Here is a 40,381-nt window from a genome sequence, read left to right as displayed (position 1 = left end):
TGCCACCCCACCCCACCCCCCCCCCCCCCCCCCCCCCCCCCCCCCCCCCCCCCCCCCCCCCCCCCCCCCCCCCCCCCCCCCCCCCCCCCCCCCCCCCCCCCCCGCCGTTCACTGCTCGGTCGCGCCGTCGTCGTCCGCCGGCCGGGTGGCCGTGCCCTGGCCGCTGCCCTCGGTGCCACCGCCGCCGCCCTCGGTGCCGCCGCCGGCGCCGTCGGTGGTGGCCGGCTGGGCGGACGCCTCCTCGGTACCGCCCGCGGTGTCGACCGCCGAGGGGTCGCCGAGGCCGGCGGGGGTGCCCGGCGCGGGGGCGCTGGGCGCGTGCGCGTGACCGGCGGCCTCGACGGGCGCGGCGGGTTCAGGGGCGGGCTCGTTGCTGAGCAGCGCCCGCAGCGCGGCGCCGGTGACCCGGCGGAAGGCGCGCTTGGGGCGTCGCCGGTCGAGCACCGCGACCTCCAACTGCTCGGCCGGCAGCTGGTCATGGCCGCCGCCGTTGGCGCTGGTGGCCGGGCTGACCGCGGACAGTGCCTGGACGCCCACCCGCAGCGCCTCGGCCAGCCCCATGCCCGCGGTGAAGTGCTGGCGCAGGTTGCCGGTGACCGCCTCGGCCTGGCCGCCCATCACCACGAAGTCCGGCTCGTCGACGACCGAGCCGTCGAAAGTGAGCCGATACAGCTGGTCGCTGTCGGCGGTGTCGCCCACCTCGGCGACGCACAGCTCGACCTCGTAGGGCTTCATCTGCTCGGTGAAGATCGCCCCGAGGGTCTGCGCGTAGGCGTTGGCGACGATCCGGCCGGTGACGTCGCGCCGGTTGTAGGAGTAGCCGCGCACGTCGGCCAGCCGGACGCCGGCGACCCGGAGGCTCTCGAACTCCGAGTACCGGCCGACCGCGGCGAACCCGATCCGGTCGTAGATCTCGCCGACCTTGTGCAGCGTGGAGCTGGGGTTCTCGGCGATGAACAGCACACCGTCGTCGTAGGTGAGCACCGCGACGCTGCGGCCACGGGAGATGCCCTTGCGGGCGTACTCCGAGCGGTCGCGCATGACCTGCTCGGCGGAGGCGTAGTACGGCATCGTCATGGCGTCAGCCCTGCCCGTCCGTGACCGAGCGCTCCGCGACGATGGCCGCGGCGACGCTGGAGACCTCGTCGTCGGTGAGCCGCACCGCGCCCTCGGCGTCGACCCGGTAGACGATCGGGAACAGCTTGCGGACCATGTCCGGGCCGCCGGTGGCGGAGTCGTCGTCGGCTGCGTCGTAGAGCGCCTCGACGACGGTGCGGGTGGCGGCGTCGGCCGACAGTCCCGGGCGCCACGTCTTCTTCAGCGAGCTCCGGGCGAAGAGCGAGCCGGAGCCCACCGCCGTGTAGCCGCTTTCCTCGTAGTTGCCGCCGGTGACGTCGTAGCTGAAGATCCGGCCCGGGCTGGCGCCCTCGGCGGCGTCCAGGTCGTAGCCGGCGAACAGCGGGACGACCGCGAGGCCCTGCAGCGCCGCGCCGAGGTTGCCGCGGATCATCGCGGCCAGCCGGTTGGCCTTGCCGTCGAGGGACATCGTGACGCCCTCGATCTTCTCGTAGTGCTCGAGCTCGACCTGGTAGAGCCGGACCATCTCGATGGCGATGCCAGCGGCGCCGGCGATACCGATGACCGACCAGGAGTCGGCCGGGTAGACCTTCTCGATGTCGCGGCTGGAGATGAGGTTGCCCATGGTGGCCCGGCGGTCGCCGCCCATCAGCACGCCGCCGTCGTAGGTGGCCGCGACGATGGTGGTGCCGTGCGGAGCGAGGTCACCCATCGGCGTGCTGGGAAGCGTCCGGCGGCCGGGCAGCAGGTCGGGTGCGGTGGTGCCGAGGAAGTCGGTGAAGGAGGACCCGACCCGGTCCAGGTACGCGGGTGGGAACCCGCTCCGACCGGTTGCGAACTCGCTCACCCATCCGCCTCTCCTGCCGCCGTCCGGCGGCTGTCCGTGCTGCTCGCTGACCTGCACCGGCGTGGTCCACGCGGCGCGCGGCGCGCCGCCGACCCTACCGGCGAGCCGATCACCCTGCCGATGACCAACCGGTGCAGTGTGGTCGACCCGCCGGGAGGGCTCAGGCCGATGTGCGCATCGCCAGCCAGCGCACGTGTCCCGGGCTCCTGCCGTCGCCGCGAGACACCCCGCTGATCTGCCCTGGAGCCGCGCCGGCCGGCTGCTCGCGATGCCCTTCCACGTAGTCGGCGGCCGCCCTTAGGACCGTCGGGTCGTCGTGCAGCAGCCCCAGACCCTGGTTGCACCGTTGACAGAGCAGGGCCCTGACCCGGCCGGTCTGGTGGTCGTGGTCGAGGTGTTCTGGTGCGGACGCACTACAGATGGCACAGGCGTCTCCCTGGCCGGCTCGGAGCGCGGCCACCTCAGCTCGCGTCATCCCGTACTGCCGCTTCCAGTAGGCGTCGTTGCTCGACTTGCGGTGACACCTGAGACAGAGGCTCCCGAAGCCCGACCGCTGCCGGGAGTTCCGGGAGAACTCGCCGTGTGCCACAGCCTGTCGGCAACCGGGACACCAGCGGAAACCCTTGGGGATCCAGGAGTGGTCGCGCACGGTCTTACCGACGGCCACCCGCGACTGCCTGTACCACGCACCGTTGCGCCGGCGGTTGCAAGCCAGGCAGTAGCACGAGAGCCCGTCGGGGCGTGTGCGGTTCCGGCCGAACTCCCTGGTCGGCTTGTTCTCGCCGCAGTCGGGGCAGGTCTTCATGACAGGAATGACCAGGGTAGCGGACTGACTACTCTCCGCCCTTCTGCACGTAGGATTTCACGAACTCCTCGGCGTTCTCCTCGAGCACCCCGTCGATCTCGTCGAGGAGCGAGTCGACGTCGTCGGTCACTTCCTTGGTGCGCTCGCTCGCCTCGGTGTCGACCGAGGCCTCGACCTCGTCGGTCTCCTCGCGCGAACGCGTGGACCGCTGCTGCCCGCCGGTGTCCCTGGTGGCCATGTCACCCTCCTGAGCTGGTGTGGTGCGCTGCCGCAGAAGTTACCCGCGGGGTGTGACGGTTCGCCGCCGGTGCAACGCCGCACCGAGCGCGTGGTGGGTCGGAGTTCGTCCGTGAACGTGGTCGGTCAACGGTGGGGACCCACCTGAGGATCTAGTCGACCAGCTGGGGATAACGGTCGTACGGGCGTGACGGAGGAGCTGCCCGGCGGGGCCGAGCGGGCGGGCGGTGTCAGCCGCCGGTGATCGTGTCCACGAGCTCCGCGGCGGTCGAGGTCGACTCGAACAGCGCACCCACGTGCTCGCGGGTGCCGCGCAGGGGCTCCATCGTGGGGATCCGCACCAGGTTGTCCCGGCCCACGTCGAAGACCACCGAGTCCCACGAGGCCGCCGCCACCTGGGCCGGGTAGCGGCGCAGGCACTCGCCGCGGAAGTAGGCGCGGGTGTCCTCCGGCGGCGTCGTCATCGCCCGGGTGACCTCCTCGTCGGTGACCAGCCGCTGCATCGAACCGCGCGCCACCAGGCGGTGGTACAGGCCCTTGTCCGGCCGCACGTCGGAGTACTGCAGGTCGACCAGCTTCAGGCGCGCGTCCCCCCAGGCGAGGCCGTCACGCTGGCGGTAGCCCTCCAGCAGCCGCAGCTTGGCCGGCCAGTCGAGCTGGTCGGCCAGCAGCATCGGGTCGGTCTCCAGGTCGTCGAGCACCGACGCCCAGCGGCTGAGCACGTCGGCGGTCTGGGCGTCGTCGTCGCCCTGCGCGGCGACGAAGCGCTGTGCCATCGCGAGGTACTCCCGCTGCACCTCGACGGCGGTCAGCCGCCGGCCGTCACGCAGCCGCACCCGGTGGGTCAGCGACGGGTCGTGGCTGATCGCCTGCAACGCCTCGACCGGCTCCTCGATGGTCAGGTCGCGGTCCAGCGCCCGCGCCTCGATCATCGCCAGCACCAGCGCCGCCGTCCCGACCTTGAGGTAGGTGGACAGTTCGGCCAGGTTGGCGTCGCCGATGATCACGTGCAGCCGTCGGTACTCGTCGGGGTTCGCGTGCGGCTCGTCGCGGGTGTTGATGATCGGCCGCTTGAGCGTCGTCTCCAGACCGACCTCGACCTCGAAGAAGTCGGCGCGCTGGGACAGCTGGAACCCGTTGGTGCGCCCTTCGGTGCCGATCCCGACCCGGCCGGCCCCGGCGAACACCTGGCGGGTGACGAAGAACGGGATGAGCCCCTTGATGATGTCGATGAACGGCGTCCGCCGGTCCATCAGGTAGTTCTCGTGCGCCCCGTACGAGGCGCCCTTGCCGTCGGTGTTGTTCTTGTACAGCTGGATGGGCTGGGTGCCGGGCACCCGCGCCGCCCGGTGGGCCGCCTCGGCCATGATCCGCTCCCCCGCCTTGTCCCAGAGGACGACGTCTCGCGGGCTGGTCACCTCCGGCGTCGAGTACTCCGGGTGCGCGTGGTCGACGTACAGCCGGGCGCCGTTGGTCAGGATGACGTTGGCCATCCCGGAGTCCTCGTCGGGGTCGTTGTGGTCCAGCGCGGTCGCCGGGGAGAGGTCGAACCCGCGGGCGTCGCGCAGCGGCGACTCCTCCTCGAAGTCCCAGCGCGGGCGGCGGGGCACCGGCGCCTCGGCCACCGCCCAGGCGTTCACGACCTGGCTGGACAGCGTGGTCGGGTTCGCCCCCGGCTGCCCGGGCACCGAGATGCCGTACTCCAGCTCGGTCCCCATGACCCGTCGCACGCTCATGGGCTCAGGTTAGGCGGCCCGCTACAGGGCGACGACGGCCTTGCCGCGTACCAGCCCGCGCTCCAGGTCGCGCATGGCCCGGGGTACGTCACCCAGGGCGATGGTCCGGTCGAGGGCCGGGGTCACCTGACCGTTGCCGACGTACTCCCGGACGGCCTCCAGGTCGGCCCGTCGCGCGGTGGAGACGAAGAACCTCATCCGCTGGCGGAGGACCAGGGACCACAGCACAGCACGGAGCTGGCGGTCCAGCCCGCCCGTCCAGCGCCCACCACCCTCGCCGCCGACGATGACCAGCGTCCCCCGGGGGGTCAGGAGCCGCCGCAGCCGGCGCAGCGTGCGGTTCCCTGCGATGTCGAGGACGAGGTCGTACCGTCCGGTGAGCTCTTCCTGGGTGTAGTCGATGACCTCGTCCGCGCCGAGTGACCGGACCAGCTCCACCTTCGGGGTGCTGCAGACGCCGGTGACCTGGGCGCCGAACGCCGCGGCCAGCTGCACGGCGTACGTACCGACGCCGCCGCCGGCACCGATCACCAGCACCCGCTGCCCCGGCTGCACCCGGCCCTGGTCGCGCAGCGCCTGGAGCGCCGTGACCGAGGAGGACGGCAGCGCCGCCGCCTGCGCGAAGCCCAGCTCCGCCGGCTTCCTGGTGCAGCGGTCGCCGGGCACGGCCGCGTACTCGGCGAACGAGCCGCTGCAGCTGCCGAACACCTCGTCGCCCGGCTGCGCACCGGTCACCTCGTCGCCCACCGCCACGACCGTCCCGGCGACGTCCACGCCCAGGAGCCGTGTCCGCGGGCGGCGCAACCCGGTTCCCAGGCGCAGCAGGTACGGCGTACCGGTCATCAGGTGCCACACCCCGCGGTCGATGCCGGCCGCCCGGACCCGCACGAGCACCTCGTGCGCGCGGATCGGCGGCTCGTCGACGTCCGCCACGGCCAGGACGTCCGCCGCGCCGTACCTCTCCCGCACGATCGCCTTCACGGGTCGGTCCTCTCCTGGTCGGGTGCGGGGAGAGCCCTTCCGGACACGGAGGAAGGTAGAGACTGATCACCACGGTGCCAAGGGCACTCGGCCGCACCTGACGGGTGGACGACGGACGGCCCGGCTCCCGTGCGGGGGCCGGGCCGTCGCTGGGCTGGTCGGGTGGTTACAGGTACTGGCCGGTGTTGGTCGCGGTGTCGATGGCGCGGCCGCTGTCGGCGCCCTTGCCGGAGATCAGCGTGCGGATGTAGACGATCCGCTCGCCCTTCTTGCCCGAGATCCGCGCCCAGTCGTCGGGGTTGGTGGTGTTGGGCAGGTCCTCGTTCTCCTTGAACTCGTCGACGCAGGCGGCCATCAGATGCCCCACGCGCAGGCCTCCGGTGCCGGTCTCCAGACGGTCCTTGATCGCCATCTTCTTCGCCCGGTCGACGATGTTCTGCAGCATCGCCCCGGAGTTGAAGTCCTTGAAGTACAGGACCTCCTTGTCACCGTTGGCGTAGGTGACCTCCAGGAACCGGTTGTCCTCGGTCTCGGAGTACATCCGCTCGACGGTGGACTGGATCATCCCGGCGATGGTCGCCTCGCGGCTGCCACCGTGCTCGGCCAGGTCGTCGGCGTGGATCGGCAGCGTCGTCGTCAGGTACTTGCTGAAGATGTCCCGCGCCGCCTCGGCGTCCGGCCGCTCGATCTTGATCTTCACGTCGAGCCGGCCGGGCCGGAGGATCGCCGGGTCGATCATGTCCTCCCGGTTGGAGGCGCCGATGACGATGACGTTCTCCAGACCCTCGACGCCGTCGATCTCGCTGAGCAGCTGCGGCACGATCGTCGACTCGACGTCGGAGGAGACCCCCGACCCGCGGGTGCGGAAGATCGAGTCCATCTCGTCGAAGAACACGATGACCGGCGTGCCCTCGCTGGCCTTCTCCCGGGCCCGCTGGAACACCAGCCGGATGTGCCGCTCGGTCTCGCCCACGTACTTGTTGAGCAGCTCCGGGCCCTTGATGTTGAGGAAGTAGGACCGGCCCTGGCTGGTGTCGGCGTCGCCGCGCACCTCGGCGACCTTCTTGGCCAGCGAGTTGGCCACCGCCTTGGCGATCAGCGTCTTCCCGCAGCCGGGCGGTCCGTACAGCAGAATGCCCTTGGGCGGGCGGAGCTCGTACTCGCGGAACAGGTCGGCGTGCAGGAACGGCAGCTCGACGGCGTCGCGGATCTGCTCGATCTGCCGGCCCAGGCCACCGATGTCCTCGTAGTCGATGTCGGGGACCTCTTCGAGGATGAGCTCCTCGACCTCGCTCTTGGGGATCCGCTCGTACACGTAGCCGGAGCGGTTCTCCAGCAGCAGCGAGTCGCCGCTGCGCAGCGGCTGCCCCTCCAGCGAGTCGGCCAGGCGCACCACCCGCTCGTCGTCGGTGTGGCCGATGACCAGCGCCCGGCGCGGCTCACCGGCCACCGGCTCGAGCAGCTCCTTGAGGGTGACGACGTCACCGGCGCGCTCGAACCCGCGCGCGGCGACGACGTTCATCGCCTCGTTGAGCATGACCTCCTGGCCGTGCATCAGCTCGCCGAGGACGACGTCCGGGGACACCGACACGCGCAGCTTGCGGCCACCGGTGAACACGTCGACCGTGCCGTCGTCGAAGCGCTCCAGGAAGACGCCGTAGCCCGACGGCGGCTGGCCGAGGCGCTCGATCTCCTCCTTCAGCGTGACCAGCTGCTCGCGCGCCTCGCGCAGCGTGCCGGCCAGCTTGTCGTTGCGCTCGGAGAGGAAGGCCGCACGGCCCTCCGCCTCGGCGAGCCGTTCCTCCAGCGCACGCACGTGGCGCGGGCTGTCGGTCACCTTGCGCCGCAGGAGGGCGATCTCCTCCTCGAGGTAGGAGATCTGGTTCACCAGGGAGGCGACGTCACGCTCACGCCGCGCTCGGAACTCGTCAGGACCAGTGCCAGGACCGAGGCCCATCACGCACCTCCGCACACTCGGGGGGAGCCAGGGAGCCAATCTATACACGCGGGAGGTGACGGCGCCGCACGCTCGGAACGGCCGCGCACGATGGGTCCGGACGTCATCCCCCCGACACGTGCCGGCCCTGTCGGCCCCGGGTCAGGCGAGCTTCTTGCGCCGCTGCCTCATCGGCGCGACGGCGCCCTCGGCCAGCCGGCGGGCGGTGACCAGGAAGGCGGTGTGCGCGACCATCCGGTGCTCGGGTCGTACCGCCAGGCCCTCGGCGTGCCAGGGGCGCAGCATCGTCTCCCAGGCGTACGGCTCGGTCCAGACACCCTGGGCCCGCAGCGCCTCCACGTAGGCCGACAGCTGGGTGGTGGTGGCGACGTAACCGATCAGCACGCCCCCGGGGCGCAGCGCGGCGGCGACGGTGGGCAGCACCGCCCACGGCTCCAGCATGTCGAGCACCACCCGGTCGACGACCTCCGCGGCCGGGTGGTCGGCGAGGTCGCCCAGCCGCAGCGACCAGTTGGCCGGCACCTCGCCGAAGAAGGCGCCGACGTTCCCGCGCGCGACGTCGGCGAAGTCCTCGCGCCGCTCGTAGCTGGTGAGGCTGCCGGTCGAGCCGACGGCGCGCAGCAGCGAGCACGACAGCGCGCCGGAACCGGCGCCGGCCTCCAGCACGCGCATGCCCGGGCCGACGTCGCCGAACCCGACGATCTGCGCGGCGTCCTTGGGGTAGATCACCTGCGCGCCGCGGGGCATCGAGAGCACGAAGTCGGCCAGCAGCGGGCGCAGCGCAAGGTAGCCGGTGTTCGCCGTCGAGTGCACCACCGAGCCCTCCGGCGCGCCGATCAGGTCGTCGTGGCTGATCGCGCCACGGTGGGTGTGGAACTCCTTGCCGGGCTCCAGGACGACGGTGTGGTGCCGGCCCTTGGGGTCGGTGAGCTGGACCCGGTCCCCCACCTGGAAGGCCCCCTCCACCGGCTCCGCCGGCGGGACCTCGCCGGCGACGACCGGCTCCAGCGGCGCCTCCGCGAGCGCCTCGCCGACGGCGGAGCCCGCGGCCGGCGCCTCCGCCGGGCCGTCCGGGGCCAGATCCAGCGGGTGCTCGTCCTGCGGGTGTTCCTGCTCTGCGCTCACGGGAGGCGAGGGTACGGACGCCGATCCGGGCGACCTGCGGCGCGGACACTCGGAACTGTCAGAGCAGCGACCTAGCCTCGCTGACATGACCGTGACGGTGGAGACGGACCAGTCCGCGACCGGGCCGGGGCCCGGGTCCCCGACGGAACGGACGACGGCGGCCGACACCGCGCCCCGGCGTCCGTCGCTGTCCCCCTCCCGGGCGGCCGACTTCAAGTCCTGCCCGCTGCTCTACCGGTTCCGCACCATCGACCGGCTGCCGGAGAAGAAGTCGAAGGCGGCGGTCCGCGGCACGCTCGTGCACGCCGTCCTGGAGCGGCTGTACGACCTGCCCGCGGCCGAGCGCACGGCCGAGGCTGCCCGCGCGCTGGTGGAGCCGGCCTGGGCGGAGCTGCGCGACGAGCCGGGCGTCGTCGAGCTGTTCGAGGTGCCGGCGGGGCAGGAGGCGCCCGCGGCGGAGAGCCTCGAGGCGTGGCTGGACTCGGCCGGTGAACTGGTCGAGACCTACTTCCGGCTGGAGGACCCGACCCGCATCCAGCCGCACGGCCGGGAGGAGCTGGTCGAGGTCACCCTCCCCGACGGGCTGCTGCTGCGCGGGTACGTCGACCGGCTCGACGTCGCCCCGACCGGGGCGCTGCGGGTGGTCGACTACAAGACCGGTGGCGTGCCGCGGGAGGCCTTCGAGGCCAAGGCGCTGTTCCAGATGAAGTTCTACGCACTCGTGCTGTGGCGCACCCGGGGCGTGATCGCCGCGCAGCTCAAGCTGCTCTACCTCAAGGACGGCGACGCGCTCACCTACGCCCCCGACGAGGCGGAGCTGGTCCGGTTCGAGCGGACCCTGCAGGCGATCTGGGCGGCGATCGAGCGCGCCGTGGCCACCGGTGACTTCCGGGCCAACAAGAGCCGGCTGTGCAGCTGGTGCGACCACCAGGCGCTGTGCCCGGCCTTCGGCGGCACTCCCCCGCCGTTCCCGGTCGAGGCCGCCGCAGCCGCCGGCTGGCGCACCACCCTCCCCGTCACGCCCGTCTGAACGTCGCCGAGATCCTGACGAGCCCTGGCCCACCGACGTTCGAGGGTCGCCGTTGCCGGCGGTGGCCGTCGACCAACGCCTGAAGCCCGCCGCCCGCCTGATCGCGGCGCAGGGGTGCGTCCGGGCCACCGTGTTGGCCTCACACGCATCGGTCGTGTCGCAGTAACGACGTGTCGGGTCGCCGTCGCATCGCCACCAGGCCGCCGCGCGACCGCTCGGTCCGCGCAGGAGATCAGGCGGGTCGGCGGCCGACGAGTGCGTCCAGCTGCGCCAGCGACAGGCCGGTCAAGCTGGACCTCAGGGTGAGCCCGTCGCGTGGGTCCAGTGACTGCAACGAAGGGATGGCGAGCACCGTGGCACCGGCCGCGAGCCCCGCGGTGACGCCCACCTCCGAGTCCTCCACGACCACCACCTGGTCGGCGGTCACCCCGAGCGCCGCCATCGCCTGCCGGTACGGCGCGGGGTCGGGTTTGCGGGCAGGCACCTCGTCGCCGCACACGGTGACGTCGAACGGGGACCCACCGAGGTCCTCGGTGATCCGGTCGAGCACCAGCGCGGCCACCCGACGCGGGGTGGTGGTCACCAGCGCCGTCGCCAGCCCGGCCGCCCGCACCTCGACGAGCAGCTCGCGCGCCCCGGGACGCCAGGGGATGCCCCGGACGGTCATCAGCCGGGCGGTCTCGTCCTCGACCCAGCGGGCGTCCGCCGCCCACTCCGCGGTCGACCGCTCGACCCCGAGGTCGGCGTACAGGACGCCTATCGACACGGACATGCTGGTGCCGACCGTCTGCTCCCGGCCGGCCGCGGAGAACGCGCCCCCGAGCTCGGCGGCGAGCGAGTCCATCGCCTCGCCCCACAGCTCCTCCGTCGCCACCAGCGTGCCGTCCATGTCGAACAGCACTGCTCGCACGGTGCTGGGGCCCGTCATTCGTCGACGGTCCGGTAGCCGAGGTTCGGCGACAGCCACCGCTCGGCCTCGGCGACCGTCCAGCCCTTGCGCCGGGCGTAGTCCTCGACCTGGTCCCGACCCACCCGGCCCAGCACGAAGTACCGCGACTCGGGGTGGGAGAAGTACAGCCCGCTGACCGCGGCGCCCGGCCACATCGCCATGCTCTCGGTCAGCTGGATGCCGGTGACCGCCTCCACGTCGAGCAGGTCCCAGATCGTCTGCTTCTCGGTGTGCTCCGGGCAGGCGGGGTAGCCCGGCGCCGGCCGGATGCCCCGGTACCGCTCGGCGATCAGCGCGTCGTTGTCCAGGCCCTCCTCGGGCGCATAGCCCCAGAACTCGGTGCGCACCCGCTCGTGCAGCCGCTCGGCGAACGCCTCGGCCAGCCGGTCGGCCAGCGCCTCCAGCATGATCGCGCTGTAGTCGTCGTTGGCCTCCTTGAACGCCGCCACCCGCTCCGCGGCGCCCAGTCCGGCGGTGACCGCGAAGGCGCCGACGTGGTCGGCCAGCCCGGTCCCGGCCGGTGCGACGAAGTCGGCCAGCGACTTCCGCGGCGCGCCGTCCCGGCCCTCGGTCTGCTGGCGCAGCTGGTGCAGCGTGGCGCGGACCTCGGTGCGGGACTCGTCGGCGTAGACGGCGATGTCCTCGCCCTCCACCTGGTTGGCCGGGAACAGGCCGAACACCCCGTTGGCGCGCAGCCATCGCTCGTCGACGATCCGGTCGAGCATCTCCTGCGCGTCGGCGTACAGCCGGCGGGCGGCGTCGGCGGTGGTGGGGTTGTGCAGGATGTCGGGGAACCGGCCGCGCATCTCCCATGCGTTGAAGAACGGCTGCCAGTCGATGTACTCGCGCAGCTCGGCCAGCGGGTGGTCGGCGAAGTGCCGGACGAACCCGGAGCCGCTCCCCGACTGCAGCATCCGCGGCTGCGGCGGGTCGTAGGCCGACCAGTCGATCGGCGTGGCGGCCTGCCGGGCCACCGCCAGCGGGAGCAGCGCCCGGGTGTCGGTCCGGGCGGCGTGCCGCTCCCGCAGCGCCGCGTAGTCGGCGTCGGTCTCGGCCAGCAGCGCCGGGCGCTGCTCGTCGGACAGCAGCGCCGCCACCACCGGCACCGACCGCGAGGCGTCCTTCACCCAGATGACCGGGCCGTGGTACCGCTCGGCCACCTTGACCGCGGTGTGCGCGCGGGAGGTGGTCGCGCCGCCGATGAGCAGCGGGATGTCGAAACCCTGGCGCTCCATCTCCGACGCCAGGTTCACCATCTCGTCCAGCGACGGCGTGATCAGCCCGGAGACGCCGATGACGTCGGCACCGTGCTCCTTCGCGGCGTCCAGCACCTGCTGCCCGGGCACCATCACGCCGAGGTCGACGACGTCGTAGTTGTTGCACTGCAGGACGACGCCGACGATGTTCTTGCCGATGTCGTGGACGTCGCCCTTCACGGTGGCCATGACGACCGTGCCGTTGCTGCGCTCGACGTCTCCGGGCTGCTTCTCCGCCTCGATGAACGGGATCAGGTGGGCGACGGCCTTCTTCATCACCCGCGCGGACTTGACCACCTGCGGCAGGAACATCTTGCCGGCCCCGAACAGATCACCGACGACGTTCATGCCGTCCATCAGCGGGCCCTCGATCACCTCGATCGGGCGGCCGCCGCGGGCGCGGATCTCCTGGCGCAGCTCCTCGGTGTCGTCCTCGACGAAGGCGTCGATGCCCTTGACCAGCGCGTGGGTGATCCGCTCGGCCACCGGCAGCGATCGCCACTCCTCGGACGCGACCTCCTGCACCGAACCGTCCCCGGCGAAGTCCCCGGCGATCTCCAGCAGCCGCTCGGTGCTGTCCGGGCGGCGGTTGAGGACGACGTCCTCGATCCGCTCGCGCAGCAGCTCGGGCACCTCGTCGTAGACCTCCAGCTGCCCGGCGTTGACGATCGCCATGTCCAGGCCGGCCCGGATGGCGTGGTACAGGAAGACGGCGTGGATCGCCTCGCGGACCTTGTTGTTGCCGCGGAAGGAGAACGAGACGTTGGAGATGCCGCCGGAGACGAGCGCGCCGGGCAGGTTCTGCTTGATCCAGCGGGTCGCCTCGATGAACGCCAGCCCGTAGTCGGCGTGCTCCTCGATGCCGGTGGCGACGGCGAAGACGTTCGGGTCGAAGATGACGTCCTCGGCCGGGAACCCGACCTCCTCGGTCAGGAGGTCGTAGGCGCGCCGGCAGATCTGCTTGCGGCGTTCCAGGGTGTCGGCCTGGCCGTCCTCGTCGAACGCCATGACGACCACCGCGGCGCCGTACTTGCGGCACAGCCGGGCCTCCCGGACGAACTCCTCCTCGCCGTTCTTCATCGAGATGGAGTTGACGATCGCCTTGCCCTGGACGTTCTTGAGCCCGGCCTCGATGACGTCCCACTTCGAGGAGTCGATCATCGCCGGGACGCGCGAGATGTCCGGCTCGGCGGCGATGAGCTTGGTGAAGCGGTCCATCGCCTCGACGCCGTCGATCATCCCCTCGTCCATGTTGATGTCGATGACCTGCGCGCCGGCCTCGACCTGCTGGCGGGCGACGGCCAGGGCAGCCGGGTAGTCACCCGCCTTGATCAGGTTCCGGAAGCGGGCCGAGCCGGTGATGTTGGTGCGCTCCCCCACGTTGACGAACAGTGAGTGCTCGTCGACCGTGACCGGCTCCAGGCCGGACAGCCGCAGCGCCGGACCGACCTCGACCGGGGTGCGCGGCGCCTTGCCCTCGACCGCCCGGGCGATCGCCGCGATGTGCGCCGGGGTGGTGCCGCAGCAGCCGCCGACCAGGTTCACGAAGCCGGCGGCGGCGAACTCCTCGAGGACGGCGGCGGTCTCCTCGGGCGCCTCGTCGTACTCACCGAAGGCGTTGGGCAGCCCGGCGTTCGGGTAGCAGGAGACGAACGTGTCGGCGACCCGGGCGACCTCGGCGACGTAGGGCCGCATCTCCTTGGCGCCCAACGCGCAGTTGAGCCCCACCAGCAGTGGCTCGACGTGCCGGACCGAGTGCCAGAACGCCTCCGTGACCTGGCCGGACAACGTGCGGCCGGAGGCGTCGGTGATCGTGCCGGAGATCATCACCGGCCAGCGGCGGCCGTGCCGCTCGAACAGCGTCTCCAGGGCGAAGATCGCCGCCTTGGCGTTGAGCGTGTCGAACACCGTCTCGACGAGCAGCACGTCGGAGCCGCCGTCGACCAGCCCGCCGGCCTGCTCCAGGTAGGCCTCGACGAGCCCGTCGTAGGTGACGTTGCGGGCGCCCGGGTCGTTCACGTCCGGGGAGATGGACGCCGTCCGGCTGGTCGGGCCGATGGCACCGACGACGTAGCGGGGCTGGTGCGGCGTCCGCGCGGTCATCTCGTCGCAGGCGGCGCGGGCCAGCCGGGCCGCGGCAAGGTTCAGCTCGTAGGCGAGGTCGGCCATGCCGTAGTCGCCCAGCGAGATGCTGGTGGCGTTGAACGTGTTGGTCTCGATCAGGTCCGCGCCGGCCTCGAGGTACTCGCGGTGGATGCCGGTGATGATCGCCGGGGCGGTGATGCTCAGCAGGTCGTTGTTGCCCTGCACGTCGGTGGGCCAGTCGGCGAACCGCTCGCCGCGGTAGCCGGCCTCGGAGGGCCGGTCACGCTGGATCGCCGTCCCCATCGCGCCGTCCAGGACGACGATGCGCCGTCGGAGCAGGTCGCTCAGCTCCGAGGTGGCGTCGGGGCGGTGGGAGGCGGCAGCGGGCACAGCGGAGTCGGGCACGGCGGTCCTCGGGGAGGTCGTTCGGTCACGGTCACGAACGCGTCCGGCGCCAGGGCCCTGGCAACTCCGACGGGCGGCGGTGCCTCGTCGTCCTCGAACAGCCCGTCCATGATGGCACCTCGACGCCGCCGGGTGGTGACGGAGGCCACGCGTCGTGTCCGCGGCCCGCTGCGCCGCCGGTGCCGGTGGCCGGGCGGGTCGGACGGATCGACGTAGGCTGGTCAGAGTGATCGATCCGAAGTCCACCGCAGACGACCTGCCCGAGCTGGACGACCCCGTGGTGGTCGTCGCCTTCGAGGGGTGGAACGACGCCGGGGACGCCGCCACCGGGGCGGTGGAGCACCTGGAGCTGATCTGGGACGCCGATCCGCTGGCGGCCCTGGATCCCGAGGAGTACTACGACTTCCAGGTCAACCGCCCGACCGTCTCCCTCGTCGACGGGGTCAGCCGCCGACTCGAGTGGCCGACGACCCGCATCTCCGTGGCCAAGCCCGAGGGCAGCGACCGGCACGTGGTGCTCATCCGCGGCATCGAGCCGAACATGCGCTGGCGGAGCTTCTGCGAGGAGCTCATCGAGCTGTGCCAGGAGCTGGGCGCACACACCGTGATCGGGCTGGGCGCGCTGCTCGCCGACACGCCGCACACCCGTCCGACGCCGGTCACCGGGTCGGCCTACGACGCGGAGTCCGCCGAGAAGTGGGGCCTGGAGACCTCCCGCTACGAAGGGCCGACCGGCATCCTCGGGGTGTTCCAGGACGCGTGCGTCCAGGCCGGCCTGCCGGCGATCAGCTTCTGGGCCGCGGTGCCGCACTACGTGTCCCAGCCGCCCTCGCCGCAGGCGACCGTCGCGCTGCTGCGGCGGGTCGAGGAGGTCCTGGAGCTCACCATCCCGCTGGGCGTGCTGCCGCAGCAGGCCGAGGAGTGGGTCACGACCGTCTCGGAGATGGCCAGCGAGGACGACGAGGTCGTGGAGTACGTGCGCTCGCTGGAGGAGCGGCAGACCGCGACCGACCTGTCCCAGGCCAACGGCGACCAGATCGCCCGCGAGTTCGAGCGGTACCTGCGCCGCCGCGGCGGCACAGGCGCGGGCTGACCTCGGCCGACGAGGCCCTTGGGCTGCGCCGGCGGGCTTCCTCCCCCGACTGCCGCGCCACCGCGGCATGATCACCGCGGGCTGGGCGGTGTCATCCGGATCGGATGGCACCGCCCAGGCCGTTCTCGTCACCGGCGTCGGCCACCCGGACGATCGTCGCCGGCGAGCCTGCCAGGGGTCAGGGCGCGACGAGCAGCGGGCGCATCCGCAGGGCGGCGGTGTCGTCGAAGAGCCGGTCGTGCGTGGCCAGGGCGTACCGGTCGGTCATCCCGGTGACGTAGTCGACGACCTGGGTGAGCACGTCGGCCTCGGTGTCGCGGTAGCTGGCCGGGATCAGCTCGGGGTGGGCCAGGTGGTGGTCGACCAGCCGCCGGATGACGTCGACCGCCAGGTGCTTCTGGCCGGCCGCGGTGTCGGACTCGTACACCCGCTCGAACATGAAGCCCCGCAGCTCGTTCATCGCCTCGAGCGCGTCGGGCGCCATCACCACCGCCCCGGCGGTGTTCGCCGGGGACAGGCTGCCCTCGACCACGGCCTCGATCATCGAGCCGACCATGGCGCTGCCCGGGTCGCCGAAGACGGCCCGGGCGCGGGCAGGCAGGTCGGTGACCCGCAGCACCCCGGCGCGGACGGCGTCCAGCGCGTCGTGGGAGAGGTAGCCGATCCGGTCGGCGAAGCGCACGCACTCCCCCTCACGGGTGGCCGGCGGCGGGCTGATCTTCCAGCTGTGCGCCCGGACGCCGTCGCGGACCTCCCAGGTCAGGTTGAGGTCCTCGAGCACCTCGACGATGCGCACCCCCTGGGCGGCGTGGTGCCAGCCGCCGGCGACGTAGGGGTCCAGCGCGTCCTCGCCGATGTGCCCGAACGGTGAGTGCCCGACGTCGTGCGCCAGCGCGATCGCCTCGGCCAGTGTCTCGTTGAGCGAGAGCGCCGCGGCCAGCGAGCGGGCCACCTGGGTCACCTGCAGGGTGTGCGTCAGGCGGGTGACGAAGTGGTCGCCGTCAGGGTGCAGGAACACCTGGGTCTTGTGCTTGAGCCGGCGGAAAGCCTTGGCGTGCAGGATGCGGTCGCGGTCCCGCTCGAAGGCGGTGCGCAGCGCGTCCTCCGACTCGGGGCGGGCGCGCCCGCGGGTCGCCGCCGCGCGGGCGGCGGCCGGGGCGAGCTGCTCCTCGGCGCGCTCCCGCGCCGCCCGGTCGGCCAGCCGGAACGGTGCTCGCCCGGCGTCCGGCAGCGGCTGGCCCACGGTCAGAGCTCGATGCCCAGCAGCGCGTCGACGAGGTCGGCGACGACGGCCGGCGCCCCGTCCTCCCCGGCGGCGCGGTCGGTGTCGAGCGTGGCGGCGGCCCACCGGTCGACCACGGCGATCGCACCGGGGCTGTCCAGGTCGTCGGCCAGGCGCTCGCGCACCGCCCGCAGCACCGGACCGGCGGGGGCGCCGGTGGGCTGCGCCGCGGCCCGGCGCCAGGTGTCCAGCCGCTCCTCCGCCCGGGTCAGCAGCTCCGCCGTCCACGCGCGGTCGGTGCGGTAGTGCCCGGACAGCAGCGCCAGCCGGATCGCCATCGGGTCGACGCCGTCGCCGCGCAGCCGGGAGACGAACACCAGGTTGCCCCGGCTCTTGCTCATCTTCTCGCCGTCCAGGCCGATCATCGCCGCGTGCACGTACGCCTGGGCGAAGGGCTTGGTACCGGTGAGCGACTCGGCGTGCACCGCGGAGTACTCGTGGTGCGGGAACACCAGGTCGCTGCCGCCGCCCTGGACGTCGAAGCCCATGCCGAGGGTGTCCAGCGCGATGGCGGCGCACTCGACGTGCCAGCCGGGACGTCCGGCGACGCCGCGCGGGCCGGGCCAGGACGGCTCGCCCGCGCGGGCGCCGCGCCACAGCAGCGGGTCCAGCGGCGAGCGCTTGCCCGGGCGCTCGGGGTCGCCGCCGCGCTCGGCGGACAGCCGCAGCATCGTCGCCTCGTCGTAGTGGGACTCCCCGCCGAAGCCGGGGGCCTGCGAGACGTCGTGGTAGACGTCGCCGGTGGCGTCGTCGAGCTGGTAGGCCAGCCCGGCGTTCCAGAGCTCCTCGACCTTGCCGACGATCCGCGGGATCGACTCGACCGCGCCGACGTAGTCCTCCGGCGGGAGGACGCGCAGGGCGGTCATGTCCTCCCGGAACAGCGCGGTCTCGCGCATGCCGAGCACGATCCAGTCCTCGCCGTCGCGGTTGGCCCGCTCGAACAGCGGGTCGTCGACGTCGGTCACGTTCTGCACGTAGTGGACCCCGTGCCGGGCGTCCCGCCAGACCCGGTTGACCAGGTCGAAGGCGAGGTAGGTGGCGGCGTGACCGAGGTGCGTGGCGTCGTAGGGCGTGATGCCGCAGACGTACATCCGCGCGATCCGGCCCGGCCGGGTGTCGACGACGGTGCCGCGGGCGGTGTCGAACAGCCGCAGGGCGGGACCGGACCCGGGCAGGGTGGGGAGGAGCGGGGCGGGCCAGGAGAGCACGTCAGGAGCCTAAGACCGACCGCCGACACCACCGCAGGCCGCCCGGTGCCCGGTCACCCTCCACGGGGTCGGCCGGGTCAGGGCCAGGTGGTGGCGTGCCGCTCGAACTCCTCGCCGGTCTGGATGCCGACGACGCAGAACAGCAGCCCGGCGGGGTCCTTCATCTGCCAGAAGCCGCCCATGTCGGCGATCCGCACCGCGCCGAGGGCCTCCAGCCGGCGGACCTCGGCGGGCACGTCGTCGGTCTCGATGTCGACGTGCCAGCGCGGCGCGGTGCCGGGGCCGGTGCGCTGTACCTCCAGGTGGAAGCCGTCGGCGAAGGAGCCGAGGGAGGACCAGACCTCGTCGATGGCATCGGGCTCGATCGGGTGGCCGGTGGCCGCGGACCAGAACTGCTGGCCCCGGGCGTGCAGCTCCGGGGGCAGGTCGATGAGGAGGATCGCCAGACGGCTGCGGTGCGGCACGCGGTCACCTTGGCAGGGGCCGTCGCCGCGGACAACGCCCGCTGGCCCGTCTTGGCTCACCGGGCGTGCTCCTGGCTCACCGCACACCGTGAGCCAGGAGCAACGACGATCAGCTCACCTGATCCCGGAAGGGCGACCGTCAGAACGGCGGCCAGGGCAGAGCGGGCCAGTCGCCGGAGGGCTGCGGGTGCAGCCCGGTGCGCAGCAGCTGGGCCACCCGCTGCTGGGTGCGGTGCACCTCGCGCCGGGTGAGGTGCTCGTGCAGCTGCTCACCCAGGTCCCCGCGCAGCTGCTCGGCCAGCCGCTCCAGCACCTCGAGGTGGGCGACCGGGATCGGCCGGCCGGCCCACTGCCACAGCAGGGTGCGCAGCTTCGGGTCGACGGAGAAGCAGATGCCGTGGTCGACGCCGTACACGTGGCCGTCGCGCATCGGGATGATGTGGCCGCCCTTGCGGTCGGCGTTGTTCACCACCGCGTCGAAGACGGCCATCCGCCGCAGCGCGGGGTCGTCGCGGCGGACGAACTCGGCCAGGTCGACCGCCGGGTCGCCGTCCATCCACAGCTGCACCATGCCGGTGCCGAACGGGCCGTCGCGCAGCACGGTGGGCGGCACGATCGACCAGCCGGTCGCCTCGCTGATCAGGTGCGCGCTGATCTCCCGCCCGGCCAGCGTGCCGTCGGGGAAGTCCCACAGCGGCCGCTCCCCCGCCACCGGCTTGTAGACGCAGGTGGCGGCCAGGGTGTCGGTGCGGATGGCCCCGACGAGGGTGACGTTGCTGGCGTCGAGCAGCCGGCCCTCCATGTCGAGCTCGCCGTCGCGCAGCAGCGCGTCGATCTCGGCCCGGCCCCGGGGTGCGCGTCGGTCGCCGTGGTCGAAGGCGGCGGGGTCCAGGGTGCGGACGTCGTCGTCCTCGGCATCCTCGTCGTCTAGCTGGTCGTCGAGCTCGTCGTCGGGGATCCACTCCAGGACGACGTCCTCGTCGCGCTCCTGCTCGGGGCGCGGGCCGGGGTCGGTCATCGGGGCGGCCGGCCGCCGGTCAGCGGCGGTAGCCGTTCTGGCGGGGGCACACGTGCCCGGCCGGGTCCAGCGGCAGCGAGCACAGCGGGCAGGAGGGCCGTCCGGCGGCGACCACCCGGCGGGCGCGGGCGACGAACGCCCGGGCGGCGGCGGGGGTGATGGTGACCCGCAGCGCGTCGGGCCCCTCGTCGCTGTCGGAGAGGATGACGTCCTCCTCGACCGGCTCGTCGCCGGCGGCGACGGCCTCGACGACGACCGCTGCGGCCTCGCCGTCCCAGGCCAGGCCCATCGCGGCGACCCGGAACTCCTCGTCGACCGGCGCGGTGAGCGGCTCCAGGTCGTCGGGGTCGGCCTCGGGTGGGACGACGACGGTGGCCCGGGTGGCGATCTCGTCGAGCAGCTCGCTCATCCGGTCGGCGAGCACCTGGACCTGCGTCTTCTCCAGCGCCACGCTGACGGTGCGGCCGGCCTCGTCGGAGGCCTGCAGGTAGAAGGTGCGGTCACCGGGCTGGCCCACCGTGCCGGCGACGAACCGGGTGGGACGGTCGAAGAGGAAGACCTGACGTGGCACGCGGATCAGGTTACGCGGCTCGATCAGGGGTGGCCCGCGCCCGCGCCGCCGCCGACGACCGCGTCGGAGGAGGCCTTCCGCCGTCCGCGCCGCTTCTTCGGGGGGATCAGGGCCGAGACGTCGCCGCCGGTGTCGTTGACCCGGGCGACGAACGGCCGGGTGTCGGTGTAGGTGACCACCGAGATCGACGCCGGGTCGACGACGATCCGCTGGAAGGAGTCCAGGTGCATGCCGAACGCGTCGGCGAGCACCGCCTTGATCACGTCGCCGTGGCTGCAGGCCAACCACACCGCGTCGGGACCGAGCTTCGCGTTCCACTCCCGGACGGCGGCGACCGCGCGGGCCTGGGTCTGCGCCAGCCCCTCCCCCTCGGGGCCGGGGAAGACCGCGGCGGAGGGGTGCTGCTGCACGACCTTCCACAGCGGGTCCTTGGCCAGCTCCTTGATCGGCCGGCCGGTCCAGTCGCCGTAGCGGGCCTCACCGAGCCGGTCGTCGGTCTGCACCTCCAGCTCACGCCCCTCGACGACGGCGCCGGCGGTCTGCTGGCAGCGCTCCAGCGGGCTGCTGACGACGGCGGCCAGCGGCACCCCGGCGAGCCGCCCGGCGACCGCCCGGACCTGCGCCTCGCCGGACTCGTCCAGCCGCACGCCGGGGGTCCAGCCGGCCAGCACGCCCGAGGTGTTGGCCGTCGTGCGTCCGTGCCGCAGCAGGATCAGCGTCGTCACTGGCCCAGCCTATGGCCCCCGTGCGGGGTCCCGCCGCGAGCTCGCGAGCGGTGGGGGGCACGGGGGCCCTCCGACCTCCATCAGGTCGGGTCGAGCACCCCGGCGCCGACCAGGGCGAGGACCAGCAGGCCGAGCACGATGCGGTAGACGACGAACGGGGTGAAGCTGCCCCGGGCCAGGTAGCGCAGCAGCCAGGCGATGACCGCCAGGCCGACGCCGAAGGCGATCACCGTGGCCAGGATGGTCGGCCCCCAGGCGATCGGCCCGCCTTCCGTGCCGCCGGTGAGCGCCTCGTAGGTCTGGTAGAAGCCGGCGCCCAGCACGGCCGGCACGGCCAGCAGGAACGAGTAGCGCGCCGCCGCGGGCCGGGAGTACCCGAGGAAGCGGCCTGCGCTGATCGTGCCGCCGGAGCGGGAGACGCCGGGGATGAGCGCCATGGACTGGGCCAGCCCGTAGATCAGACCGTGCTTGACGGTGAGGTCGGGCAGCTCCCGTGCGGTGCTGCCCAGCCGGTCGGCCGCGTACAGCACGATGGAGAAGGCGATGAGGGCGATCGCGACGATCCGCAGGTCGCGGAAGGTCGTCTCGATCGAGTCCTGGAACAGCAGGCCGAGGACGACGATCGGGATGCTGCCGACGATGATCAGCCAGCCCATCCGGGCGTCGTGGTCACCCCGCGCCTCCCGGTCGTGCAGCGCCCGCACCCAGGCCTTGGTGATCCGCCAGATGTCGTGGCGGAAGTAGAGCAGCACCGCGACCTCGGTGCCGATCTGGGTGATCGCGGTGAAGGCCGCTCCCGGGTCGTCCCAGCCGAAGGCCTCCCCGACCACGCGCAGGTGCGCACTGGAGGAGACGGGGATGAACTCGGTGAGCCCCTGCACCACCCCGAGGACGACGGCCTCGATCCACCCCACGGTCAGATCCCCCGGGCCGGGCGGACGGGACGGGGTGGGACGGTCGTGGGCACGGCAGCACACCTTAGGGCCCCTGGCTGTGCCGACCGGGGCGACCTCCCGTGTCCCGGCGATCCGGGGCCGGCGCCCGGGTCGACGGTAGGTTGACCGGTCGTGGAACAGCGCGCGCTCGGACGAAGCGGGCTGGTCGTCTCCCGGCTGGGCCTGGGCACCATGACGTGGGGCCGGGACACCGACGAGGACGAGGCGGCGATGCAGCTGACCGCGTTCGTCGATGCCGGCGGCACGCTGGTCGACACCGCCGACGTCTACGGGCAGGGCGACAGCGAGCGCACCCTCGGCCGGCTGCTGGCCGACGTCGTCCCCCGGGGGGACGTGCTGGTCGCGACCAAGGCCGTCGGCCGCACCGGCACCGGCCCGATGGGCCGCGGGGGTTCCCGCGGGCACCTGCTGGCCGCACTGGACGCCTCGCTGGGGCGGCTCGGGCTCGACCACGTCGACCTCTGGCAGCTGCACGACTGGGACGACGCCACGCCGCTGGAGGAGACGCTGGCCGCCTGTGACGCCGCGGTCGCCTCCGGGCGGGCCCGCTACGTCGGGATCAGCAACTACACCGGCTGGCAGACCGCGCAGGCCGCCACCTGGCAGCGCGCCTGGCCCGGCCGCACCCCGATCGTGAGCACCCAGGTCGAGTACTCGCTGCTGCAGCGCGGCATCGAGCGCGAGGTCGCCCCGGCGGCCGAGGCGCTGGGGCTGGGCATCCTGCCCTGGTCCCCGCTGGGCCGGGGACTGCTCACCGGCAAGTACCGGCACGCCACGCCGGAGGACTCCCGCGGGGCGTCCCCGCAGTGGCAGGGCTTCATCGACCAGCTGCGCTCGGCGCACGCCGACCGCGTGGTGCAGGCGGTGATCACCGCGGCCGAGGGGCTGGGCACCACCCCCGTGGGCGTGGCGCTGGCGTGGCTGCGCGACCGCCCCGGCGTCGTCGCCCCGGTCGTGGGCGCGCGCACCGCCCAGCAGCTGCAGGAAGTGCTGGACACCGACGGCGTCCGGCTGCCCCCGGCGATCGTCACGGCGCTGGACGACGTCTCCTCGCCGCACTTCTCCTATCCCGAGCGCCGCCTGGAGCATTGACCGACGTGGAGCACTGACCGACGTGAGCACCCCTCCCCCCGCCGGTGGCGACCCGGTCTTCGCCGCCTTCTGCGCCGCCGGCCTGTGGCCCGGTCTCGGCAAGCGGACCGCCGCCGACCTGCCCGCCGCCGGCATCACCCGGCCCGACGACGTCACCGCCGACCGGCTGCTGAAGCTCCCCCGCGTGGGGCGCCAGCGCGCTGAGCGGCTGTTCTCCTCCTTCCTCGCCTCCGCGCCCACCTACGAGGTGGTGGGGCTGCTGGTCGGCGCCGGCCTGGAGGCCAAGCTCGCCGCCGGCGTGGCCGACGCGCTCGGGCCGGACGCCGCCCGCCGGCTCCGCGACGACCCGTGGGCACTGCTGGGTCTGTCCGGGGTGTCCCTGGGCGACGCCGACCGGCTGGCCATCGCGGTGCTCAAGGGCGCCGACCGGCAGGACGCGCGCCGCGGCCGGGCGATCGTCGGGCTCACCCTGCGCACCGCGACGCGCGACGGGCACACCGTGCTGCCGGCCGACCTGGTGGTCGCCGCACTGCGCGCCGAGGGCATCGGTGACCCCGCCGCGGCGATCGTCGCGGCGGTGGAGTCCGGTGAGGTGCTCGAGCACGAACCGCCGGAACCGGAGTTCGACAGCGACACGGATGCTGACGCGCTCGGCCCGGACGACGAGCTGCCCGAGCCCGACCCGGCGCTGCGCACCCTGTCCCTGGCCCGCTTCGGGATGGCCGAGGAGGCGGTGGCGGAGAACGTGCACCGGCTGATGGCCACCGCGGAGCGGATCGCCGACCCGGCGTCGGTGCGCTCGGTGGCCAAGGGGCTGGACCCCGCGCAGCAGGCGGCGGTCGCCCAGGTGCTCGGGGCCGGGTTCTCGCTGCTCACCGGCGGGCCGGGCACCGGGAAGAGCCGCACGGTCGCCTCGCTGGTGCAGCTGCTGCAGAGCAAGGGCACCGAGGTGGCGCTCGCCGCGCCCACCGGGCGGGCGGCCAAGCGGCTGGAGGAGCTCACCGACCACCCCGCGGTCACGGTGCACCGGTTGCTCGGCGCGCAGGGCATGACCGGCGGGTTCTCCCGCAACGAGGAGTGGCCACTGGACGCCGACGTGGTGGTGGTCGACGAGGCCTCCATGCTCGACGTCGAGCTGACCGCCGCGCTGCTGGAGGCCTGCGCCGACGGCACGCACCTGCTGCTGGTCGGTGACCCCGCGCAGCTGCCCTCCATCGGCCCGGGGCACGTGCTGGGCGACCTGATCGACTCCGGGGCCGTCCCGGTGACCGAGCTGACCACGCTGCACCGGCAGGCCGCCGGCGGTGCGATCGCCCGGCTGGCCACCGGCGTGCGGGCCGGCGAGCTCACCCAGGTCGAGTCCCCCGACCGGGAGGTCGTCATCGTCCCGGCCGTCGGCAGTGCCGAGGCTGCCAAGCGGGTGGTGCAGCTGGTCACCGACTCCATCCCCCGGGCGCTGGGGATCGACCCGGCGACGGTGCAGGTGGTCACCCCGGTGCACCGCGGCCCGGCCGGCACGATCGAGCTGAACAAGGCGCTGAAGGCACAGCTCAACCCGGGCGACGGCACGGTGTGGGGCTTCGACGTCGGCGATCGGGTGGTGGCCACCGCCAACCACCTGGACCTGGAGCCCATCGGGTTCGCCAACGGCGAGGTCGGCGTGGTCACCGGCACCGGCGAGGGGTCGCTGACCGTCGACTTCAGCTCGGGGCCGGTCACCGTCACCGGCAACGCGCTCCCCGACCTGCGGCACGGCTGGGCGATCACCGTGCACCGCGCCCAGGGCTCGGAGTGGCCGGGGGTGGTGGTCGTGCTGCCGCCGGAGGCCGGCGGGATGCTCTCCCGGCCGCTGGTCTACACCGCGCTCACCCGGGCGCAGAAGCACCTGTCGATCGTGCACGCGAGCGGAGCGGCGCTGGCCCGGGCGGTGCGGGAGGTCGACGTCCGGCCGCGGCGCACCCGGCTGGCCCGGTTGCTGACGGAACTGGAAGGTTGATCACTGTCCGTTTGCCGTGGCGGTCACGTTGGGCAACGACGAGGCCATGGGCATCATCAGCTTCCTCGTGTTCGGTCTGGTCGTCGGCGCCCTGGCGCGCCTGATCAAGCCCGGCAAGCAGAACCTCAGCATCCTGGCCACCCTGGGCCTCGGCGTCGTCGGCTCGCTGATCGGCGGCGTCGTCGCCGTGGCGCTCGGCACCGGTGACTTCGGCGAGCTGAACATCATCGGCTCGATCGTCGCGATCATCGCCGCGGTGCTGCTGATCGGCGTCGCCGAGAGCATCACCGGCGGCCGCAGCTCGGCGCGGCACTGACCCCCGGCCCGGGGTGCTGACCGCGGTCAGTGCCCCGGGCAGCCCCGTGCGGCACACATCAGCCGGTGCATCGCCGGGGCGAGGTCCTCGGCCGAGGTGACCGGCCGGGCGAACGGGATGCGCACGTCCCGGCAGCAGCCGCGGGACCGCTCGATGCGCAGCCGGAACCCCCACCGGTCCAGCCCCAGCGGCCGGACGACGGCGCCCCGGCCCAGCCACGCTGCCGGGATCCGCGAGCTCAGCAGCGCCAGCTCCTCGGGGTGCGACTCCTCCAGGTGCCGCAGCGCGTCCTCCTCCAGCTCCACCAGCGGGTCGGGCTCGGCCGCCAGGAAGTCCGCCGGGTCGATCTCCAGGACGGCGCCGCTCTCCCCCAGCACGACCTCCGCCAGCTCCAGCGCGAGCAGCGTGGCCCCCCGGCCGACGTCCAGCAGCGCCGCGACCGGCGCCACCTCGGCGAAGGCGAGCGCCGCCTCGAGGGCTGACTCCCCCGTCAGCGCGGTCAGCCAGCCGGAGAGCCAGACCTGCCCGCGGACCGGGTCGCGCAGCGGGACCGGCGCATGGTCGGTGACCAGCAGCAGCGCGGCCAGGTCGCCGTCGGCGCAGTGCGTGACCGCGGTGCACACCTCGCCGCCGGTCGGCACGACGAGCAGCACCCGTCCGTCGGCCGTGACGGTGTGGGCGAGCACCCGGCTGCCGTCGATGCCGGCGGCGCAGACCGCGGCCGCGGGGCGGGCGGCGACCGTGCGGGCGCGCTCGGCGGCGGAGGGCCGGACCGGCTCCGCGGGGGGAACCTGGGCGGCAGGGCGGGTCGATCGCGTCATCGGTCACTCCGGGCTCGACCCGATCCATCGTCGGGGTAAGGTGAGCCTAACCGAACCCGGAGGTCCGTGTGAACCAGTCTCGCCCCAAGGTCCGGCGCAGCCGTGCGCTGGGCATCCCCCTCACCCCGAAGGACGTGCGCTACTTCGAGCGGCGCCCCTATCCGCCGGGCGAGCACGGGCGGAAGCGCAAGAACACCAGCGACTACAAGACGCGGCTGCTGGAGAAGCAGCGGCTGCGCGCCCAGTACGACATCAGCGAGACGCAGCTGCGCCGCGCTTCGACCGGGCCAAGCGCACCGGCGGCAAGACCGGCGAGGAGCTGATCATCGACCTGGAGTCGCGGCTGGACGCCACGGTGCTCCGGGCCGGCTTCGCCCGGACCATCTACCAGGCGCGCCAGGTGGTCAGCCACCAGCACGTCACGGTCAACGGCCGCCGGGTCGACCGGCCCAGCTACCAGGTGCAGCCCTACGACGTCGTGGAGATCGCCGAGCGCAGCCGGGAGAAGGCGCCGTTCCAGGTGGCCGCCTCCGGTGCGCACGCGGAGGCCCCGAAGTACCTCGAGGTGTCGCTGAGCCAGCTGCGGTGCGTGGTCGCCCGCCGGCCCCAGCGCTCCGAGGTCCCGGTGATCTGCGAGGAGCAGCTGGTCGTGGAGTACTACTCCCGCTGATCCGGCGACGGCGGGCCGCTGCTGCGCTGCAGAGCGCGCTGCGGCCCGCCGCGTCTGCGCCACCCGATCACGGCGGCGGTCATGATCCATGATCACGACCGACGGTGATCGACTTCGCAGGTCAGCGCGGTGCCGGGAGCCGCTCGCCGCCCCCGGCGGCCGTCAGGTGCGCAGGTCGTCCTCGTCGTCGGGCACGACCGCCTGCTGCTCGAGGACGTCGTACTCGTCGGCCTCGACCGCCGTGCCCCGGTAGCTGGACCCACCGCCGGGCACCGCGGTCAGGCGCTGTTCGATGACGTCGGCCTCCGGGACGCCGTCGCCCACGGGGCCCACCTCATCGGCGAGCTCGGGTCCGCCGGATCCCACGATCTGCTCCTGCTCCTGGCGGTCGGCCTCGGTCGCGTTCGGCTCGGTCACGGCCGTCTCCTTCCCGTTCAGGGGGCCCGGCGCGGTGCCGGACCCGCCGTCTCCCCTGCCCGCCCCCACGCGGCCTCACACCCCGGCCGGTGGACCGGTGGTGACGCCCACATGACCGCGGGCCCACCGACGGGCACAATCAGGCGGGTGTCAGCAGCCGCCGAGTACGAGTACGCCCCGCTGCGCATCCCGCCGGGCACCTCACGCTCGGCCGCCGCGCAGCTGATGAGCCTCCAGTCCGACACCGGCGGGTGGGAGCTGGCCAGGCTGCAGCTGCACGCCGACGGCAGCCGGAAGATCATCATGCGCCGGCGGATGCGACTGTCGTACCTCCCCCGCCCGATGATCTGAGGAAGGACCCCGTCGCCCCCCACCACTCGCAGGCTCGCGGCGGGCCCCTGCGACGGGGCCGTCAGGGCGTCAGCACGACCTTGCCGACGGTGGCGCGGTCGGCGATCGCGGCCATCGCCTGCGGCAGCTCGTCGAGCGGGCGGACGTCACCGACCAGCGGCGAGATCGCACCGGCGGTGAAGAGCCGGCACAGCTCCTCGTGCACGGTCCCGATCAACGCCGGGTCGTGCCGCCGGTAGAGCCCCCAGTGCAGCCCGACCACGCTGTAGTTCTTCACCAGCGCGTGGTTGGCCGGCGCCTGCGGGATGCGGCCGCTGGTGAACCCCACGACGACGATCCGTCCCTCGAAGGCGACGCACTTCCGGGACGCGTCGAAGACGTCGCCGCCCACCGGGTCATAGACGACGTCGGCGCCGTGGCCACCGGTGATCTCCTTGACCCGGGCGACGACGTCCTCGTCGGTGTAGTCGATGACGTGGTCGGCGCCCAGCCGGGTGCACACCTCGGTCTTGCGCGGTCCGCCGGCGGTGGCGATCACCCGGGCGCCGGCGGCCTTGCCGAGCTGGATCGCGGCCGACCCCACCCCGCCCGCTCCGGCGTGCACGAGCAGCCACTCCCCCGCCTGCAGGTGCGCCCGGCGGTGCAGCCCGACGTGCCCGGTCTGGTAGGTCAGGTGCAGGGCGGCGGCCTGCTCGTCGGGCATGGCGTCGGGCACCGGCCAGGCAGCGGCGGCGTCCATCAGCGCGTACTCGGCGAAGGCCCCCGGCCCGCCGGCCGGTGAGCCGAGCACCCGCTGCCCGCTGCCGACCACCTCCCCGCACAGCTCGACCCCGGGGACGAACGGCAGCGGGGGCCGCTCCTGGTACTCCCCCCGGACCATCAGCACGTCGGGGAAGTTGAGGCCGGCGGCGCGCACCCGTACCAGCAGCTGCCCGTTCTCGGGGACCGGTGGCTCGACGTCGTCGAGGGAGAGGACCTCGGCCGGGTCACCGAGGTCATGGACTCGCCAGGCACGCATCCCCCGACCCTGCCAGGTGCACAGTGACCCGGGTCACCCGGGTCGGCTGGCTAGAATGCGCACAGTCCACCAAGGGTCACGATCCGTGGCTGCGGACCCCAGGACGAGAGGCGGACGCAGGTGGATCGGGGAACGGCCCGCCGGCACGCACTCCCCCTGGGCATCCTGGTGGTGTTCGCCGTGGCCCAGCTGGCGCTGAGCCAGGGGCAGATCATCCTGGGGCTGGTCTGCGTCGCCCCGCTCACCGCGGCCACCATCCTGGGCCGGCGCGCCACGGCCGGCTACGGGGTGGCCGCCCTCGTCGTCGGCCTGCTGCTGGGCCTGCACGAGGACCAGTACCACCCGGACGCCCTGCCGGCCATGCTCGTCCGGCTGGCGGCGATCGTGGGGGGTGGCGTGCTCGCGATGGGCACCGTGACGCTGCGGCTGCGCCGGGAAGCGCTCCTCACCCGGCTCAGCGCCGAGGCAGCCGAGTCCCGCGTCGCCGTCGAGCTCGCCGAGTCCCTGCAACGAGCCCTGCTGACCGACCCACCTGCCGTGCCGGGCCTGCAGATCGCCGTCCGCTACCTGCCCGCGGTGAAGAACGCCCAGGTCGGCGGCGACTGGTACGACGCCTTCACACTCCCCGACGGTGCGACCATGCTGGTGATCGGTGACGTCGCCGGGCACGACGTCGCGGCCGCCGCGACCATGGCCCAGGCCCGCGGCGTGCTGCGGGGCATCGCGCTGACCGTCTCCGGCGGGCCGGACGGCACGTCACCGGCAGCGGTGCTCGGCGCCCTCGACGGGGCGCTCAGCCGACTGCAGCTGGACACCCTGGTCACCGCGGTGACCGCCACCGCCAGCCCGTCGCCGGGATCGACCGGGACGCTGCTGCGGTGGTCGAACGCCGGGCACCCACCGCCGGTGCGGGTGACCGCCGCCGGGCACGCCGAGCTGCTCGACCGGCCGGCCGAACTGCTGCTCGGGCTGACCGTCGACGTGCCCCGCACAGACCACCGGGCCGTGCTGTCCGTCGGGGACACCGTCGTCCTGTACACCGACGGCCTGGTCGAGCGGCGCGACGCTCCGGTCGACGCCGGCACCGACTGGCTGGTCGCGGAGCTCGGCCGCCTCGCCGACCAGCCGATCGAGCAGCTCTGCGACGCACTGGTCACCGGGATGTCCGGGCGGCTGGACGACGACGTCGCGGTGCTGGCCGTGCGCGTGGGCGCCTGACCTCAGGACTTCGCGGGCGGCAGCAGACGCCCGGGCAGTGTCGCGGTCTGCCCGTCGGCGGTCTTCGCGCTGGGCACCCCCGGGAACCGGAACGGGACCGCGCCGACGCCGGGCTGGACGACGTACGCGGCTCCCGGCCGGTCGGCCGTCCACGCCCCGAGCAGCGCCTCGGCCACCTCCTCGGCGCTGAGCACCGGGAAGTCGGCGGCCGCGAACGCCTGCCGGAGCGGGTCGATGATCGCGGTGTCGGCGAACCCGGGGCAGACCGCGGACAGGGTGATGCCGTCGTCCACCAGCCGGGGGGCCAGCGAGCGGACGAACGCCACCGCACCGGCCTTGGCGATGCTGTACCCGGGGTCGGTGGCCTGCGGTGCCAGACCCGCCAGTGAGGCGGTGACCACGATCGCGCCCCCGCCGGCGCGACGCAGCGCGGGCAGCGCCGCCTCCGTGCCGTAGACGACGCCGAGCAGGTCGACGTCGACCACGCGCAGCAGGTCGTCGACGTCCAGCGGCTGCCGCCCGGAGCCGGCGATGCCGGCGTTGAGGAAGACGGCGTCCAGCCGGCCGTGATCCACCTCGACCTGGGCGACGACGGCGGCGTTGGCGGCCCGGTCGGTGACGTCCAGCGGCAGGAAAGCCGCACCCAGGTCGGCCGCTGTCTGCCGCGCGCGCAGACCGTCGAGGTCGGCGAGCACGACGGTGACGCCCTGCCGGCGCAGCAGCGCGGCCAGTGCCCGGCCGAGGCCGCCGGTGCCGCCGGTGATCAGGGCGACGCTGCCCGGGGTGATCGAAGTCATCCCGGCATCATGCCCGCGCCCGTCAGGCCCCGCGCAGGAACCGGTCGAGCACCCGGATGCCGAACTGCATCGAGTCGATGGAGATCCGCTCGTCGATGCCGTGGAAGAGGGCGGCGAAGTCCAGGTCGGCGGGGAGCTTGAGCGGGGAGAAGCCGAAGCAGCGCATGCCGAGGGTCTCGAAGCTCTTGGCATCGGTGCCGCCGCTCATGGTGAACGGGACGGCGCGGGCGCCGGGGTCCTCGGCCTGCAGCGCCTGGACCATCAGGTCGACGCTCGGCCCGTCGAAGGTGGTCTCGACCGCCTGGTCGTAGGTGATCCACTCGCGCGTGACGCCCTCGCCGATCAGCTCGTCGAGCTGGGCCTCGAACTCCGCCTCCTGGCCGTAGAGGAAGCGGCCGTCGATCGTGGCACTGGCGGTGCCGGGGATGACGTTGGTCTTGTACCCGGCGTCGAGCATCGTGGGGTTGGCGGTGTTGCGCAGCGCCGCGCCGATCATCCGGCTGATGCTGCCCAGCCGGGCCAGCGCCTCGTCGGGGTTGTCCGGGTCGATCTCCACGCCGTAGGCGTCGCCGACCTCGGCGAGGAACTGCTTCATCGGCGGGGTCACCACGGTGGGCAGCCGACTGGAGCCGATCCGGCTCACCGCCTGGGCCAGCCGGGTGACCGCGTTGTCGTCGTGCACGAACGAGCCGTGGCCGGGGCGGCCCTGCGCGGTGAGCTTCATCCAGGCCAGCCCCTTCTCGGCGGTCTGGACGAGGTACAGGCGGAGGTCGTCGCGGACGGTGATGCTGAAGCCGCCGACCTCGCTGATCGCCTCGGTGCAGCCCTCGAACAGGTCGGCGTGGTGGTCGACCATGTAGTGCGCGCCGTGCCGGCCGCCGGCCTCCTCGTCGGCGACGAAGGCCAGCACGATGTCGCGGTCGGGCTTGACGCCGGTGCGGGCCCAGTCGCGCACCAGCGCGAGGGTCATCGCGTCCATGTCCTTCATGTCGACCGCGCCGCGGCCCCACACGTAGCCGTCACGCTGCTCGCCGCTGAACGGGTGCACGCTCCACTCGGACGGGTCGGCCGGGACGACGTCGAGGTGGCCGTGCACCAGCAGCGCCGGCCGGTCGCGGTTGGCGCCCTCGATCCGGGCGACCAGGCTGGCCCGGCCTGGCTCGGACTCGTGGATGACGCTACTGATCCCGACCTCGTCGAGCTTGCCGGCCACCCACTCGGCGGCGGCCCGCTCCCCCGCGCTGGTGGCGGTGGAGCCGGTGTTCGTGGTGTCGATCCGGATGAGGTCGGACAGCAGGTCCGCGACCTCGGCCTGGGCGGTGACGAGGGGCTGCGGCGGAGTCTCGGACATGCCGACGATGGTGCCACCGGGGCCTGTCCCGGGTCGCGGTCGGCCTCCGTTATGCTTGCCCACGGCGCCCGCGAGGGTGGCCCACCTGTCCGGGTGGCGGAATGGCAGACGCGCTAGCTTGAGGTGCTAGTGCCCTTTGCGGGGCGTGGGGGTTCAAGTCCCCCCTCGGACACCAAGTTGACCCCCACGACCTTCAGGTCGGCGGGGGTCCACCTGTTTCGGCTTCGACCGGTTCGCACGATGGCTTGAGGCCAGTTTGGGCCTGGAGTGGGGCCCAAAGTCTCGGATTCACAGGATCAGGTGGTCGACGCGTCGAGAAGTATCGGCCTGTCCCGCCCGTCAGAGAGCATGAGCGCGTGGACCCCGCCGACTTCCTCGTGAAGTACCCGACGCTGCTCCACCTGGCCGACGTCCGGTCGTGGCCGAGCATCGAACGTCACGGCCTGCTCAGTGCGGCCGAGATAGTGCGCCGCTGGCAGGTGCCGGCGGACCGCGCTGAGGCCCTCCTGACTCGTAAGCGGCCCGAGCCGGTCTTGCTCGAGCACCCTGAGCTGGGTGTGGCCGTACTGCGCGACCAGCACCCGCTTCGCGAGCACCTTCTGGCACCGGCGCTGACCGACGGCATGGACGTCGGGGACTGGCTGCGCCTGTTGAACGGCTTCGTCTTCTTCTTCACCAGCTCCGACCGCCTGCAAGCTCTGCGCTCGGCCTACCGCACCACCCCTGCTGTTCTTCTGACCGTCCGGACTCGGTCCCTAGTGCAGGAGCACGGCGCGAGGGTCCGGCTCGCCGGCATGAACACCGGCAATACCAGTCGCAGGGTCAAGGAGCGGGGGGCCAGTACGTTCCTCCCGATCCGCCGCTACGACCTGCGCGCCCGTGTTCAGGAGGTCGCTGTGATGGACGAGGTGTCGGACTTGCGCGACCACTTGCTTTCCGCGGAGTTGCTCCCAGCCGACGACTGAAGCGGCACAGTCAGCCGCGGCATCGGGTCGCGTCGCCCCGCACGACCGAAAGGCTCAGCCAAAGTCGCAACCTCGATCCCGCGCCGGTGCGAGCGGGAAGAGTGGGAGAGGCGCTTCCACCATTGGGTGAGGCATGACCGGCGCGGTCCGCGCGAGTTGGCTCCAAACCGGCTCAACACGATCCAGGGTGTAGTTGCGGTCTGAAGCCGCCGTTCTCGAGCAGGCTCCTGGCGATGTAGTTGGTGAGGTTGCGGAACCCGAGCGCCGAGCCGCGCAGATGCTCCAGGCGTCCGTTCATGGCTTCTGTCGGGCCGTTGCTCGTGCCGGGGCGGTCGAAGTAGGCCAGGACGTCCTCGGCGCGCTTCTTCAGGGTCCGCCCGAGGGTCGTCAGCTCGGTGAGCGCGGCCGGGACGCCGTGGCTGACGGACTCGATCAGCGTCGTCATGAGCCGCCGGCCCTTCGCGCGGTCGGGTTCGAGGTAGGCGCCGATCATGCGCTGGTAGATGCCCCAGGTCGCCTCGACCTGGACGTGCTCCTCGACGCCGAACAGCGCGGTGAGGCGTTGCTGCTGTCGGTCGGTGAGGAGGTCAGAACCCGTGTGCAGGGTGCGTCGGGCGCGGTAGAGCGAGCGGGTCGTCCTTGCGGCCTCGGTGGCCGTGCAGATCCTGCTGGACCCGGCGGCGGCAGCGGTCCAACGCGTCGCCGGCGAGGCGGACGACGTGGAACGGATCCATGACGGCGACGGCGTCGGGGAGCTCTTCGGTGGTGGCGGTCTTGAAGCCGGTGAACCCGTCCATCGCGACCACCTCCAGGCCCTTCCGCCAGGCCTCCGGCCGCTGGGTAAGCCAGGTCTTGAAGGCCTGCTTGGAACGGCCTTCGACCATGTCCAGCAGGCGGGAGGGCCCGGTCTTGTCGCGGACCGGGGTGAGGTCGATGATGACGGTGACGTACTTGTCGCCGTGGCGGGTGTGGCGCCAGACATGCTCATCAACCCCGATGACCGCTACGCCGTGGAAGCGGTCCGGGTCGCCGATCAAGACGCGCTTACCCTCGGCGAGGACGGCGGTGTTGGCGGTGTTCCACGACACCGCGAGGGCTTCGGCGATCCGAGCCACCGTGAGGTGCTGGACCACTAGCCCTTCCAGGGCCCAGCGCAGCGCGCGGCGGGAGAGCCGCGCCCGGGGTTCTGCGGCGCGGCTGGTGTCTTGACGCCAGACGTGGCCGCAGCCGGTGCACTGGTAGCGGCGGACCGTGACCAGCAGCGTCGTGGGCCGCCAGCCCAGCGGCTCGTGGGCCAGGCGGCGGGTCACGCTGTCACGCGGGGTGCCCTCGCAGCCGCAGCGCCTGCACCACTGGTCGGCCCCCACGACGCGGCAGGCCAGGACCGCGCGGTCGGGCTCGAGGCACTGCCCGAGGGCTTGCAGACCCAGCTTGTCGAGGCGGCAAAACGTGGTCAGGTCGGGGCAGGCGAAGGTGGCGTCAGGCACGCCGAGGTCTTTCTGGATGGGCGGTGTAGGAACTTCCACCCTCGGCAGGCCTCGACCTTCACCCGGGCACCGACGCGCGGGCCGGCGCCACCATTCAGCTCTGACAAGCGATCGAAGTAGCCTCAATCCCGGGCGGAGGGTGCGAGCAGCTCTCCGGTCCCATCGCCGCAGTAGACGCCCAGCGGCCAGGCTGAGCGCATCGCGGCGCCAGCCTCGCTGAGCGGAAAGCGGCGCCAGTGCATGCTGCAAACAGGAGAGTTCATGACGTTGTCCCCGGCCGCCCGGGTCGGCCTGGCCGGAGCGGCGGTGGTCGGGGTCGCCTTCGGTATGGCCCGGTACGCCTACGGGCTGACACTGCCCGACATCCGACAGGACCTGGGACTCTCCGAGCTGGTGCTCGGTCTGGTCGCCAGCGCCACGTTCGCCGGCTACCTAGTGAGCCTGCTGCTTACGGGGCCGCTCGCCACTCGCCGCGGCTCGCGTGCCCCGACGACCGTGGGCGGAGCCTGCGGCGCTCTGGGGGCGGTGATCGTCACGGTCGCGCAGTCTCCCTGGTTGCTCGCCGGCGGTGCCGTCCTGGCCGGCAGTGCGGGCGGCTGGGTCTGGGCGCCCTACTCCGACATCGTGACGCGGACGGTAGCCGAGCGGCAGCAGCCGAGGGCGTTGGCGATCATCACGACCGGCACCAGCGGCGGACTGGTCGCTCTGGGTACTCTGGCCGGCCTTGCCGCGCTGGGCTCATGGCGCCTGGTCTGGGGCGGCATCGCCCTCGCCGCCGTGGCTGCCGCCGTGGTGAACCTCCGGCTGGTGCCGAGAACCAGGCCAGCCCCACGCCCGGATGGGCGGCGCGGCACCTCCTCACTCGTGAGAGCGCTGCGGGTTCCGGCCGCCTACTCCGTCGTCTACTTCGCAGTCATAGTCATCTACTTCACCTACGCCGCGGACGTCCTCCAGCGGGACGACCTCCCGGCGGCAGCCGTCCCGGCCCTCTACGCGGCCATCGGCCTCACCGGCGTGGTTGCTGTATCGACCGGGGCCATCGCGAAGCGACTTGGCAGCATCAGGGTGGCGGCGCTAGGCCTGTTGACGGTGGCTGCGGCGCTGGCACTACTGGGGCTGGCCAGCGACTCCCTGGCCGCGACGGCGGCCTCGGCATGCATCTTCGGCGTGGGGTATATGACCGGGTCGGCGGTGCTCGCGGTCTGGACCGCCGAGCTGGTGCCCGACCGCGCAGGCACGGCGTTCACCGGGTGTCTGGTCGTGGGAGCCGTCGCCTCGGTCGCAGCGCCCGCCGTCGCCGGTGCGGTCATCCCTGGCCTGGGGCTAGGGACGCTGCTCGTCCTCACCGCCGCGGTGTCACTGCTCAGCGGGGTGGCACTGATGCTGCACGGGTCCTCGGGAGGGGGACCGTCAGCAACACCGAATCGTGAACCCCAGTGTCCCGCCAGTACTCGTCCCGCACACCCTCCATTGCGATGAGCCCGTTATGGGGCGAGTCAGCGTTTCGCACTACGGCGCTGACTGTGCCGACGTTACGAGTCGAACGAACTTGGGCCAGCGCGGGCAAGGTCCGTAACGCGTTGCTCCAGGTACAGGAGAGTTCTACTCGCTGGTGGAATCGGTGGTGGTTGTGGAGGGCATGGCCGAGCACCCGCAGAACCGCGAGCAGGTGAATCGGTCACCCAGGTCAAGGGCGTGCACGAGCAGATCGACGGGGTGCTGGGAGCGCTGGACTGCCTCCGGCGGACACAGTTCGCGTACGACGACACGGTGGACGCGGCGCTGCGATGAGCGCCGGGAGGTCGGTCAGGTGACCCATGCGCTGGCCGCGCGGACCCGGCCTCTGGCCGGGCCATCGTCTCCAGTGCTGGGACCGGACGTGTTGGCTGGGCACAGCCGCCGGTCCTGTTGTTGCCAACCATCCCCCGCCCCCTCCCGGCAAGGAGAAGTTTGCGGGCGGTGGAGGCCGTGGAGGTCAAGGTGGAGCGCCCGGAGCGCAGCGAGGACGTACGACCTTGACCGGAGCGGACGCGCCCGCAGGCTCGCCCTGCCGGGAGGGGAGCGGATCTCTTGCAGCGCCCGGCGCAGCCGGCGAGGTTGCGGAGTTCCTGCATTCCGGAGCCGAAGTTGCCATCGGCGGGAACCTGCATCAGCCAGTCGCTTCCGGACCATTCGAGGGTCACGGGAAGGCTGGCTTGCCCGCCGCCGACGAGGGCAATGGCCATGCTGATCATCGCGACGTCACCGGTGTAGGTCAGATAGGAGAACCCAGTGACCTGGAAGCCGCCGGGATCGTCTCCAATGACGTCGGCGGGGTCGTTGGCGAGCGCGTCCAGGACGATGTCGCGGCCGGGTCCCGGTGCGGTGAGGTCCTCGGCGGCCAGACCGACGAGCTCAGGATCGGTGGTGGTCGCCAGCCAGTTCACGGCGGCGAACAGCGCGCCAACAGGGTCGTGCGCGAAGCAGGTCCGCAGACCCTCGTCGGAGACCATGCCTGGTCCCGCGCCGTCAGGGTCGGTCGGGGTGGCGAGGGTCCCGACCAGCTCCCAGTCGCTATCGGGGGCGACGACAGGGGGCAGCTGGTCACCGGCGGGTTGATCGCACTCCCCTGAGCTGGGCGCCGAGGAGGGTGCCGGTGCCGATGAGCTCGACCTGTCGGCCTGCGGGGCCGGGCCGCGGTCGTCCTCGCCTTTTGCTCACGGCGATAACGATGACCGCGACCACGATCAGGCCCACGACGAGCGCCGCGGCGATGAAACCGCGGCGGGCGAAGGGGCTGGTCTGCTCGGGCTCGGTCACGGGTCCGCCAGGGGCGCAGGCGGGGTGGGCCGGGCTCAGACGATGGCGCCGACGAGCGCGGAGGCGCCGCCGATGACGATGGAGCCGGCGAGCACCCAGCCCAGCTTGGAGGCGTGCTCGCCGCCCTCCCCTCGGCGACCCGCGAAGAGCATGCCGATGCCGGCGACGATCACGCCGACGACGCAGAGCGCGACGGCGATCCAGGCGACCCCGTTGACGATCGTCACCACGCCCTCGGAGCCGGGCGGGGCCACGCCCTCACCCGGGTCGATGACGGCGAGGACGTCCGTGCCGGCGGCGGTGAGGGTGGAGGCGAGGTTCACGGTCGGCCTTTCTGGTTGGAGTGATCGGGACCGGTCAGCGGTGGTGCCGAGCGGCGTGGTCGGATGTGGGACAGGTCGTGGGCCAGCTGGCGCAGGGACCGGGGGACGTCGGCTGCGTCGACCAGGGGGAGTTCACCGGGCAGCTTCGGCTCGGCCAGCCGCAGCCCCTCCTCCCACGGCAGGGACCAGGAGTGGGGGAACCCGCCGGCGACGACCTGGGCGAAGTCGCGCAGCTGCTTGGGCAGACGGCCGGGTGCATCGGGCACCAGAGCCAGGCCCAGCAGCTCCACGTCCGGGGTGGCACCGGCAGCCCACTGCTGGGCAGCGCGCTGAGCCGCGCGCAGCCCGGCCAGGTGGGTGCGGGCCACCAGCAGCACCCGGGGCGGGGCGCTGTCTGCGTGGTCGGCGCGTGGCCAGCGCCGGTCGGTGCCGGTGCCGGCCAGGGCGACGGCCAGGGTGGTCTCCCCCGCGCCACCGTGGACGCCGGCCACCCACAGCCGGTCATCGGTCGGCACGTCCCAGACAGCCAGCCCGTGCACCGGAGCGTTGAGCCCGGGCTGAGGGGCCGCCGGCCCGGTCGCGTGCTGGACGTCGAGTGAGGGGGTGAGCTGAGTCGCCGTCGTCACGGAGTCCTTCCCGGCAGCCATCGGCTGCCCGTGGTCGTCGGGAGTTGGCGGGGAGGCCGTTGCAGGCCGCACTCATCCGGCGCCAGTCGGCTGCCACGAACGCACTGGTCGAGCAGGCGGTCAACCGCGGTGGAGCCCCGTCGGACGTCCTGCTCGGCATCGCCCGCGGGCTGCTGGACCTGCTGACCAGCGAGACGTCGCTGGCCCTGAACCGTGCGGCCATGACCTCGTCGACGCTGGCTGTCGTGCTCCTGCGCCACGGCCGGCACACCACCGGTCCGCTGGTCGAGGCCTACCTGTCCAGGCTCGCCGACGACGGTGTGCTCGAGATCGAGAACCCAGGCAGCGCCTTCGCTCTCTTCTACGGGCTGGTCATCCAGGACGTGCAGATCCGCGCCCTGCTGGGTGAGGCGCCGCCGAGCGGCCCGGACCGGCAGCGGCGGGCCCAGGTGGCAGTCGATGCGTTCCTGCGCCTCACCCAGGCCTCCCGGCACCCCCGGTCGGACTGAGGACGGACACGCTCCGGGGGGCGCCTGACCGGGGCGCAGGGTCGGGGGCTGACCGACGTGCCGGGGCAGTCCGTGGCGACACCGGCGGATCCGTCAGCGGGCGCCTCGCAGACGTGTGCGTATGTACCGTGTCGCCCCTCGGACACAGCAGACAGCCCCCGCGGTCATCGACCGTGGGGGCTCTGTCGTTGGCGGTCGCGACGACCCCGACGTGCCGTGCCTGTGGACAACTCCCGTCGGCGTCGCACCGTGCCGCGACGCTGACTGACATGTCTCCCGTCCTCCGTTCTCCCGTGCTCATCACGTCCGCCGCCGAGCTCAGCCTCTGGTGGGCCGAGGTGCTGTCGGAGCCAGATGCGCCCGATCACGCTTTGTCGTTGCTGTGGCTCGACTCCACTGGCCACCGGCTCGGGCGCGTGCTCTCCGTCCCTGGCGTCACCGTGCAGCCCGATCGACGGGTGATCGGCTTTGTCCGGCATCTGCGCGACGTCATGGTCGAGGACTCGGGCGACCCGGTGCATCTCGCCCTCGCCCTCGCGCTCAGCCGCTCCGGCCGTTCCGTACTGGCCGGGACAGACCGCGAGTGGGCGGCGGCGCCGCGCGCCGGCCTGGACACGGGTGGCGACGCCACCTGGAGCCTGCACGTTGCGACGGCACGCTGGATCACCCCCGTCGTCGAGCCTCCGGCCACCAGGTTCCACCCGCACCGTCTCGCCCGGCGTCCACCGGGAGACCTCCTTGACCGCGACTGGCTGCTTGACCAGGATTAAGATCATGACGACGCAATCGCTGGCGGCGGTGAAGGCGCACTTCAGCCAGGTCATCGACGAGGTGTCCGGCACACACGAGCGGGTCACGGTCACGAAGAACGGCAGTCCGGTCGCCGTCATCCTCGCCGTCGAGGACTACGAGTCGCTGATGGAGACGCTGGAGGTCCTGTCCGACCCTCGCGCCAGAGCGGACATCCGCCGGGCGGAGGACGAGATGGCCGACGGTGAGGTCTACGACGAGGCCCAGGTGCGGGCAGCCCTCGCTGCCCGTCGCGGGTGAGCGACAACCGGACCTACACGGTCGTCCTGTCGGCAGCCGCCAAGCGAGCCATCGAGCGCGACCTCCCGGAGCCCGTGGCCGTCGCGGTCGTCGACTTCCTGTACGGCCCGCTCGCCTCCGATCCCCACCGCGTCGGCAAGCCGTTGCGATTCGAACTGGAGGGCTACTGGTCGGCCCGTCGCGGCCAGTACCGCGTCATCTACTCCATCCGCAACGACGAGGTGCTCGTTCGAGTCGTGCGCATCTCGCACCGTGCCGACGCCTACGGCTGATCGGGTCCGCCCGCGTGCGCTGTGGCAGGCGTGTGCGGGAGTACCGTATCGCCCCTCGGACACAGCAGACAGCGCCCGCGGTCATCGACCGCGGGCGCTCTTTGCATCTCCTGGTGTCGGCCCGGCCCGTCGACGTCTGGAAGACCGCTCCGGCCGTTCGCTGGACTTCGAGCTCGGAATCGTCGCGGCGGGCGTCCTCCGGCACTCCTGACCGCCCCCGGCCGATGCCCCCGCTCGGCGAACGGCGTGCCGTAGTCGGCTCATCCCCAGGCGCTGGGGTCCTCCGGGCCGGGCGGCGACATCCGGGCCTTCAGCCGGACGGTGGGCAGCGGTGGCGCCGGCAACCGCTGCACGTCCCCGCCGTAGCCCTCGACCTGGCCGAAGCGGTCCGAACGGGCCTCCCACTCGTCGCGGTAGCCGGCGATCTCCTCGTGGGTACGGCCGATGAAGTTCCACCACATCACCACCGGTTCGCCGAACGGCTCCCCGCCCAGCA

The 40,381-nt window shown here is 72.8% G+C and carries 42 protein-coding genes, 1 tRNA gene and 1 pseudogene (1 of these 44 cut by a window edge); 17 read left to right on the top strand and 27 right to left on the bottom strand.

Features of this window, described 5'->3' with window-relative positions; genetic code table 11:
* Positions 1 to 108: 108 nt before the first annotated feature.
* The 8 genes from prcA to ACI783_RS01245 all read right to left on the bottom strand — a co-directional run bounded on the left by prcA (position 109) and on the right by ACI783_RS01245 (position 8,765).
* Entirely contained in the window at positions 109 to 1,077 is a 969-nt protein-coding gene (prcA, locus tag ACI783_RS01280) for a proteasome subunit alpha (protein WP_457138759.1), read from the bottom strand.
* Positions 1,078 to 1,081: 4 nt separating this feature from the next.
* Positions 1,082 to 1,924: a proteasome subunit beta gene (gene prcB, locus ACI783_RS01275; RefSeq protein ID WP_457138758.1), complete on the bottom strand. Its 843-nt coding sequence runs from the start codon at positions 1,922 to 1,924 to the stop codon at positions 1,082 to 1,084.
* 160 nt (positions 1,925 to 2,084) lie between these two features.
* A complete protein-coding gene (locus tag ACI783_RS01270) occupies positions 2,085 to 2,729 on the bottom strand; it encodes an endonuclease VII domain-containing protein (protein ID WP_457138757.1) in 645 nt (214 codons plus the stop codon).
* Between the two features lie 28 nt (positions 2,730 to 2,757).
* Complete coding sequence (locus ACI783_RS01265) at positions 2,758 to 2,967, bottom strand: ubiquitin-like protein Pup (protein ID WP_457082853.1); 210 nt, start codon at positions 2,965 to 2,967, stop codon at positions 2,758 to 2,760.
* A gap of 229 nt (positions 2,968 to 3,196) precedes the next feature.
* Positions 3,197 to 4,702 (bottom strand): depupylase/deamidase Dop, encoded by a 1,506-nt coding sequence (dop, locus tag ACI783_RS01260; protein ID WP_457138756.1) that lies wholly within the window; start codon positions 4,700 to 4,702, stop codon positions 3,197 to 3,199.
* Between the two features lie 21 nt (positions 4,703 to 4,723).
* Positions 4,724 to 5,683: an NAD(P)-dependent alcohol dehydrogenase gene (locus ACI783_RS01255; protein ID WP_457138755.1), complete on the bottom strand. Its 960-nt coding sequence runs from the start codon at positions 5,681 to 5,683 to the stop codon at positions 4,724 to 4,726.
* Positions 5,684 to 5,849: 166 nt separating this feature from the next.
* Positions 5,850 to 7,571, bottom strand: a complete 1,722-nt coding sequence (gene arc / locus ACI783_RS01250) for a proteasome ATPase (protein WP_457138754.1) — start codon at positions 7,569 to 7,571, stop codon at positions 5,850 to 5,852.
* Between the two features lie 210 nt (positions 7,572 to 7,781).
* Positions 7,782 to 8,765, bottom strand: a complete 984-nt coding sequence (locus ACI783_RS01245; protein ID WP_457138753.1) for a tRNA (adenine-N1)-methyltransferase — start codon at positions 8,763 to 8,765, stop codon at positions 7,782 to 7,784.
* An 85-nt stretch (positions 8,766 to 8,850) separates the two neighbouring features.
* Here ACI783_RS01245 and ACI783_RS01240 point away from each other — a divergent pair, with 85 nt between their 5' ends.
* A complete protein-coding gene (locus ACI783_RS01240) occupies positions 8,851 to 9,795 on the top strand; it encodes a RecB family exonuclease (protein WP_457138752.1) in 945 nt (314 codons plus the stop codon).
* 232 nt (positions 9,796 to 10,027) lie between these two features.
* Here ACI783_RS01240 and ACI783_RS01235 read toward each other — a convergent pair whose 3' ends face one another.
* Positions 10,028 to 10,723 carry an HAD family hydrolase gene (locus ACI783_RS01235; protein ID WP_457138751.1) on the bottom strand — a complete coding sequence of 232 codons (696 nt, stop codon included), beginning with the start codon at positions 10,721 to 10,723 and terminating at the stop codon, positions 10,028 to 10,030.
* Positions 10,720 to 14,490, bottom strand: coding sequence for a methionine synthase (metH, locus tag ACI783_RS01230; protein ID WP_457138750.1), 3,771 nt, complete (start codon positions 14,488 to 14,490; stop codon positions 10,720 to 10,722). The genes ACI783_RS01235 and metH overlap by 4 nt, the downstream gene beginning before the upstream one ends.
* A 226-nt stretch (positions 14,491 to 14,716) precedes the next feature.
* Between metH and ACI783_RS01225 the strand changes: the two genes are divergently transcribed.
* Positions 14,717 to 15,583: a PAC2 family protein gene (locus ACI783_RS01225; RefSeq protein WP_457138749.1), complete on the top strand. Its 867-nt coding sequence runs from the start codon at positions 14,717 to 14,719 to the stop codon at positions 15,581 to 15,583.
* Positions 15,584 to 15,761: 178 nt separating this feature from the next.
* Here ACI783_RS01225 and ACI783_RS01220 read toward each other — a convergent pair whose 3' ends face one another.
* From ACI783_RS01220 to ACI783_RS01190, 7 genes are all read right to left on the bottom strand, one after another.
* Complete coding sequence (locus ACI783_RS01220) at positions 15,762 to 16,826, bottom strand: HD domain-containing protein (RefSeq protein WP_457138748.1); 1,065 nt, start codon at positions 16,824 to 16,826, stop codon at positions 15,762 to 15,764.
* A gap of 2 nt (positions 16,827 to 16,828) precedes the next feature.
* Positions 16,829 to 18,073 carry a cysteine--1-D-myo-inosityl 2-amino-2-deoxy-alpha-D-glucopyranoside ligase gene (gene mshC, locus ACI783_RS01215; RefSeq protein WP_457138747.1) on the bottom strand — a complete coding sequence of 415 codons (1,245 nt, stop codon included), beginning with the start codon at positions 18,071 to 18,073 and terminating at the stop codon, positions 16,829 to 16,831.
* A gap of 77 nt (positions 18,074 to 18,150) precedes the next feature.
* Positions 18,151 to 18,537 carry a VOC family protein gene (locus ACI783_RS01210; RefSeq protein ID WP_457138746.1) on the bottom strand — a complete coding sequence of 129 codons (387 nt, stop codon included), beginning with the start codon at positions 18,535 to 18,537 and terminating at the stop codon, positions 18,151 to 18,153.
* Positions 18,538 to 18,676: 139 nt separating this feature from the next.
* Positions 18,677 to 19,555, bottom strand: coding sequence for an SCO1664 family protein (locus tag ACI783_RS01205; protein WP_457138745.1), 879 nt, complete (start codon positions 19,553 to 19,555; stop codon positions 18,677 to 18,679).
* 19 nt (positions 19,556 to 19,574) lie between these two features.
* Positions 19,575 to 20,126: a DUF3090 family protein gene (locus ACI783_RS01200; RefSeq protein WP_457138744.1), complete on the bottom strand. Its 552-nt coding sequence runs from the start codon at positions 20,124 to 20,126 to the stop codon at positions 19,575 to 19,577.
* A gap of 23 nt (positions 20,127 to 20,149) precedes the next feature.
* On the bottom strand, positions 20,150 to 20,851 hold the full coding sequence (locus tag ACI783_RS01195; RefSeq protein ID WP_457138743.1) for a histidine phosphatase family protein: 702 nt from the start codon (positions 20,849 to 20,851) through the stop codon (positions 20,150 to 20,152).
* Between the two features lie 80 nt (positions 20,852 to 20,931).
* A complete protein-coding gene (locus tag ACI783_RS01190) occupies positions 20,932 to 21,765 on the bottom strand; it encodes an undecaprenyl-diphosphate phosphatase (protein ID WP_457138742.1) in 834 nt (277 codons plus the stop codon).
* 153 nt (positions 21,766 to 21,918) lie between these two features.
* Between ACI783_RS01190 and ACI783_RS01185 the strand changes: the two genes are divergently transcribed.
* From ACI783_RS01185 to ACI783_RS01175, 3 genes are read left to right on the top strand one after another with little or no spacing between them, the layout of a single operon-like run.
* Positions 21,919 to 22,899, top strand: coding sequence for an aldo/keto reductase (locus ACI783_RS01185; protein WP_457138741.1), 981 nt, complete (start codon positions 21,919 to 21,921; stop codon positions 22,897 to 22,899).
* Positions 22,900 to 22,921: 22 nt separating this feature from the next.
* Positions 22,922 to 24,895 carry an AAA family ATPase gene (locus ACI783_RS01180; RefSeq protein ID WP_457138740.1) on the top strand — a complete coding sequence of 658 codons (1,974 nt, stop codon included), beginning with the start codon at positions 22,922 to 22,924 and terminating at the stop codon, positions 24,893 to 24,895.
* Positions 24,896 to 24,911: 16 nt separating this feature from the next.
* Entirely contained in the window at positions 24,912 to 25,211 is a 300-nt protein-coding gene (locus tag ACI783_RS01175; protein ID WP_457138739.1) for a GlsB/YeaQ/YmgE family stress response membrane protein, read from the top strand.
* Between the two features lie 26 nt (positions 25,212 to 25,237).
* Here the strand turns inward: ACI783_RS01175 and ACI783_RS01170 are convergent, their stop codons facing one another.
* Positions 25,238 to 26,032: a DUF2470 domain-containing protein gene (locus ACI783_RS01170; protein WP_457138738.1), complete on the bottom strand. Its 795-nt coding sequence runs from the start codon at positions 26,030 to 26,032 to the stop codon at positions 25,238 to 25,240.
* 68 nt (positions 26,033 to 26,100) lie between these two features.
* On the opposite strand from ACI783_RS01170, the gene ACI783_RS01165 reads away from it, so the two are divergent.
* Positions 26,101 to 26,355 (top strand): hypothetical protein, encoded by a 255-nt coding sequence (locus ACI783_RS01165; protein ID WP_457138737.1) that lies wholly within the window; start codon positions 26,101 to 26,103, stop codon positions 26,353 to 26,355.
* Entirely contained in the window at positions 26,352 to 26,702 is a 351-nt protein-coding gene (gene rpsD / locus ACI783_RS01160) for a 30S ribosomal protein S4 (protein WP_457138762.1), read from the top strand. The genes ACI783_RS01165 and rpsD overlap by 4 nt, the downstream gene beginning before the upstream one ends.
* Before the next feature lie 162 nt (positions 26,703 to 26,864).
* Here the strand turns inward: rpsD and ACI783_RS01155 are convergent, their stop codons facing one another.
* Entirely contained in the window at positions 26,865 to 27,119 is a 255-nt protein-coding gene (locus ACI783_RS01155) for a hypothetical protein (RefSeq protein WP_457138736.1), read from the bottom strand.
* 147 nt (positions 27,120 to 27,266) lie between these two features.
* Between ACI783_RS01155 and ACI783_RS01150 the strand changes: the two genes are divergently transcribed.
* The gene (locus ACI783_RS01150) at positions 27,267 to 27,470 is read left to right on the top strand and encodes a DUF5703 family protein (protein WP_457082907.1); all 204 of its coding nucleotides are present in this window, start codon (positions 27,267 to 27,269) and stop codon (positions 27,468 to 27,470) included.
* A gap of 61 nt (positions 27,471 to 27,531) precedes the next feature.
* Here the strand turns inward: ACI783_RS01150 and ACI783_RS01145 are convergent, their stop codons facing one another.
* Positions 27,532 to 28,488, bottom strand: a complete 957-nt coding sequence (locus ACI783_RS01145) for an NADPH:quinone oxidoreductase family protein (RefSeq protein ID WP_457138735.1) — start codon at positions 28,486 to 28,488, stop codon at positions 27,532 to 27,534.
* 120 nt (positions 28,489 to 28,608) lie between these two features.
* Between ACI783_RS01145 and ACI783_RS01140 the strand changes: the two genes are divergently transcribed.
* Positions 28,609 to 29,706 (top strand): PP2C family protein-serine/threonine phosphatase, encoded by a 1,098-nt coding sequence (locus tag ACI783_RS01140; protein ID WP_457138734.1) that lies wholly within the window; start codon positions 28,609 to 28,611, stop codon positions 29,704 to 29,706.
* A 2-nt stretch (positions 29,707 to 29,708) separates the two neighbouring features.
* On the opposite strand, the gene ACI783_RS01135 is transcribed toward ACI783_RS01140, so the two are convergent.
* Together ACI783_RS01135 and ACI783_RS01130 are read right to left on the bottom strand one after the other, a co-directional pair.
* The gene (locus ACI783_RS01135; protein ID WP_457138733.1) at positions 29,709 to 30,503 is read right to left on the bottom strand and encodes an SDR family NAD(P)-dependent oxidoreductase; all 795 of its coding nucleotides are present in this window, start codon (positions 30,501 to 30,503) and stop codon (positions 29,709 to 29,711) included.
* Between the two features lie 22 nt (positions 30,504 to 30,525).
* The gene (locus tag ACI783_RS01130; protein ID WP_457138732.1) at positions 30,526 to 31,854 is read right to left on the bottom strand and encodes a M20/M25/M40 family metallo-hydrolase; all 1,329 of its coding nucleotides are present in this window, start codon (positions 31,852 to 31,854) and stop codon (positions 30,526 to 30,528) included.
* Between the two features lie 87 nt (positions 31,855 to 31,941).
* Here ACI783_RS01130 and ACI783_RS01125 point away from each other — a divergent pair.
* Positions 31,942 to 32,029, top strand: a tRNA-Leu gene (locus ACI783_RS01125).
* Positions 32,030 to 32,210: 181 nt separating this feature from the next.
* Positions 32,211 to 32,819, top strand: a complete 609-nt coding sequence (locus tag ACI783_RS01120) for a DUF7002 family protein (RefSeq protein WP_457138731.1) — start codon at positions 32,211 to 32,213, stop codon at positions 32,817 to 32,819.
* A 172-nt stretch (positions 32,820 to 32,991) separates the two neighbouring features.
* On the opposite strand, the pseudogene ACI783_RS01115 reads toward ACI783_RS01120, so the two are convergent.
* Positions 32,992 to 34,306: pseudogene (locus tag ACI783_RS01115) on the bottom strand (ISL3 family transposase).
* 261 nt (positions 34,307 to 34,567) lie between these two features.
* Between ACI783_RS01115 and ACI783_RS01110 the strand changes: the two are divergent.
* Entirely contained in the window at positions 34,568 to 35,785 is a 1,218-nt protein-coding gene (locus tag ACI783_RS01110) for an MFS transporter (RefSeq protein WP_457138730.1), read from the top strand.
* A gap of 716 nt (positions 35,786 to 36,501) precedes the next feature.
* A complete protein-coding gene (locus tag ACI783_RS01105) occupies positions 36,502 to 36,918 on the top strand; it encodes a hypothetical protein (protein WP_457138729.1) in 417 nt (138 codons plus the stop codon).
* On the opposite strand, the gene ACI783_RS01100 is transcribed toward ACI783_RS01105, so the two are convergent.
* The 3 genes from ACI783_RS01100 to ACI783_RS01090 are packed head-to-tail and all read right to left on the bottom strand — an operon-like array spanning position 36,890 to position 38,054.
* Positions 36,890 to 37,105, bottom strand: a complete 216-nt coding sequence (locus ACI783_RS01100) for a hypothetical protein (RefSeq protein WP_457138728.1) — start codon at positions 37,103 to 37,105, stop codon at positions 36,890 to 36,892. The two genes, ACI783_RS01105 and ACI783_RS01100, sit on opposite strands and share 29 nt — an antisense overlap.
* Before the next feature lie 35 nt (positions 37,106 to 37,140).
* Positions 37,141 to 37,428 (bottom strand): hypothetical protein, encoded by a 288-nt coding sequence (locus ACI783_RS01095; RefSeq protein ID WP_457138727.1) that lies wholly within the window; start codon positions 37,426 to 37,428, stop codon positions 37,141 to 37,143.
* On the bottom strand, positions 37,425 to 38,054 hold the full coding sequence (locus ACI783_RS01090) for a DUF6668 family protein (protein ID WP_457138726.1): 630 nt from the start codon (positions 38,052 to 38,054) through the stop codon (positions 37,425 to 37,427). The genes ACI783_RS01095 and ACI783_RS01090 overlap by 4 nt, the downstream gene beginning before the upstream one ends.
* A 59-nt stretch (positions 38,055 to 38,113) precedes the next feature.
* Between ACI783_RS01090 and ACI783_RS01085 the strand changes: the two genes are divergently transcribed.
* The 4 genes from ACI783_RS01085 (at position 38,114) to ACI783_RS01070 (ending at position 39,885) form a co-directional block, all read left to right on the top strand.
* Entirely contained in the window at positions 38,114 to 38,563 is a 450-nt protein-coding gene (locus tag ACI783_RS01085; RefSeq protein WP_457138725.1) for a TetR/AcrR family transcriptional regulator C-terminal domain-containing protein, read from the top strand.
* A 293-nt stretch (positions 38,564 to 38,856) separates the two neighbouring features.
* On the top strand, positions 38,857 to 39,333 hold the full coding sequence (locus tag ACI783_RS01080; protein WP_457138724.1) for a hypothetical protein: 477 nt from the start codon (positions 38,857 to 38,859) through the stop codon (positions 39,331 to 39,333).
* Positions 39,334 to 39,337: 4 nt separating this feature from the next.
* Positions 39,338 to 39,613, top strand: coding sequence for a type II toxin-antitoxin system Phd/YefM family antitoxin (locus tag ACI783_RS01075; RefSeq protein WP_457138723.1), 276 nt, complete (start codon positions 39,338 to 39,340; stop codon positions 39,611 to 39,613).
* Complete coding sequence (locus tag ACI783_RS01070; protein WP_457138722.1) at positions 39,610 to 39,885, top strand: type II toxin-antitoxin system RelE family toxin; 276 nt, start codon at positions 39,610 to 39,612, stop codon at positions 39,883 to 39,885. Before ACI783_RS01075 ends, ACI783_RS01070 begins: the two co-directional genes overlap by 4 nt.
* 260 nt (positions 39,886 to 40,145) lie before the next feature.
* Here ACI783_RS01070 and ACI783_RS01065 read toward each other — a convergent pair whose 3' ends face one another.
* On the bottom strand, positions 40,146 to 40,381 hold the 3' end of the coding sequence (locus ACI783_RS01065) for a pirin family protein (RefSeq protein ID WP_457138721.1). 709 nt of this gene lie beyond the right edge of the window; only the last 236 of its 945 coding nucleotides appear in the window; its start codon lies beyond the right edge, outside the window; its stop codon occupies positions 40,146 to 40,148.

The sequence above is a fragment of the Modestobacter sp. SYSU DS0511 genome (assembly GCF_054050755.1).
This window is presented reverse-complemented; position numbering and strand designations above follow the sequence as displayed.

Excerpts from the sequence above, each read along its gene's own strand:
- prcA (WP_457138759.1), bottom strand. The coding sequence starts at position 1,077 with ATGACGATGCCGTACTACGCCTCCGCCGAGCAGGTCATGCGCGACCGC.
- ACI783_RS01270 (WP_457138757.1), bottom strand. The coding sequence starts at position 2,729 with ATGAAGACCTGCCCCGACTGCGGCGAGAACAAGCCGACCAGGGAGTTC.
- ACI783_RS01265 (WP_457082853.1), bottom strand. The coding sequence starts at position 2,967 with ATGGCCACCAGGGACACCGGCGGGCAGCAGCGGTCCACGCGTTCGCGC.
- dop (WP_457138756.1), bottom strand. The coding sequence starts at position 4,702 with ATGAGCGTGCGACGGGTCATGGGGACCGAGCTGGAGTACGGCATCTCG.
- ACI783_RS01240 (WP_457138752.1), top strand. The coding sequence starts at position 8,851 with ATGACCGTGACGGTGGAGACGGACCAGTCCGCGACCGGGCCGGGGCCC.
- ACI783_RS01235 (WP_457138751.1), bottom strand. The coding sequence starts at position 10,723 with ATGACGGGCCCCAGCACCGTGCGAGCAGTGCTGTTCGACATGGACGGC.
- ACI783_RS01205 (WP_457138745.1), bottom strand. The coding sequence starts at position 19,555 with ATGACCGACCCCGGCCCGCGCCCCGAGCAGGAGCGCGACGAGGACGTC.
- ACI783_RS01170 (WP_457138738.1), bottom strand. The coding sequence starts at position 26,032 with ATGACGCGATCGACCCGCCCTGCCGCCCAGGTTCCCCCCGCGGAGCCG.
- ACI783_RS01145 (WP_457138735.1), bottom strand. The coding sequence starts at position 28,488 with ATGCGTGCCTGGCGAGTCCATGACCTCGGTGACCCGGCCGAGGTCCTC.
- ACI783_RS01135 (WP_457138733.1), bottom strand. The coding sequence starts at position 30,503 with ATGACTTCGATCACCCCGGGCAGCGTCGCCCTGATCACCGGCGGCACC.
- ACI783_RS01130 (WP_457138732.1), bottom strand. The coding sequence starts at position 31,854 with ATGTCCGAGACTCCGCCGCAGCCCCTCGTCACCGCCCAGGCCGAGGTC.
- ACI783_RS01110 (WP_457138730.1), top strand. The coding sequence starts at position 34,568 with ATGACGTTGTCCCCGGCCGCCCGGGTCGGCCTGGCCGGAGCGGCGGTG.
- ACI783_RS01075 (WP_457138723.1), top strand. The coding sequence starts at position 39,338 with ATGACGACGCAATCGCTGGCGGCGGTGAAGGCGCACTTCAGCCAGGTC.